We start from the raw sequence: 57,671 nt of genomic DNA, 5'->3' as shown, positions 1-57,671 counted from the left end.
CCCGTGAAGAAACGATGACCAAAGACACCTGAACCGAAGGGCAAGTTGGACGCCGTGACGACACACGTGGCTGGGGCGGCGCAAGCCGCTGCGACCGCAGCCGGCATGGCGAACGGACCGGAGGACGAGATCACCGACTGGCCGTCGATCGACTGGCGGACCGTCGAGGACGACGTACGGCGTCTGCGGCAACGCATCTTCACGGCATCGCAGGCAGGAGACCTGGCCAAGGTCAGGAATCTGCAGAAGTTGATGCTCCGCTCCCGCGCCAACACACTCGCGAGTGTGCGGCGGGTCACGGAAGTCAACGCTGGCCGCAAGACGGCGGGCATCGACGGGAAAGTCGTCCTGCTGCCCCAGGGAAAGGCCGAGTTGGCCGACTGGGTCCAGCATGGCGCGGCCCCGTGGAAGCCCAAGCCCGTCAAGCGGGTGTATATAGCCAAGGCGAATGGGAAGCAGCGCCCACTTGGAATTCCTGTGATCGCCGACAGATGCCTTCAAGCTCTGACGCTGAATGCACTGGAGCCCGAGTGGGAGGCACGGCTGGAACCGAAGGTCTACGGTTTCCGTCCAGGCCGTGGCTGTCATGACGCGATCGTTGCCATCCACACGACGGCGAGCGGCAAGAACGCCAAACGCTTGTGGGTGCTCGACGCGGACTTGAAAGCGGCATTCGACCGAATCGACCACGATCACCTGCTCGCGTCATTGGGCTCCTTTCCCGGGAGGGGAATGATCGCCGGATGGCTGAAGGCGGGTGTGGTCGAGAAAGGTTGGTTCACCCCCACGGTGGAGGGAACTCCCCAGGGCGGGGTGATCAGTCCCGCGTTGTTGAACATCGCCTTGCACGGCATGGGAAAGGCTGCTGGAGTCCGCTACCAGAATCTCGGCAGTGATGCCACGATTCTGGCGCGCGATTCTCCGGTTCTGGTCGTCTACGCCGACGACCTTCTCGCCCTGTGTCATTCTCGGGAACAGGCCGAGCAGGTCAAGGCGCGGCTGACTGTGTGGCTCGCGCCCCGGGGCCTGGCCTTCAACGAGGACAAGACGCGCATTGTCCACCTCGATGAGGGCTGCGACTTCCTGGGGTTCAACATCCGACGCTACCGCAGCAAGCTGCTGACCAAACCGAGCAACGCGGCCTTGCGGCGGATCCGGGAACGGCTTGCCGCCGAGGTGCTGGCCCTGCGAGGGGCCAACGCCGACGCGGTGATCGCCAAGCTCAACCCGATCATCAAGGGCTGGGCTGCCTACTACCGGATCGGGGTGTCCAAGCGGGCGTTCAACTCGCTGGACGCCTACGTGTGGAGACTGGTCTACAAGTGGGCCAAGTTCTCCCACCCGAACAAGCCGATGCGCTGGGTGACTGCCCGGTACTTCGCCATGTTCAACCCGTTCAGGCAGGACACATGGGTATTCGGGGACCGCACCAGCGGTTTCTACCTCTACAAGTTCGCCTGGACGCCGATCGTCCGGCACCGGATGGTGCCAGGGAGGGCGTCAACCGACGATCCCGCCCTGGCCGACTTCTGGGCCAAGCGGTGCCGCCGCGGCAAACTCCCGCTGGGCAAGGGCACCTTGCATCTGTTGCAGATGCAAGACGGCCGATGTCCGCTCTGCGGAGGGCTGCTGCTGCACGCCGACCACGAGCCGCAAACTCCCGACCAGTGGGAGCAGTGGCTCAAGGTCACCCGCATCGCGATCCGCAAACACGCGGTCACCGCCGAAGCGGGCAACGGCAAGCCGGACAAACCCGCCGCCTCACGCCTGATACACACCCACTGCCGGCGTCGGCTGGCCACTGGCCCCGGCCGGTGACCAGCACTTCTGTTCGCCCGCGAGCCCAAGGGGCTTGCTTGAGCCGGTTGCCTGGAAAGCGGGCACGGCCGGTTCTGAGGGGGGACCGCTGCAGCAATGCAGCGGTCCTACCCGACGAGATCTGGTTCGGGATCATCACCCGGCAGTCCATCCGCCGTGGCACGTTCTCCAGCGTCAACGTCCTGGTCAAACAGATCCGCGACTACATCAACTCCTGGAACGAAAACGCGAAGCCCTTCACCTGGACCGCCACCGCCGACGAGATCCTCGCCAAGGTCCGACTCGTCCAGACCAGCGTGAAGAAACTCGTCAATAACAACTCGAAGTAACACAATCAGGATCACGAGACACTAGCGGCGCGGGTGCATTCGTGCACCCCGTCGACGGCGACCAGCATCGGGTGCGCATCATTGCCTGGGCGGGCGGCCACCGGCACAAGCCGCACCCTGGCCTGGAGAACGCGGACGGCGCCGACGAGTGGCGTGCGCTCATGCAGCAGTGCATCGACGCCCTGCACGCGGCCGAATGAGAGCAGACGCCCCGTGTCATCCACGACGATGCCCAGTTCTGCCTGCCCGATGACACGGTCGTGCCCGTACGGCCGACGCCGGCCGCGTGTACGAGAGGCGGAACTGCAGCGGTCGGTGGGTGTGCGTCGCCCGCAGCGGCGGCTCCATCCACGACCTGCGCGGCTACAACCTCAACGGCCAGACCCGCTCCCTGAAGAGCGAAAACACGGGGGCGGACCGGCGCCCGTCGGCCAGCCTCCGCCCTGGCCTGGCCGAGTATGGCCGAAGGAGTGCTTGTGAACCTCCTTGCCTGCGAATTTGATGATCGCGTGTCAGGACGGACGCGAGCGAGGAGAACAGCGATGACGAGACGACCGAGAAAATTCCTGCTGTCGGCTGGGACTGCTGTGGGTATCGGGGCACTGGCCCTGCTCACGGCGTCACCGGCCTGGGCGGACGCCAGCGTGAGCACTGTCGGGGCTCGGGCGGAGTTCCTCGACTACGGCGAACACCTCCGCGTGTGCGATACAGCGACCGACAGCCGCCGGGCGCTGGCCCGAGTCAAGTGGCCCGCGCGGACCTCCGATCCGAACATTCAAATCGCCTATGCCGAAGACGTGGACGGCAACAACGGGAACTGCTTTGAGGTCCCTTACGACATCGACATCCCTGAGGGCATGGAGGTCGAGGTCAGCGTCTGGATCCAGAACGGCCCCGACGGGGACCCTGAGAACTGGCGAACGATCTACACCGTCGCGTGAGGCGGTGAGGACGCGCGGAGAGACTCCCCGCACACGATTTCAGTCACCAAGCCGCACACGGCGGACGGAACGCCCGCCGTGTGCGGCTTGGTCCCGCTGCGCGACCCGCCACGGCAGCGCGGGGTCGTGTTCGGGGGCGCGCCCTCGACCGCATGGCGTCCCGCCCGGACCTGGTCTGCGAGCCCGCCATCTCTTGGGTGCGCAGCGTCACCAGCTGGCGTCGGTGCCGGGCCAGTCCACACCATGAGCCTGCGGGCAGCCGCGGCTGGTCGCGCGCTGAGGGGATGCTACGGGGCGGTGGTGTAGGGGGCGACGGTGTCCGCCCCCTACCGGCCCGATGAGCTCCCGATGGTCCACGCGATGCTCGCCGCCTACCAGCAGACCCTGGCCCGCGACGGCCTGACGTTCACCGACGGCGAGGACCCCACGGTGCTGTGGGTACGCCGAAAGGAGGAAGCAGCGGGGTGTTTGATGACCGAGTCCAGCCCGCCCACCACAGACCCGGTGTACGAGCCGCTCTTGGAGCCACTGTTTTCTGTGGCTGAGGAAGCTCCGTACGTGATCAGCCGGGTCATCAAGGGCCGTTGACGCCGACGGACCAGCGCGTATCCGGCCTGTGCGGGCCCGTTCGCGCAATCCGGTGCAATTTCGTGGCGCCCGCATCGTGCGGCCCATCAGGCTGGTTCTCGCATCGGATCACCTGGATGGGGAGCGCAGGCATGGCGGTTGCGGACAACGTGGTGGCGAGCGAGGAAGACGTGGAGTCGGTGCGCCGGTGGGTGCGGCTGTCGTGTACCGAGCCGGGCACCCGTCTGCCCGCTCTGGCCAAGATCGCTCGGGATCTCCAGCTGTCTGCACCCGTGGTCCGGTCCGCCCTGGAACAGCTCGCCACCGAGGGGCTGGTGACCCTCCACGACGGCTACCGGCTCTACAGCGTCGGCACGATGACCCCGACCGAGCGCGCCTACCGGCTCATCCGGACGGTGATCCACCGCAGCTACCTGCCCGGCGAGCGGTTCATGAACCGCGACGAGATCGCCCGGACGTTCGGCATCGGCACCAAGGAAGCCGCGGCCGCGGTGCGCCAGCTCGTCGCTGAGGGGCTGCTGGTGGGGCCGCGCGGGCAGTACGTCAACGAGTACAGCCCGGAGCAGCAGCGCCGGCGCATCCGGCAGCTGCGCGAGCGCGCCAGCGACCTGCGCCGCGAGGCCCTCGAACTGATGAGGACGGCCCGGGAAATCGAGCAGCAGATGGACGACGACGACCTCAAGGCCACATAGCCCCGCCCACCTCGCAGCGGTCCATGGGGCGAAGGAAGGGTTGGGCGGCACACGGCGACGACGGCGGCGGCCGCGGCTGCCCGGGGCGCGCTGTCTCTCGGTCAGCTTCTCTGCCGGTCGCACTCCCACCTGACCGGAGGGCCGTCGCAGTGAGCACAGGGCCCCTGTGCGCGGCAGTCGGTCCACCCGGCGTGCGGCAGGGCAACGCCAGGGCAGTCCTGCCCGAGCGAGCAGGACATACTGCCGTCTTCGTGGTCGAGCTGGAGGCCCGAGCAGCCGCCGTCCATGGCGCTGAGGGCCTCGGCGAGGCCGCTGAGGTCCGGCGGGCCCATCTCCTTGGCCATCGCGACCAGGTCCTCGAAGACGAAGTCGGCGGCCTGCTCGGGACGGTCGGCTTGGAGCGCGGCGCACGTCGCCTCGGTGATCCGGTGCCCGTTGATGAGTGGCCAGCCGTCATAGCCAGCCTGCAGGGAGAGCTTGTCCACGCCGATGACGTCCGGGCGCCAGTCTCCGGTCTTGGGCTGCGGCAGCATCACGGAGAGGGCGTCACGGAGGTCTTCAGGGGTGCGCACCTCGTGGACGGTGGCCGACGGGACCCCGCGCGCCGCGTCACGCAGGCGCCTGTCCCGCCGCGCCTGCTTCGCGCGCTTGGCGTCTCGTCCCATCCCGGCCTCCATGATTCGGTGCTGCGTCCTTGCCCTGCGAACGACGGACGGGCGGAGCTGGTAGCCGGTCGTCCCCCGGACGTATGCGCTCCCCGGACGACGGCTCTCTGACGGATGGCTGATCATCGTCTCGTGCTGTCCGCGCGCCGGCCGCCACAGTGGCGCGATGGACGCAGGACTCACCGCGGTTCTCGGCGCCACCGTCGGAGCTCTCGGCACAGCGGTGACGGATGCCACCGCAGCGCTCCTCAGCCGCAGCACGGCCCGCCACCAGGTCCGGACCGAAACTCTCCGGGCCCTGCGGGAGTCGAGGCGGGCCACGTACGCCAGCTACGCGAGGACGATCGACCACTACCTGGACAAGCTGTCCACCACGCTGATCCCCTGGCACGGGCGGAGCGCTTCCCGGAGCAGCGTGAGGTGTGGACCGAGAATGCCCACAAGCGGTGGAAGGAGGCGCTGAAGTACCGGCAGGCCGAGGTCGACGCCCAGGGGGTCCTCCTGCAGCTGGACGCCACCGCCCGGTGTCCGAGGCCGCTCTGCAGGTGGCCAAGTGGTGCGCCCTCCTCAGCCGGTCGACCGGCCGCGCGATCGCGGACCTGAAAGGGCAGGACCTGAGAGCTGTCCCGTAACTGCTGGTCACAGTGAGCCGGTAACGCCGGCCGACGTCAGCCGAAGAGGAGGTCGACATCCTTCTCGATGCAGAGCTGCAGGACGACCACCAACTGACGTGCGTCGTCGATGTGCCGTTGGAGGAGCGGGTCGATGCTTCCCTCTTGAGGCTGGTCGGCGATCTCCTGCAGGCGGGGCAGGATCGCGGCGCACTGGATCGGCGTGAGGTCGGGGCCGTCGTCGGGATGATTGAGGAGTGGCGCCAGGGTGGTGGAGACATCGTTCCAGGGGCGCTGTCCACCGAAGTCGTGCATCTCGTCGAGTGCGAACTCCTCGGCCTGCGCCAGCCACCGCCGGAACACTCCGAAGCCGGTGTAGGACCAGGACAAGTCCGGGCTACTGGTGTCGTCGTCTCCTGGGAACAGAACGAGCCCCACGATGTCCTCCTCGTTGACCGAGCGCACAGGATCGGCCCCAGGAAAGGGCGACGGCAACTGAAATGATCTCGCCGTGGCTGGTGTGATCACGGCGTCGGAGCCGTCCTGGATAGGTCCGTTCATCGGGTTGAGCCCGCGTCAGTTCGGCAAGCTGATCACCGCGTTGCGGGGCGAAGGCGCGGACCCGGTCCGCAAGGGCCGACCCTGGAGCCTGCCGCTGGAGGACCGGGTCCTACTGGTCGCTGCGTACTGGCGCACCAACCTCACACTGCGCCAACTCGCCCCGTTGTTCGGGGTGTCGAAGTCCGCGGCCGACCGCATCATCGACCACCTCGGCCCGGCGCTGGCGCTGCAGCAGCGCAAGCGGTTCCGCCGGGACACCGTGCTGATCGTGGACGGCACCCTGGTGCCCACCCGCGACCACACCGTTGCCGAGCAGTCGAAGAATTACCGGTACTCCACCAACCACCAGGTCGTCATCGACGCCGACACCCGGCTCGTCGTCGCCGTCGGCCGACCACTGCCCGGTAACCGCAACGATTGCAAGGCATGGGAGCTGTCCGGCGCAAAGGAGGCCGTCGGTAAAACCACCGTCATCGCGGACGGCGGCTACCGGGGCACCGGCCTGGTCATCCCGCACCGCCGCGAAAAAGGCCAGGCCGAGCTTGCCGGCCGTGGTGCGGATGCGGTTGCCGGTCAGCTCGCTCAAGAGGATTCCTTCGTCGCTCGGTTGGTGGTGAAGGGCCGGGTCCCTGTCAGCTCGTCATAGACCGACAGCGGTCGGCGGCCGACCTCGATCTGGGTGGCGGCGGCCCGTTTCAGCAGGGCCTGCAGCGGCCCGGCCGCCTCGCCCGAGGGCGGTTCGTGCCGGGGCCGGGGCGGGACGTCACCGGTGGTGGTCCGGCGGCCCTTGCCGGTGGGCAGGCCGTCCCAGTGGCTCTCTTCGACGACTCGGGTCCCGCGGCCGACCGCCCGCGGGTGCACCGCCAGGAGCGTCTCGCCACTGAGGTCGGGGGCGGTTGAGTGCAGCATGACCTGCGACTTCGTGGCCCGGATCTCCACCAGCTGGCGCGGGCGGACGCGGCGGGCGGGCACCGAGTAGAGGTTGCCGCCGAAGGCGACCAGGCAGTCCTTGCCGACCGGCCGCAGATGCCGCTCGGCCACCAGATACGGGGTCGGTGGCAGCGGCTTGAGGGCCGCGTGGTCACGGGCCGCCCGCTCGCCGATGACCTCCCGGTGAGTCTTGTGGATCTGGGCTCGCCGCTGCGGCACCCAGGCCAGGAAGGCGGCGTCCAGCTCCTCGACCGAGGAGAAGGCCCGCCCGGACAGGACGTGGTCGCGGACGATCAGCACCTGCCGTTCGACACGGCCCTTGCCGGTGGGCCGGTAGGCGGCCAGCACATCGATGTCGAAGTCGTAGTGGCCGGCGAAGCCGACCGCTTCCGGGTGCAGCGGGACGGCCTCCCCGGGGGCGACGTGGCGGCGGACGACGGTCTTGGTGCGGTCGTAGACGATCGTCATTGGCACCCCGCTGAAGTGGGCAAACGCCCGGCGGTGGCAGTCGAAGAAGGTCTGCAGGTCCTGACTGGTGGTGAAGCAGCAGAACGGGTCGCGCGAGTACGACAGCGTCATGTGGAACGAGTAGACCTTCGCGATGCCCACGTGGGCGAGGACCTTGCCCTCGTCGCCCCAGTCCACCTGAGCCTGGGCTCCGGGGATCACCTCGAAGCGGCGGTGCATGCCCGCCAACTCCTTTGGTGTGATGCCGAGTTCCTCGGCGATCCTGGGGCGGGCTTCCTGGACGTAGAGCTTGGTCCGCTGGTAGTTGCCGGTGAATCCGTACTCCGTGGCCAGACGCTCGTGGATGACGGCGGCCTTCATCAGGATCTCCGCCCGCAGCATCGAGTCGACCAGCGGCGCGAACTCGTCGATCACCCTCGCCCGGGACCGTCCGCTCGGTGACCGGCGTGGCGGTGACACGGGCCCGTCGGCAGACAGGTACTTGCTGACCGTCCGCCAGTTGAGTCCCGTCTCCTTGGCGACCTCCGACAGGCTCATGGCACCGGACTCGACCAGACCGCGAAAGCGCCGCAAGGAACGGGCGGCGGCCACCTTCAAGGGCAGTTTCGGCTTCCACCCGCTGGCCGCCTGGTGCGTGAACACCTCTGAGTGCCTGGCCATGTAACTGCGGCCCGGCAACGCCGGGGCCAACACCGTCGCCGACCACCTGCAGGTCCTGGCCGCCGCACTGGCCCAGGTACCGCACTCCAGCCAGGCAAAACTCCTCATCCGGGTCGACGAGGGGGGTCACCCACGGGCTGCTGGAGCATCTCGTGGCGCTCAACACCGCGTGGCGCACGGTGCGCTTCTCGGTCGGCTGGAAGATCACCGATGAGGACGAGGCCGCGATCACGAAGCTGCCCGAGACAGCTTGGGAGACCTCCCAGAAATAGGACGGCTCCCTCCAGGAGGGCTACTTCGTGGCCAAGCTGACCGGCCTGAACACCCGGGAGGGCTGGCCCGAGAGCATCCGGCTGATCGTCCGGCGGGTCAAGCCGTCGGGCCGGCAGACCAAGAAGCTGACCGACTTCGAGCGCAAGACCAGCTGGCGCTACAGCATCACCGAGACGAACATCGGCCGGATGTGGGGCATCGCCGGCTCCCACCAGCCTCAAATCCTCGACGTCCTCCACCGTGATCACGCTGAAGTGGAGGACCGGGTGCCCCACGAACAAGGCGATGGGCCTGCACAACCTCCCGTCCAAGTCCTGGGATGTGAACTGCGGCTGGATGCTCACCGCGAACCTGGCCGCCGACCTCGACGCCTGGGTGAGGCTCCCGGCGCTACGCGACCCGCCGATCTGGTCGATGCGAGCCCGGCACCATGCGCTTTCGCCTCTACCACCTGCCAGCCCGCCTCACGAAACACGCCCGCCGCCGCTGGCTCCGCATCGAGGCCACCTGGCCCTGAGCCAACGCGTTCACCACCTGCTGGCAGCGACTCTCTGAACTTCCCGCCGTCACCTGACGGTCCGGCCCGTCCCGACGAAGACCAGAACGGAGGAGACCCGCACCACCCCGGGCCCGCGGAACCCGGCGCAGCCGCAGCGTCACGCGACCGCCCACCCCCGACGTCAGGGGATATTACGGGCGAACCACCGAGCCACTCAGCGACCGAACCCGCTCACGGATCGAGGTCAAAGGTGGGTCACGTCGTGCCGCGGACATTCAAGCTGGGTGTCAGGACGATAGGGGGTGGCAGTTCGCCTGCGAGGAGTTGGTCGACTTGGTGGATGGCCAGTTCGCCCAGCCGTCGCTTGTCGAGGTGGAGGGTGGTCAGTGGCGGGTCGACCAGATCGACGACGCTCAGCCCGTCGTAGCCGACCAGTGCGCAGTCGTCCGGTACTTGGACGCCGAGGCGGCGGGCGGCCCGGAGCGCGCCGATCGCAACCAGGTCGTTGAAGGCGACCACGGCGGTGAGGTCTGGGCGCGCGGCGTACAGCGCCTCGAACGCGGCGGCGCCCCCGGCCGGGGACTGCTCACCCATGACAACCCAGCCCTCGTCGACGGGCAGCGCATGTTCGCCGACGACTTCGAGGAAGGTGCGGCGCCGGACCATTGGGGCGCTCACGCACTCGCAGTCGATCATGCCGATCCGGCGGTGACCCCGGTCGATGAGGTGCTGCATCCCGGCCCGGATTCCGGCCGCGGTGTCGATGTCGACCAACGCGTGGTTCGACGAGTCCAGCCCGCGATCGACCAGAACCAGCGGCACGGTGCCCACGTACGGCTCGAGCTGCGCATCGGGATGGCTGATGTAGCCGACAAGAGCGTCAACCTGTTGGCCGAGTGAGCGGACCAAGGCCAGCTCCCGGGACCGATCGTTCTCGGTGCTGGCCACGAGCACCTGCCAGTCGCGTTCGTCCGCGGCCGCAATCACTCCTGCCACGAACTCTGGGAAGAAGGGGTTGACCACGTCGGGGACGATGAGCCCGACGGATACGACGTCCGGGCGGACCAGCCCCCGGCCGAACCGGCTGGGCCGGTACCGCAACTGCCTTGCGACATCGAGCACGCGTTGCTGAGTCCCCGGGTCGATCTCCCCCTTGCCGTTGATCGCCCGGGAGACGGTCTGATGAGACACGCCTGCCGCCTGAGCAACGTCGCGGAGCGTGACGCGCTTGACGGTTCTCACACCCCCCGCCCGCTGGTCTTCCGTTTCCTGCTGTCCGGCCACGCTGCCCACTCACTTCTGTTCCTGTGCCGCCCTGTGTCCAAGTCAATCAGGTTCACCGGCCTGCCGCGCCATCACCAGCCCGGCACTGCCACGAGAGCAAGGCAGCGCCAGAACGCCACCGGCGGATCGTGAGCCGTCTGGCGGCGGGCGTTGACGGAATCTGCTCCCCTGAGCGAGAATCCCGTTAGCGGTCACGTTAACGATCACGTTAGCGGTCACGGAACAGCGAAGGAGAGCACAGTGGCTTCTTTGAGGGGCCCCTTACCGCACGAGCCCCCCCGATGTTCCGTGGCGTCTTCCGCAGCTGGCACGCAAAGGCCGGCGCCTTTTCGGCGCTGCCGGACGCACCTGTGGAGCCGGATGATCCGCAGCCTTGGTGGCGCCAACTGAGAGTTCGGCGGCAGAAGCCGAGCAGCGGTGGATCTTCGCTCAGTCGGTCCACGGCGCGTCCCCGGGACTGTCCTGCTCCCAGTGGGGATGGTTCGGAGCTGACAAGAAGTGTTCCGTGGTTCGAGGTTGAGATCCTCCGGCGAGGGGCGGATCGAGGGTGAGTCCGCGGCAGCGAGGCGGCGAATGTGCCGATCGCCAGACGCACGCTCCCGCCCCCTGGATCAGCACGATGTTCGACGAGCACGCCTCTCGCGAGGTGTCCCGCTGGCCGGGCTCGCCCTGCCCTACAGCGACCAGAGCATCGACGAGTGCCGCGTTCTGGCCCCTGTCCTCGAGCTGAGCACGCAGTTCCGCGACACCATCCTTCGGGAAGCCGAGCGTGTCGCTGTCAAGGTCGTGGCTCCGGAAGCCAAAGCGCTGCGCTGAGACCGCGCCACCGGCGACCGCGCCGGAACGTCGCGGGCCGGGGGGAAGGGCACGAGACCGTCATCCCCGGCCCGCCCGCGCAGGCTGACAGTCGTGAACTCCAACGCACTCGGGAAGATGAGACGGCATGACCGTGACGCATACGGTGGACGGCGCGGGAGAGGGGGTGCACAGCGGTTTCAGGTTGGCGCTCGACCGCAGGTTCATAGTGTTGGTGTGCACCACGGCGGTTCCTGTGACGCTGCAGTCCCTCATGTCCTCGTCCAGGACAATTGTCGACGCACTTTTCGTATCGCACCTGGGTACCGATGAGATAGCCGCCATCGGCTATTCTAGCCGCGTCATTTTCATCGTCATCATGGCCATGCTGGGAACGGCCAATGGCGGCGCGGTCATCGTCGCACAGTTCTGGGGCAGCGGCAGTGTGCAGAAAGCCCGCCAGGCCACGGCGTTGACCGTTGTGATCGCCGGCGCGATCGCCGTGGTCATCTGCACCGTCTGCTTCGTCTGGGCGAGGGAGATCATGGCGGTGGGCACGGAGAATCCCCGCCTGATATCGCTGGGTACCGAATACATCAGAACTGTGATTCCGATGATCATTCCCTTCGCTGTGATATCGGTGCTGGCCGCGAGTCTGCGGAGCCTGGGTCAGGCGAAGACGGCCATGAATCTTGCCTTGATCGGCCTGTTCCTCCATGTGGCTCTGGCGTACGGTCTTGTCTTCGGCAACTGGGGAATGCCTGAACTGCGACTGGCCGGGGCGGCCTGGGCAACCGTCATCAGCACCTACGCGGAATGCCTTCTGTTCATCGTGTACCTGTACGGAAGGCGCCACCCCATGGCCTTCCGCATCCGGGACCTCCGCGACGATATCGGCAACGGAATCCTGCAGAAGATCTGGCGTGTCGGCCTTCCGGTATCCCTCGGTTCGATGTCGTGGGCGATCGGAATCTTCTTCTACAGCATCATCGTCGGTCGGGCCGGCACACAGGAGCTGGCGGTTCTGTCGATGATCAACCCGATCGAAGACACCGCCGTGGCCTTCGCGAACGGTGTGGCCACGGCGGCGGCGGTGCTCATCGGGAACAGCATCGGGGGAGGCGCCGACGAAGAGCGCACATGGTCCATGAGCAAGGCTCTGTTGATCTGGAGCACGGCTGTCGCGGCCGTATGCAGTCTGCTCCTGCTGTTGACCAGCTTCTGGGTGGGGAAGATCTACGGGGACATCGACGGCGAGACGATCGGCGTCGCGCGGGACACCGCCGTCGTCTTGGCATTCGTGTTCATTTTCCGGATGACATGCATGACTCTCCAGAACGGTCTCCTGAGGGCCGGGGGAGACACGGTCTACATATTGAGGGCGGATCTGGCCTGCCAGTGGCTGATCGCCATTCCGCTGACATTTATGGCGGCGCTCGTATGGGATCTCCCGTTCCCAATCGTCTTTGTCGCCATCAACAGCGAGGAAATCGTGAAGGCCGTCATCAGCGGCTATCGCGTTTATCGCCGCAAGTGGGTTCAGAGGCTCGTCGAAACCGTGACGAGATGAACAAGGGGACTCGTCAAAGTCAGGATTCATGGAGGATACTGCCAGCTGACGGCACGGCGACACTCTGTCGACGTCGTTCTCGGGCGAACCGGATCTGTCCCGTCTCAGATGATCTGGTCCGAAGCCGCGGCTGTGATCTGGGGCGACCAGAACGGTTGAGACACCTGGGTGGCCAAAAATCTCAGTTGATCTGGACCCTGGCGTATGAATACTGGCTGTCGTCTCAGTTGATTTGGTGTGGTTCCGGCGTTTCGAGCTGGACCAGTGGAAGGGCCTGCAAGAGTGACCATGCACGATGATCAAGTGGACATGACCACCGAAATCGTTGCGACCTTGATCCAAGAACAGTTCCCTCAGTGGAGCGGCAAGGCGATCCAACCCCTGTCGTCGACCGGGACGGTCAACGCCATCTTCCGCATCGGGAACGACCTCTCTGCGCGTTTCCCACTGCGTCTGGCCGATGCTGCCGAGGCGCTGGCGGTTCTGGAACAGGAAACCAAGGCGAGCGCGGAGCTGGCACAGGTGTCTCGGTTCCCCGTCCCGGAACCCGTCGCCTTGGGAAAGCCTGGAGCGGGTTACCCCATGCCGTGGTCGGTCCAGACATGGCTGCCGGGAACGGTCGCCTCTGATGCCGACCCGAGTGGGTCGGACGCTTTTGCCGAGGACCTTGCGGCCTTCATCGCAGCCCTGCGGGACGCCGAGACGCGGGGGCGGCTTTTCAGCGGCGAAGGTCGTGGCGGCGTTCTCGCTCACCACGACGACTGGATGGCGAAGTGCTTCGAGGAGAGCAAGGGGCTGCTCGACGTGCCCCGGCTGCGCCAGGTGTGGAGCCACTTTCGGGAGTTGCCACGCACGGGTGCCGACGTGATGAGCCACGGTGACTTGATTCCCGGCAATGTACTGGTCGCGGGAGACCGGCTCAGCGGCGTACTCGACACCGGCGGCTTCGGCCCGGCCGACCCCGCGCTGGATCTGGTCAGCGCCTGGCACCTGTTGCAGCCAGGCCCGCGGGAAGTGCTCCGGCGGACACTGGTTTGTGACGATCTGGAGTGGGAGCGCGGCAAGGCATGGGCGTTCCAACAGGCGATGGGTGTCGTCTGGTACTACGTCGAGAGCAATCCGACGATGAGCACAATGGGGCGCCGGACACTCGACCGCATCCTGGAGCCGATGGAGTGATGTCGCCCCGATCGTAGGCCGTGATAGAGACGATCGCTTGCCGCCCCCACCGTCAACTGTCCCGTCTCATTAGCCCTGGCTATGCAGCGGAATTGGGTGATCTGACGCCCCAGTAGCAGAAAAGGTGCCTTGACCTGTGAGAATGCGAGTGTCTACGTCGTATCGGCACAAGAGTCAGGGCACCTTTCTGGCAGGGTCCTTTGCATGATCAGCTTCTGTCCGGGTTCATCCGGTGAGGCCGAGGGCGGTCAGGGGCCGGTGGTAGTCGCGGGCGGTGTGGCGAAGTGCGGCGGCGATGTTGGTGTGGCCGTCCTGGCGATGGGTGCCTATGGCGAGGTTGCGCAGGCTGGCCATGACGCGGGGCAGGACCCCGGTGCGGATCTTTGAGTCGTCCTCGCGAAACGTGCGGTCACGGACGTGGTGGAGGAGATTTTCGATGTGCCAGTGGCCTCTGATCCATGCTGCGAGCTGGGCACCGCTGACGGCACCGGGCAGCAGGCTGGTGATCAGATAGACCCGCTCGATGGTCAGTTTTCCCCGGGTCTTGTCCTGTCTCCAGCGCACGACTTGGAGGGCCTGGGCGGCATCGGGGTAGTCGAGGTGCGCGAACGCGGCGGTCTTCAGGCGCCGGATCTCCTCGCGGTGGTGGGCGCGGGTGCGGTCGTAGTGGTCCAGCGTAATGTCGCGCCATGGCAGGCGGCGGATGCGGTCGAACAAGCCGGGGTGGTTAGCCTTGACGACGGCGATGTAGTGGGCGCCGCGGGCGCGGAGATAGGCACCGTGGGCGTGCTGGGTGTGCAGGGCGTCGCGGTGATCACAGTGCCGGTGAGGTCGAGGGTGTCCAACAGCGGGGCGAAGGCGGGTATTTCGTTGCTCTTGTCGGCTACCTGACGCTGGGCCAGGACACTGCCGGTGTGCTCCATCGCGGCCGGCAGGGCGACGGCTGGGGTGGTGGCGGTGCGCGAGCCACGCACCGTCTTCCCGTCCACCGCGACCGCCCGCAGTGAGGGGCCGGCCGGGCGGGTGCGGGCTGCGAGGAACGCGCCGATCGCCCGGTCCAGGCTGTCGCCGTCGAGTTGGACGAGAAGGCGGCGCAGGGTGTGGGGGTGCGGTGTGGACACCTCGCCGGTCAGCGGGTCGATGGGGAACCCCAGCGCCCGGCAGGCCCACGCCGGGGCGTCGGTGATCCACTCGGTGATCGCGGTCAGCGACCGGGCACCGGCCAGCACACTCGCCGCCGCGGCGGCCACCAGCGCGGACAGCAGATAGCGGCGCCCACGAACGCCCCGTGGATCGGGCAAGTGGGCCAGGAAATCGCACAGACGGACCGCGTCCGACAGCGGGGCCGGGGCAGGGGCCAGGGCCAGTTGGCCCAGGCCCGAGGGCATAGGGGAAGATGCAGGAGCAGGCACGGACTCGCCAAGTGGTCATGGGACTTCGACACTCACATGATCACCGGGTCCGTGCCTGCATTGCGTTCACCCCCTGCCCGAAGCAGGACACCCAACCCAACTCTGGGTCATCCCGAACAACCGGACAGATCTCGATCATGCAAGGGACCCTGACCTTTCTGGTGAGCGAGCGTACAGGGTGGGACCGTGGTCTGCGCGTGCGGACCGACGGCGGGGGCTGGTCGGACATGCGGGAGCGGTGCTGTTGCGCAAGTGCGCGGACCGGGTCGGGCTGACGGGTGGTCTCGCCGCCGTGCTACCGGTCGGCACGGGGCGCGGCTGGCGTGACCGTGCGACGGTGGTGGTCCGGCTCGCGGTAGCGATCGCGCTTGGCGCGGCGAACCTGAGCGAGGCCGAGCAACTCGGCCTGCATCACCGGCCCTTGTTCGGCCCGGCCACCTCGGACTCCACCATCCGCCGCACGCTGGCGGCCCTGGATGACACCACCCTGGTGTTGATCGCGAAGGCCCGGCGGCGGGTGCGGCGCCATGTGTGGTCCCTGCTGCACCTGCGGCCCGGCGGTTTCCCCTGGCTGACGGTCGCGGGACGGCACCTGAAGGGCTGGATCGTGGTCGACATGGACGCCACGATCATCACGACCGTGTCAAAGAAGGAGCGAGCCGCGGCCACCTTCAAGGGTACTTTCGGCTTCCATCCGCTTGCTGCCTGGTGCGCGAACACCGGCGAGGTCCTCGCGATGGAACTGCGGCCCGGGAACGCCGGTGCGAACACGGTCGTCGACCACCTGCGGGTCCTGGCCGCCGCACTGGCGCAGATACCGCACTCCAGCGCCGCCAAGCTCCTCATCCGCGTCGACGGAGCGGGCGCCACCCACGGCCTACTGGAGCATCTGGTCGCGCTGAACACCGCTCGGCGCGCGGTGCGTTTCTCGGTCGGCTGGAAGATCACCGATGACGACGAGAAGGCGATCGCCAAGCTGCCCGCGAGCGCGTGGGAGACCTCGCTGAAGCAGGACGGCTCGCTCCAGGAGGGCTATTTCGTAGCAGAGTTGACCGGGCTGAACACCCGGACGGGCTGGCCGAAGGGCACCCGGCTGATCGTCTGCCGCGTCCGGCCCTCGGGCCGGCAGGCCAGGAAGCTGACCGACTTCGAGAAGAGGACCGGCTGGCGCTACAGCATCACCGCGACGAACATCGGCCGGATGTGGGGCATTGCCGGCACCCACCAGCCGCAGTTCCTCGACGTGCTCCACCGCGATCACGCCGAAGTGGAGGACCGGGTGCGGACGAACAAGGCGTTGGGCCTGCACAACCTGCCCTCGCAGTCCTTCGACGTCAATCGCGGCTGGATGCTCGCTGCGAACCTGGCCGCAGACCTCGACGCCTGGGTCCGTCTGCTGAGCCTGCACGACATCGAGGGCCTGGCCGACGCCGAGCCCTCCACCATGCGCTTTCGTCTCTACCACCTGCCCGCACGCCTCGCGAAACACGCCCGAAGGCGCTGGCTCCGTATCGACGCCACCTGGCCCTGGGCCGAGGCATTCACCACTTGCTGGCGCAGGCTCACCGAACTCCCGTCCGTCACCTGACGAGTGGACACCGCCCCGACGAAGACCAGAACGGAGGAGACGAGTACCACCCCCGGGCCCGTGGAACCCGGCGCATCCGCAGCGTCATGCGACGGCCCCACCCGCCATCACGCGGGACAGACAGGGCGAACCGCCACGCCGATCAACGATGCAACCCCGCTGACGAATCGAGGCTGACGCTTCCAATTCGGTGGAAGGGGGCGGAGCAATGACTGACATTCAGCCCCGGAAACACCAGGGGAATCTCGACCTCGTCGTCCGCCGTCGCGGGCCGCACCACTGGGCCCGACAGCTGGACCCAGTGGGACGCAAGTGTGCTCACCGTCCTCCCCGGCAGGAACGCCTGAGAAACGGCGTCGTGTTCAGCCTCGTCCGCGCGTTGTGAGGCCGGGCGGGGCAGGTGGGCTGGCGGGAGGCGCGGGCGGAACAGCGCGGGCCCAGTCGTCGGCGTATATGGTCTCGGTCTCCCAGTCCTCGAACAGCTTGGGGAGCGCCTTCGGGTCGCGGTCGGAGTCGCGGTACCAGCGGATGAAGGCCCGGGCGGCAGGGACGGCGCATCCCGCAGTGTGCGTGTGCCCTCGGCCGCCCGGATGAGATGTCCTGGGCAAACTCACCGGGAATCTCCGCGGTCATCAGTGGAGCCGTGGTCTTCATCGGCGCCCGCGGCTCGGCAAACGACGATATCCAGCGCGATGACCGGAGTCCGGCACTCGGTGCTGCTTGTTACCGTACGTCGAGGTAGTCGCCTGGTGCGTTGCCTGCTGCGGTGGTGGTGTTGCCAGCGTAGCTGTAGCGCCAGTATCCGTCCCGGGTGGCGGTGACGGTGGTCTTCAGGTAGCCGGTGGAGCTGGCGGTCACCGTCTTGACGGTGCTGTAGGTTCCGCTCGGTGTGCGAAACTGCAGGCGCACCGGCTGAGTAGCGTAGCGGTAGTACTGGGAATCGTTCCAGCTGACCCGGCTCAGTGCGCCCGTAACGGTGATCGGTTTGCCCTTAGTTACAGGCTCAGGTGCTGCGTTAGTCGTCAACTTCGAGGCTCGCTGGACGTTGACGGAAGCCGCTGCCGTGCGGTGATAGTCGCCGTCCAGCGCGGTTGCGTTGACGTGGAGGTGCCAGGTGCCGTCGGCGTTCTGGAGCCAGCCTTCGCCCATGACGAACCCGAAGGTGCATCGTGTGGTGGTTGCGTCGACCGCTGTGCACGTGGGGTCGGTTGTGGCTGCCAAGGCTCCTGTTGGAGCGGTGCTGGGTCCCCGGTACAGCCAGGCGTCGATGTAGTCGATGGTCCGCGCCGCCGACCTGCCCCACCTGCACTCCTTCGCGAACGACCTCGAACTCGACCGCGCCGCCGTCGACGCCGGACTCACCCTCCCGTACCACAACGGCCGCACCGAGGGCGTCAACACGCGAACCAAGAAGATCATGAGGCAGATGCACGGCCGAGCCGGGTTCCCCCTACTCCGCCACCGCATCCTCCTCCAGTGATCACTACACAGCGCAACCACCGATTACGGGCCAGAGCCGAAGACCGTACAGACCCGCCCTGGACGCGGGTGGAAGCCTCACGATCGCAGCGGCCGTGGCAGCCCCGCCCGGGTGGGAGGGTGCTGCCACGGCGGGGGGTCATGACTGGGGGGACAGTCCGAAGCTCTGGGCGGTGGAGTTGTCGCAGGGGCGCTGCACCAGTTGCACCCCGTTCACGGAACTGCCGGTCGTGCTGAGACATTTGCCGCTGTGCCGGGCCACGAAGCGGTAACTGCCCGAGGCTTCTCGCACGGGTTGCCACTGCTGGTTGGCGCCGCCGCCGTAGGACCACAGCTGAAGTGGCGCGTTGTCGGCGGTGGAGACGTCCGTGACATCGATGACCTGCTGGGGGTTGCCGCGGTTTGCGATCCGGGTGTATCCGCCGTCGGTGGACCGGAATTGGAACTGCTGGGCAAGGGTGCCGTTGCAGGTGTACTGCTGGATCGGCGTGCCGTTGGCGGTGCCGGCCGCGCGTGCGTCGACGCAGGACCCGTTCGCCTTGTTGGCGAGCGTGTACCAGGCCGTTCCGGAGATCGGGTCGGTGGGTGCGGGGTTGTTGCTCGCTCCGCCGAGCCACTTGAGTCCGTCGATGAGGAAGCGGTTTTGTGGAGGGCTGGCGAACGTGGAGGACAGTCGGGTGTTGGTGTCATAGTTCATGGCGTTGTGTCCGAAGTTCGCATAGAGCATCTTGTACTGGGTGTTGGTCCACAGGATCGGGTAGTAGCCGCTGTACCAAGACTGGTTCGGGTCCGTGCCCAGTGGAAAGCTGCTGGGGTCGACGGACGCCAGGACTTTGATGTTCGGATTGGTCCGCAGGTCGTTGGACCAGCTGTACCACTCGCTGACTGCCGAGGTGAACGTCGCGGGCAGCCCGGAGGTGGAGGGGTGGGTGCGGTCCTCGGTGCGCAGAATCGCAGTCGTGGGTCCCCAGGTGTTCGACTGGAAGTTCCCGCTGCCGAGGAAGGTGTTGTAGTACCAGGGCCAGGCCCCGGCGTTCGTGGTGAAGGCCGAGACGTGGAAGCCCATCCAGCCTCCGCCGGCCCGTATGTACTGCTCGAAGCCCGATCGCTGGGCGGCCGTCTGCGGTGCGTCGTCGAGGAACAGGACGACCTGGTAGTCGTTCACCCCTCCGTTCGCCAGCAGGTTCCAGTCGGTGGTCGCCACGTAGGTGAAGTTGTTCTGGGCGGCGGCCTGGGGGAACCACTGGTTGGCTTCCTTGACGAAGTCGATGTGCGCGGCGTCCCAGGTGCCGTTGTAGAAGGCGATGACTTTGAACGGAGCCGCCTGGGGTGCGGCGGACCCGGCGTTGGCCGGGGTGGTGAGCCCCAGCACCAGAGCCAGCAGCGTCAGCAGTCGTGCTGTCAGCCGCCTCACGGGTAGCTCACCAGGTTGGCGACGTTGGTGGACGAGTTGGAGGGGCCACCGCGGTCGTTGATGACGTGCCGGATGGTGCCGGTGCCGCCGAGCGAGACGGTGACCATGTTCTGGAAGCGGACGTTCGGGTTGTTGGGGGCCTCGAAGGCGCGCTCGGCAGCTACGGACGGGTTGACGTTGAAGTAGCAGTAGCTGCCGAGGCCGTAGGCCTGGTGGCTGGTGACGTGGTCGGCGACCTTGTAGGCGGCGTAGCCCTGGGTGGAGCCATTCATCCAAGCGGCCTGGTTGGGCGGGTCGTAGGGCATCTCGTTCTGGTAGAAGTACGTGCGGCCGCCGTTGCCGTTCCAGATGGTCTGGTGCTTCTGGTAGTGCTCGACGAACAGGCCGTACATGGTGACGTCGTCGCCGTTGACGATCAGGCCGGTGTCGCCGGTGTTGGTGTTCCAGCCGATGCCACTGCCGTGGTCGCCGCGCCAGATCCACATGTGGTCGCCGATGACGTGGTCGCTGTTGATGACGAGGCTGGTCGTCGCCTTGCCGACGGCCGCGCCGCCGACGCGGAAGTACACGTCGTGCAGGGAGGTCGGGTTGGCGGCGTGGCTCGCGGACGAGCCGGCCGGGCCGATCTCCACCAGTGTCTGCGAGTTGGTGGTGCCGGCGTCGAACAGGACGCCGGCTATCTTCACACCGTCGACGTCGGCGACCGTCATGGCGGTGATGCCGTTGTCCGGGATGAAGGTGGCCAGTCCCAGTCCGAGGACCACGGTGTCGGGCCGGGTCACCCGCAGGGTCTGGTTCAGGTGGTAGACGCCCGGGGTGACGAGCAGGTTCTTGCCCTCGGCGAGGGCGGCGTTGATCTGTGCGGCCGTCGCGCCGGGCTTGACCACGTAGAACTGGTCGATGCCGAGCGAGGTGCCGGGCGCGTTCCCGTTCGCCCACGTGGTGCCGGCGGAGCCGGTCCGCAGAGCAGGCACGAACACGCGGTAGGCGCCCGAGCCGTCGACGTACAGGAAGGGCTTTTCACGGACGGTTGGCGTCTGGTTGACCGTCGTGTACGGCGGGTTGGGGAACGTGTTGCCCGGCACGCCCTGGCTGCCGACGAAGACCATGTTCCAGTTAGAGCCGGTCCAGCTGCCGAGCTGGGAGTTGCGGGTCAGCCACTGCTGCTGGGTGCCGGAGCGCACCTGGCCGTCGATCTTGCTGTCGGCCATGAAGCCGCCGCTGGACCAGCCGCCGTCACTGAGTTCCAGGTTGCCGCGGACGTGCATGCGCCGGTACCCGGACGCCTGGGACACCGCCCACCGGTCGGTGCCGCCGGTCGGGTTGACCGAGAGGTTCTCGGCGCCGCGCCAAAAGTTGTGGGTGGCGTTCTGCGGCGGGAACCAGTCCGCCTCCACGTGCACGGCACCGTTGATCGTGACGGAGTCGGGCGACTGGCCGAGGCCCAGGACCTGGGTGTAGAAGCCGACGTTGACGTCGTTGCTGTAGGTGCCCGGCTTGAACAGGACCGCGTAGCGCTGGGAGCCGAACTGGTTGGTCTCCTGCTGGCGGAAGATGCTGTCCAGCTGGCTTTGGATGGTGGACGACGGCATCGACGGGTCGAAGACGGCCACGTTGGGGCCGAGGTCGACGTCGCCGGGGGCGGTGGTCACGGGCGTGACCTGGAAGCGCTGCGCGGCCGTGCCGTTGCAGGTGTACTGCACCAGCTGGACGCCGTCGGCGGTGGAGGCGGACGGTACGTCCAGGCACTTGCCGCTGTGCCGGTTGACGAAGCGGTAGGCGCCGCCGCCCTCGTCGACGGCCTGCCACTGCTGGTTGTTCCCGCCGCCGTACGTCCACAGGTGCACGGCCGCGTTGTCGGCGGTGGACACGTTGCTCACGTCCACGACCTGCTGGGCGTCGTTGCGGTTGCCGATGCGCACGTAGCCGTCGCTGGTTGGGGTGAAACTCCACTGCTGTGCGGTGGTGTTGTTGCAGGCGTACTGCTGGACGGCCGTGCCGTTGACCGTCCCGGCCGCCCGGGCGTCCAGGCACTTCCCGCTGCCGCTGTTCACCACGGTCGACCAGCCCGTCGGCAGGGCGGCCACGGCGGCCGAACCCGACGGCGCCGCGGCCTGCGCGGGCTGGACGGCGGTGAGGACCGAGGCCGCGGTGGCGGCGGCCGCGAGGACAGCGGTCCAGGGACGACGGACCCGGCTCATGGGGGGTCCGTGGAGGCGGCCACCGGCAGGCGGTCGCGAGAAGCGAAGCATCGTGTCAACTCCTGTACCGCCGGGGCGGCTCGAGTGAAGGACGGAGGGGGAAGAGGACGAACCGGGGGTCAGCCGTTGTACTGGGCGAAGACGCGGGTGAAGTCCCACGGCTGCTGCGCGACCCCGGAGCAGGTGTCGGCGCCGCCACCGGTGCAGGGCCGGTCGCGGTTGACGGACCAGAAGGTCAGCCGCGCCAGATGCCGCTGCTGCGCGTACGCCAGGATGGTGCGGAAGTCGTCGACGGTCACCGTCTCGCTGTTGTCGGTGATGCCGTTCATCGAGGAGATGCCAGTGTGGCGGTAGGCTTGGTCGTCGGTGTACCCGTAGGCGTTCTTCACCGCCGTCTTCAGTCCCTCTGCCGCCCGGACGGTGAGCTGGCCCATGTTCTGTCCCGCGCCGCCGAAGTTGAAGGGCATGATCGTCCAACTGTCGACGGTCAGCCCGGACGCGGCGGCCTTGCTGATGAGGCTGCTGTCGGGCCCGTTCTGCCCGGTGCCGAAGGTGACGTAGACCTTGAGGCCCGGATTGTTGGCCTTGACCGTCTTGAGCGCGTCGACCGTGCGCTGCTGCACGACCGGGCTGTCGTACGCGGCGGCCTCGATGTCGATGTCGATCGCCTTCAGGCCGTAGGCGTTGATGACCTTCTGATAGGCGGCGGCGAGCTCGCCCGCGCTGCCGCAGGAGCTCTCCAGCTTGTTGCCGCTCCAGCCGCCGAACGACGGGATGACATCACCGCCGGCGCCGCGCACGGTGTTGACGGTCTGCTGGTCGACACCGCCGGTGAGGGGGCGGCTGCCGTCCCACTGCGGATTGCAGTACCCGTTGCTGAGGATGAAGGCGAGAGTGAACCACTTCACGCCGGTCGCGTTCATCACGGTGGTGGGGTTCGGCGGGCTGCCCCAGCCGTTGTAGAGGTACGGCGCGACGGCCATGGCCCCGGGGCCGGGCGCCGGGGGAGTGCCGCCGCCCGGCGCGGTCCACTTCTGGTTGGCCGCGCCGGTGCAGGTCCAGATCTGCAGCCGGGTGCCGTTGGCGGAGCTGTTGCCGGTCGCGTCGAGGCACTTGTCGGCCTGCGAGTTGGCGATGTCGCGCGCCGCGGTGACGGTCCACTGCTGGGCGGCGCTGCCGTTGCAGTCCCACAGCTGGACCCGCGTGCCGTCGGCCGTGCCGGCCGAGGCGACGTCCAGACACTTGCCGAGCGCGCGGACGGTGCCGTCGTCGCCGACCGTCCACTGCTGTGCTGCGGTGCCGTTGCAGTCGTAGAGCTGGACGGCCGTACCGTTGGCCGTCGCAGCGCCCGCGACGTCCACACACTTGCCGCCGAGTCCGGTGATCTGGCCCGTGGCCGCCGCGGCTGCGGTTGCAGGGATGGAGTTCAGACCCGCGAGGAGGAGGACGGCAACCGCCGTGCCGAGTGCACCACGTATGGCGGGCTTGGACTGAAGCGTCGTGGTCATGCGTGCCGTCCTGTTCTGTCGTCAGCAACCGGCGCGCTCCGCGGCTCACCCACGACCACTCCAGGAAACCGCGCAATGGCATGTCTATGACAGACAGGAAGTGGGGGCTGGACAGGAACGGCGGCAACAGGGTGGGGGGGAAACAGCATTACTTCACACCATGATTTAAGAAGTGACAGGAAACCCCTGTCAAGATGTTGGTCCAGTCCAATTCGCCAGCCGGGACGACCTGCCCCCGTTACCTTTTTCGTGGCCCCGCAATGGGGCGCCTGGCCCCCGGGTCCGGTATGGCTGTGTGCCCCCTGTCGTACGGATGACCTGGGGGGTGTTGCCGCCGGGCTTCGGGGCACCGCTTGACCGCTGATGAGGGGCCTGACGACCGCCTGGTCCGGCGCAATGCCGGGCCGCTTCACGGGCGGCATGTCTGCGTAACGTGGTTGCCGGCGTGTGGTGCCGCAGGGACGGCCGGGAGCTGAGGAGACGAGTGGCGAGGGGCACGCGCACATGGTCGACACGACCGCGATAGATCTCTTCCTCGGCCTGGACCTGGGCAAGGAGTTCCACCACGCCCACGGCCGGACCGCGGACGGCAGAACCGTGCACGACAAGCGGCTGCCCAACACCGAGCCGAGACTGCTGGAGCTGTTCACCAAGCTGGTGGCGAAGTTCGGCACCGTTCTGGTGATCGTGGACCAGGTCGCCAACATCGGCGCGCTGCCGTTGACGGTGGCCCGCGCGGCCGGCTGCCGGGTGGCCTACCTGCCCGGGCTGTCGATGCGGCGGGCCGCCGATCTGCACCCGGGCGAGGCCAAGACCGACGCCCGCGACGCGTTCGTGATCGCCGAGACCGCCCGCACCATGCCGCACACACTGCGCGCGGTGGACCGCGACGACGAGGTGCTGGCCGAGCTGACCATGCTCACCGGCTACGACAACGACCTGGCCGGCGAGGTCAACCGCGCCACCAACCGGCTGCGCGGCCTGCTCTCCCAGATCCACCCCTCTCTCGAGCGTGTGCTCGGCCCGCGCCTGGCCTACCCCTATGTCCAGGCCCTCCTTCAGCGCCACGGCTCCCCGGCGAGACTGAGGAAACTGGGCCGGGCCCGCTGCGAGGCCCTGCTCAAGGTGCACGGTTCGCGCAAGGCCCACCACCTGACCGCAGAGATCTTCGACGCGCTCGCCGAGCAGACCCTGGTCGTTCCGGGCACCGAGGCCAGCGCGCTGATCGTGCCAGGACTTGCCGCCCAGCTCGCCGCCGCCCACACCCAGCGCCGCCAGGCCGAGCAGGAGATCGCCGCCCTGCTGGAGGCCCTCCCTCTTTTCCACCTCTTGACGTCCCTGCCCGGCCTGGGCGTCAGGACCACGGCGGCCGTGATCGTCGCGATCGGTGACGGCACCGGCTTCCCCACCGCCGGGCACCTCGCCTCCTATGCCGGACTCGCGCCCGCCACGAAGTCCTCGGGCACCTCCATCCGCGGCGAGCACGCACCCCACCGCGGCAACCGGCTCCTCAAACGCGCCCTGTTCCAGGCCGCGTTCGCCGCGATCGGCTGCAAAGCCGACCTGTCCTCCCGGATCTACTACGACCGGCAACGCGCACGCGGCAAGACCCACACCCAGGCGATCCTCCGCCTGGCCCGCCAGCGCGTGAACGTCATCCACGCGATGATCCGCACCGGGGCCCTCTACGAAGCACGCACCCCGGGCGACGTCGACCTCGCCGCCTGACGACTCCACCGCCCTACCCTCCAGGCCCCATCACGCCCGCGTACCGGCACGGCCAATCCGGCCCTGCCGGCCACCGGGCTGCCCATCAGCCACCCGATCCGCCGGGAACACCCCGATCCGCGGGACGTTCCCGAAAACCACGATCAACCCCTACAAGCCGACCCCACCGGGGTTGACGAAACAGATAGGGGCACCCCCCCCCGCATGCAGGCATGCGAAAGAGAACCGCGTCACCCAAGCGAAGCCGGCGCCCTGCACACCGAGCCCGGTAGCGTCGTCGCGTTCCGTACCGACGCCCTCTACCTCACCCAGCCCCAGAACTGGCCCTACCACCACCAGCCCGGCGACTACCTCCTGCGCGGCCACCTCACAGGCCCGGTCACCGCCCCCACCACCGAAGAAGAACTCCTTACGCTGCGGGATGCCGGCCGTGCAGCCCTCACCGCTGAACGGGAGGCCTGATGCCGCCCCGCACCCGCCGCAACCGGCCAGAACACCAGCGCGAGTTGAACGAAGCAGCCCGCCTCGCCGACCGCCTTCAACAGGCCGGCTACACCAAACGCGACATCGCCCACATCATCGACCGCGACCCCTCCCTGGTCTCGCAGTTCTACACCAAGAACAAAGGCGCCGCCTTCGTCCCCGCCCTCCGGCAGGTCCTGGCCGCCGTCGAAACCGGGGGCATCACCGACCTACCCGAACTCGCCCATATCGCCGCCCGCCACACCCAACGGCGCACCACCGCCTCCGGCGCCCGCGCCCGAGTACGCACCAAGGCCGTCCTGACCACCCCCACCGGCACCGGAACCGGCCGCGTTGGCGCCTGGCTGTGTCACTTCCAAGGGGAGTCATTTCGAGGCGACTCGAGGAGTCGGTCCGCGGCCTCAGGCAAGATCAATGTCAGTAGCTTTTGATGTCACTCCTGGCTGCATGAGAGCCGAGGGGGCACCGGAGCCCTGAGTGAGAACTAACCCGTCCTCGGCGGGCCTTCGGTGGAGCTCGGCTGTCAGTGCCGGGTGGAAGACTGCCCGGCATGATCGAACCGAACCCGAAAGCGGACCTTCTCCGATACCTGCAAGAAGGGCGTGACGCCCTGGTGTGGAAGCTCGATGGGCTCTCGGAGTACGACATCCGCCGCCCGCTAACCCCTACGGGCACGAACCTGTTGGGGCTGGTCAAACATGTCGCCGGTGTGGAGTTGGGGTACTTCGGCGACACGTTCGGGCGGCCATTCTTCGACGAGGCGCCGCCACCTTGGTGGTATACGGAGGAGCCAGAACTCAACTCGGACATGTGGGCCAGTGCAGACGAGTCGCGCGAATACATCGTTGGGCTGTATCACCAGGCGTGGGAGCACTCCAACAGCACGATCGCGACGCTGACGCTTGACGCGATCGGTCATGTTCCGTGGTGGCCGGAGGAACGACGAGAGGTGACACTGCACCACATCCTGGTGCGCGTGATTTCCGATACTCAGCCTGGATCCACCGCGTCATAGTCGGTCTGTGGGCGACGGAATAAGAAGAGGTGCCCGCTGACCTGGGATGATGGGAGTTCCTACGCCCTCATCAGTCCCACGAAGCAAGGCACCTCGTAAGTGAAAGTTTCCCACAGCCCGGCGACGCTGTTCGCCACGTTCGACGCCCCGGACCTGATCGCGCATGCCGGGCTGATCCCGACGATCCGGCTGGCCGAACGGTGCGGTCTGCCCCGGTTGGTGGCCGAGAAGGTGAAGCTCACCGGCGCGAAGAACGGTGCCGGTACGGCAGCCGACGCGAAGGCCCTGTCGATCGTGGGCGGCATGATCGCCGGGGCGGACAGCATCGACGATCTGGACGTGCTGCGGCACGGTGGCCTGTCCCGCTTGTTCGGCGGCGTGCGCGCCCCGTCCACGCTGGGGTCGTTCCTGCGCGCCTTCACCTGGGGTCACGTACGCCAACTCGAGTCCGCGGTACGGGCGTTCACCTGCAATCTTGCGGCACACACCGGCCTGGTCCCCAAACGGGACGAGGTGGTGTTCGTCGACATCGACTCCAAGGTCAAGCAGGTCTACGGGCCGGCCAAGCAAGGCGCCGCCTTCGGCTACACCAAGCAGCGCGGCCTGCACTTCCAGATCGTCACCGTCAAGACCGCAACCTGCGCTCCGGTCATCGTCGCCACCCGGCTACGCAAGGGCTCGGCAGGCTCCGGCAAGGGCGCGGCGAGCTTGCTGCGCGAGGCCCTCGCCACGGTCCGGGCGATGGGCATCACCGCGAAGATCATCGTGCGTGCGGACTCGGCGTACTTCTCCCACAAGGTGGTGGACGTGTGCCGGAAGGCGGGCGCGCACTTCTCGCTGGCCGTGGCGGTGAAGAAGACGATCCGCGAGGCGATCGCGGGCATGGACGAGTCCGCCTGGACACCGGTCAAGTACACCAGTGCGGTGTGGGACGCCGCCGAGGAACGCTGGATCTCCGACGCCGAGATCGCCGAGGTCCCGTTCACCGCGTTCACCAGCAAGAAGAAGGCGTTCCACACCACCGCCCGGCTGATCGTGCGCCGCGTGAAACGGCTGAACCCCAAGAGCGTGCCCGAGGGGCAGGCCGAGCTGTTCGGCGTCTGGCGCCACCACGTCATCTTCACCGACAGCCCGTTCGTCCTGGCCCAGGCCGAACCCATGCACCGCGAACACGCCGTCGTGGAACAGGTCTTCGCCGACCTGGAAGACTCCGCGCTCGCCCACCTGCCCTCGGGCAAGTTCACCGCGAACGCCGCCTGGCTCACCCTCGCAGCCACCGCCTACAACCTCACCCGCGCCGCCGGCCACCTCGCCTCCGCCTTCCACGCCAGGGCACGCACCGGCACCATCCGCCGCCACCTGATCAACATCCCCGCCCGGATCGCCACCGGCGCCCGCCGCATCACCCTCCACCTGCCCCAACTCTGGTGCTGGGCAGCCGACTTCACAGACCTGTGGACAGCGACCGGACAACGCATGGTCACCTGACCCACACGACCACCCTGCCCGCCCACGACCCGAAAGACCCTCGGAGACCCCGCACCGGACGGCCACCCGGCAATCGCCGCTGCCCGCACCCCGAAGAAACACCCGGAACCGCCCGACACCCGTGATCAGAATTCACGCGGTGGATCCAGGCTCAGCGGCATGCCGGCCACGCCGACATCGTGCGAGAGCTCATCGACGGATCTGTCGGGTATTTGCAGGGCAAGGACAACATGCCACCAGGTGATCAGGCATGGTGGGAGGGCCACCAAAGCCGACTGGAGCGCGTGGCGCGGGAAGTCGGTAACCGCTGACCTCACCCGCTGCCGCCGGCCCCGCTGGCCCCCTCTCAGCCAGCGGCGGGCTGCTCAGCCAGGGCTTTGGTGTGGGCGAGGCGGTAGGACTCGGTGCCGGTCTGGATGATCGCGCCGTTGAAGGTGAGGCGGTCGACGATGGCCGCGCAGAGCCGGGGGTCGGTGAAGGTCTTCGTCCAGCGTGCGCCGTGAGGCGCTTCGTTGTATCCCCGACGCAGTCGGGATGAACTTGGAGGGAGGTTCTTGGGTCGCCGGGCTTACTTGAGCGCGAAAGCGTGAGGGGACAACAGCATGCCCGGAAAGTGGTGTCCGTCCGGAGGCGTCCAGGGCGGGGTGCCGCAAGACCCGCGCGATATGGCTAAGGCTTGATTGCTTGAAGCCCAATTCCCAGCGGTGCGAAAGACACCCGTCGAAATGACGCCTGATAATCGACGTCACGCCATGCCTCGTCCTCGGTTGGCGGCCGGGGCAACCTCCATGGCGTAGAGCGCCTCCCAGCGAGGGCGGCCAAGGGAATGAATGGGCGGCCTACGTCGCGCTCGATACGTACAACGAAGACGTACCACGGGATCGCCTACGGGGCGCGAGCCCTATGGCGACGGAGTGCTCGTAGTAGTCGCAGGCGTGACGACCTGCCAGGGAGGCCGGGAAAGCCGGTCACAGGGCGAAGGGGCACAGGTGATTGAGGCGTCCGGCGATGGGAGGTATGCGTAATGCAGAACGCCGCAACGGTGCTGGACGTCCTCCGGGAACGCGGCAGGCGAGGTCTGCCGCTGGAAAGGCTGTATCGGCAGTTGTTCAACCCGCAGTTGTTCCTGATGGCTTACGGGCGCATCTACGCCAACAAGGGTGCGATGACGCCTGGGGTCACCGGCGAGACCGTGGATGGTATGTCCCTGGAGAAAATCGACGCGATCATCGGCCGGTTACGCGCCGAGACGTACCGGTGGACTCCAGTGCGGCGGACCTATATCCCGAAGAAGAACGGGAAGAAACGTCCGCTCGGACTGCCCACCTGGTCGGACAAGCTGGTCGCCGAGGTGGTCCGTCTCCTGCTGGAGGCGTACTACGACGTCCAGTTCTCCCGCCACTCCCATGGATTTCGCCCTGGCCGGGGCTGTCACACCGCGCTCAATGAGGTGGTGGAAGTCTGGAAGGGAACACACTGGTTCGGCGAAGGAGACATCTCCGACTGCTTCGGCAGTCTGGATCATGAGGTGATGCTCGTGATCCTGGGAGAGAAGATCCACGACGGGCGATTTTTGCGGCTGATCCGCCAGATGCTCAAGGCCGGGTATTTGGAGGACTGGCGATGGCAGGCCACGCTCAGCGGTGCGCCGCAGGGCGGCGTGGCTTCCCCGATCCTGTCTAACATCTACTTGGACCGGCTGGATCAGTTCGTTGAACAGCACCTTTTACCGGACTACAACCGGGGCAGGCTGCGCCGGCGGAGCCGGGAGTACTGGCGCGTCGAGGCGAGGATCAAGCGGGCAAGTCAGCGCGGGGACAAGGCGGCGGTGCATGCGCTTCGGCAGCAGCTGCGACGCCTACCCAGTGCCGATCCCGATGATCCGGACTACCGGCGGCTGCGGTACATCCGCTATGCCGACGATTGTGCGCCACGAACACAACAGGAGGTTCCGATGTAGACGGAAGCCCTTGACGTGGTGCTGCACTGGTGATGGAGGCAGGCCCTCCGGGATCGCCCACGCAGGGGGAGGTCTCAAACCACCGCAGGTTGCTCCGGTGAATGAGCCGGGGTGATGAGCACTGCGGAAAAGGCGCACGAGATGCGTCAGGTACGTGCCGAGAAGGCGAACGCGAGTGAACCACTGCTGAAGTGTCGTAAGAAGCCGTATCTCAACCGATCATGGAACGTGCGGGTCGAACAGGTTTCCCGCCGGGGTGATCTTCCCGTTGTACGCGCATGAAGACAGGGCCTCTCGGTAGCTCGGGGATGCGAATCTAACCGAGCAATGCCGGGAGGCCCTGGTGTCGTTGTTGTACGCGTCCGAGCCCGTCCAGTTCAACTCGGCTGCACCATCGTGTGATTGCCTCGCGCACGTGTACGGCAACGCGGCCGATCATCCCGATCGGGTGCGCCGGTATCCGTCGGACATGACGGACGCGGAGTGGGCGGAGGTCCGGCCTTTGCTGCCGGTGCCGGCCTGGCTGCAGGGCAGAGGCGGGCAGCCCGAGGGCTATTGCCACCGCCAGATGCTGGACGCGATCCGCTATTTGGTCGCGGGCGGGATCTCGTGGCGGGCGATGCCCGCGGACTTCCCCGCATGGGGCCGGGTTTACGCCTTCTTCCGCCGCTGGCGCGAGCACGGGCTGATCGCCGAGTTCCATGACCGGCTGCGTGGGACGGTCCGTGAGCGCGAGGGCCGTGAGGCCGAGCCCACGGCGGGGATCATCGACGCGCAGTCGGTGCGGGCCGCCGCGACGGTGCCGGCCTCCTCACGCGGCTACGACGGCGGGAAGAAGGTGCCCGGGCGAAAGCGGCACATCGTGACCGACTGCCTCGGCCTGCTCCTGGTCGTCGCGGTCACCGCCGCGAACATCGGCGACCGGGACGCCGCGGCGGGCCTGCTGCAGCGGCTGCGCCGTCTGCACCGCGACATCACCCTCGTCTGGGCCGACGGCGGCTACACCGGCGGCCTCGTTGGCTGGTGCCGGGACAAACTCGCCCTGACCTTGGAGATCGTCAAGCGCACCGACGACATGACAGGGTTCGTGGTGCTCCCCAGACGCTGGGTGGCAGAGCGCACGTTCGCGTGGTTGATGAACTCCCGCCGTCTGGCCCGTGATTACGAGACTCTGCCCGCTTCCAGCGAGGCGATGATCCGGTGGTCGATGGTTACGCGGATGGGCCGGCGTCTGGCACGTCCACGGGCCGCCGGCCGGCGCTGAACATCCCCGACGTCTCCTGCAGGAGCCACCCCCGCTCTGCCAAGCGCCTGGCCTTCGAGCGCACCCCCTCGACCTTCGCCGGCGTCGTCCCCAGGCCCAGCCCCACCGCGATCTCCTTGGCCTTCGCCGGCCCCCTGCCCGCTGACCGCCGCTCCTCCAGCACGCCCAGAATCCGCTGGTAGTCCGGTGCCAGCACCGACACCGTCAGCCCGTCCCGCCAGGGCGGCACCGTCGAGCCCGGCACCGGCACCGGTGAGCACGCCGTTTCCTGCTCCGCCTCGGTCACGGCAGTCGCCTCGGCCGCGGACGCGGCCAGGGCCTCGACCAACTCCTCCCGCGCGATCACTCGCCGGTCCAGCTCGATCTCCGCGGCCTCCAACACCTCAGCCAACCGCGCGGCTTCCTCCCGCAGACCCTCCACCCGCACGCGGGCAGCCGCCTCCCGCTCCTCCAGCATTCCCAGCACCGACGCCACCGCGCACCCCTCGGTCATGAAGCGGACACAAGACGCCGCATGCCTCCCTCACCCCGAGCGAAACCATGCCTGACCAGCAGAAATCAAGGGATCGCGTTCGGTTGAGATACGGCTTCTAAGCGTATGAGTGGTTGCCGAAACCGGGGTCCAGTTGTTGCCCCGGGATGAGTCTGACGGGTTCCTGTATTCCTGGTCAGGCGGCGGCCCGGCATGAAGGTGGCGCGAGCTCGGCGACAGGCACCAGTGCGGAACGTGGGAACCCCTCGCCACGATGCCGCCAACCGGTCCATGTTGAGGGCGGGTTGGTGTAAAGGGAGAACTCCAAGCAGCTGAAACTGCAAGGGGCTGAGTACCGATGCGTGGCAGGGGGACGGACCGCCTCGTAGTAGTGATGAAGCTCCTGTAATGGGGGTGGAGCGAAGGGGGCGGGTTGTCCTGATCTTGTTTGGTGGTCAACCGGGATTCTCCGGGAGGAGCCAGATGAACGGATCGAGGCCGCAGGCCGAGTCCAAGTCGTTTTGCATTCCCAAGTCGATGGTGTGGGAGGCGTATCTGAGGGTCAAAGCCAATCAAGGAGCACCCGGGGCGGACGGCGTGACGATCGAGCAGTTCGAGCAGAACCTGAAAGGGAATCTGTACAAGCTGTGGAACCGCATGTCGTCCGGCTCGTACTTCCCTCCGGCGGTGAAGGCCGTCGAGATTCCCAAGGCGGGCGGAAAAGGTGTCCGAGTCCTTGGGGTGCCGTCTGTGTCCGACCGGATCGCTCAGACGGTGGCCGCGATGTATCTGGAGCGGCGGGTGGAGGCAATTTTCCATCCGGACTCCTACGGTTATCGGCCGAGGCGGTCGGCGTTGGACGCGGTGGAGCAGTGCCGGCGGCGCTGCTGGAGAAACGACTGGGTGGTCGATCTCGACATCCGGGCGTTCTTCGACAGCGTGGACCATGAGCTGATGCTCAGGGCCGTCGAGCGGCATGTCGACGCGGACGGGAAGTGGGTCCTGCTCTATGTCAAGCGGTGGCTGGTTGCGCCGCTGGCGAAGGCGGACGGATCGGTGCAGCAGCGGGATCGCGGGACTCCCCAGGGGTCGGCGATTTCGCCCGTGCTGGCGAATCTGTATCTGCACTACGCGTTCGACATGTGGCTGGTGCGAGAGTTCCCGCAGGTCACCTTTGAGCGGTACTGCGATGATGCGGTGATTCACTGCCGCAGTGAGCGTCAGGCCCGCCGCGTGCGGGATGCGCTTGCTGCGAGGTTGGCGCAGGTCGGTCTGGAACTCCATCCGGACAAGACGCGCGTGGTGTACTGCAAGGACGCTGATCGGCGCGGCTCGTACGAGCACACGTCGTTCACATTCCTCGGGTACACGTTCCGACCGAGGCTGGCCAAGAACCGGTACGGGAAGCACTTCTTGAACTTCCTGCCCGCGGTCAGCAAGGCGGCGATCAAGGCGATGGGTAAGGAGATCAGGTCCTGGCGCATCGCCTGCCGCAGTGACAAGTCCCTCACGGACCTTGCGCGGATGTTCAACAGCGTCGTGCAGGGTTGGATCAACTATTACGGGCGCTTCTACAAGTCCATGTTGTATCCCCTTCTCCGGCGCCTCAACGAGTATCTGGTGCGCTGGGCTTGCCGGAAGTACAAACGACTCCACCGCCGGGAGAAGAAGGCGCGGGAGCTGTTGGCGGGCACCGCCCGCCGCTACCCGAACCTCTTCGCCCACTGGCGGTTCGGCCTCAAGCCTGACGGCTGGGCGATGGGAGCCGTGTGAGCCGAGAGGTTCCCGCACGGTTCTGCGAGCGGCGGCGGGTGAGATTCCCGCCGCCGACTCACCTTCTGATCGCCGTGACTGGGACTCGTGAGCAGGCCGAAGACATACGCACCCAGGTGGCGGAAGTGCTCGCTCCGATGGAACTGCGCCTGTCGGTGGAGAAGACGGCGATCACTCACATCGACGAGGGGCTGGACTTCCTGGGGTGGCGCCTCCAGCGTCACCGCAAACGCGGGACCCAGAAGCACTACGTCTACCTCTACCCCTCCAAGAAGGCTCTCCAGGCCGTCAAGGAGAAGGTCAAGACGCTGTGCCGACAGGACACGAACCTGCCGCTGGCAGTCGTGCTGCACCATCTCAACCCGGTGCTGCGGGGCTGGACGGCGTACTTCCGGCACGGGGTGTCGTCCGCGACCTTCCAATACCTGTCGGCCTTCACCTGGCGCCAGGTCTTCGGGTGGCTGCGGCGCAAGCACCGCCGGTCCAGCTGGAAGAGTCTGCGCCGCCGCTATAGCGCGGGCCGATGGTGGCCCGCCGACGACGAGGTGACCTTGTTCAAGTGCGCGAAGGTGCGGACCCACCGCTACCTCTACCGCGGTAACAAGATCCCATCGCCTTGGCCCAATGGGACCACGACGGCAGTGGCCGTCTGAGAGGGCTTGTGGAGAGCCGGATGCCTGGAGATCGGGCACGTCCGGTTCGGGAGGCGGGCCGGGGAAACCCACCGACGGCAACGTCGGCAGGGCGCCCCGGCCCGACCTCACACGATCGCGGAGTGGGTCGGCCAGGCCGGCCCGTATGGCATGCAGCATCTGCTGTCCCGGGCGGTCTGGGATGCCGATGCCGTCCGCGACGACGTGCGCGAATACGTCGTCGAGCACCTCCACGACGATGCCGCGGTGCTGGTCGTCGACGAGACCGGCGACGTGAAGAAGGGCACCCACACGGTCGGGGTCCAGCGCCAGTACACCGGAACGGCCGGGCGGATCGAGAACTCCCAGGTCGCGGTCTACCTCGTCTACGCAGGCGAGCGGGGACATGCGGCGGTGGACCGGGAGCTGTACATCCCGCGCTCCTGGACGTGCGACCCGGACCGCTGCCAGGCAGCAGGGCTCGGCGAGGACACCGTCTTCACGGTGTACGTACTCGACTCTGAGGACGCTGTTGAACGCCTCGCTCACGGCGTTGTCGAAGCACGATCCGACTCTGCCCATGGACTGGACCATGCCGAGCTTTCGGCGGGCCCGCCTGAACCGCCGCGAGCAGTACTCGCTGCCCCTGTCCGTGTACATGATCACGTCGCGCACGTCGCCGCCGCGGGTGGCCACGGCCGTGTTCAGGGACGCGACGACCAGGTCGGCGTCGTGCCGCTCGGCCATCGCACAGCCGAGCAGGCGGCGGGAGAACAGGTCGATGACCGTCGCCAAGTACAGCTTGCCCTCGCCGGGTTCGATCTCGGTGAGATCGCCCGCCCAGACGAGATCGGGCTCCTCGGCGGTGAAGTCCCGGCGCACGAAGTCCGGGGCGGCCGGCCGCTTGCCCGGCCTCGTCAGCGACCGGCGGCGGCGCACCTTCCGTCCGGCCAGCCCGAGTTCGGCCATGACCTTCGCGACCGTGTTCACCGATACTCGCCAGCCTCTGCGCGCCAGCTCGATGAACACCTTCGGCGAGCCGTAGGTGCCGCCCGAGCCGTGGAAGATCTCCTCGATCTCCTCGGCCGGCTGCTGTCGGCGCGCCTCACGCGCTGTCGGCGGACGATCCCGCCACTTGTAGAACCACGACTCGGACACCCCCAGCGCCCGGCAGGCGGTGCGGTACGGAATCTTCTGCTCGGCCGTGCAGCTGCTGATCACCCCGACCGCGACGGCCGGGTCCGCCTCAGCTACTTCACCCACAAGGCCACGAATCGCTTGCACACATCACGCTCCCTCTCCAGCTCGCGGATGCGCTTGTCCTTCTCCCTGGCCTCGGTCCGCAGCCGCTCCAGCTCGGCGCGCTCCCTCTCCCGCACACGACCGCCGGGCGACGGCTCGGCCACCGGCCGGTCCGACGAGGGCGACCCGGTGCGCCGCGCCCGCGACACCCAGCTGTGCAACGTCCCCGGGTGGATGCCCAGGTCCTCAGCCACCTCCGGAATCGGCTTCCCGGTCTCCGTCACGATCCGTACCGCTCCCTCGCGGAACTCAGTGTCGTAGATGCGCTTCCTGGATGCCATGACCCCAACTATCCCTCCGGTCACGGTCTCCACAGTAGGAGGGGAACCTCCGATCGCGCAGATCGAGGCCCGGCTGGCCCGCCCGCTGGGCGCCAAGGCCAGCAAGCGCGAGGGACTGCCGAAAGGCTATGCCTCGCGGCGCGAGTGGCATGCCAAGTCCCGGCGCCTCCACGGCCTCAAGGACCGGCTGGCGCGGGTGGAAGCGGACTGGAACGCGGGCCGGGTGCGCGTGGTGCGCGGCGGCAGACGTCTCGCCCACACCCGCCATCGCCTGGACGACGCCGGTCTGAGAAGCCGTATCTCAACCGATCATGGAACGTGCGGGTCGAACAGGTTTCCCGCCGGGGTGATCTTCCCGTTGTACGCGCATGAAGACAGGGCCTCTCGGTAGCTCGGGGATGCGAATCTAACCGAGCAATGCCGGGAGGCCCTGGTGTCGTTGTTGTACGCGTCCGAGCCCGTCCAGTTCAACTCGGCTGCACCATCGTGTGATTGCCTCGCGCACGTGTACGGCAACGCGGCCGATCATCCCGATCGGGTGCGCCGGTATCCGTCGGACATGACGGACGCGGAGTGGGCGGAGGTCCGGCCTTTGCTGCCGGTGCCGGCCTGGCTGCAGGGCAGAGGCGGGCAGCCCGAGGGCTATTGCCACCGCCAGATGCTGGACGCGATCCGCTATTTGGTCGCGGGCGGGATCTCGTGGCGGGCGATGCCCGCGGACTTCCCCGCATGGGGCCGGGTTTACGCCTTCTTCCGCCGCTGGCGCGAGCACGGGCTGATCGCCGAGTTCCATGACCGGCTGCGTGGGACGGTCCGTGAGCGCGAGGGCCGTGAGGCCGAGCCCACGGCGGGGATCATCGACGCGCAGTCGGTGCGGGCCGCCGCGACGGTGCCGGCCTCCTCACGCGGCTACGACGGCGGGAAGAAGGTGCCCGGGCGAAAGCGGCACATCGTGACCGACTGCCTCGGCCTGCTCCTGGTCGTCGCGGTCACCGCCGCGAACATCGGCGACCGGGACGCCGCGGCGGGCCTGCTGCAGCGGCTGCGCCGTCTGCACCGCGACATCACCCTCGTCTGGGCCGACGGCGGCTACACCGGCGGCCTCGTTGGCTGGTGCCGGGACAAACTCGCCCTGACCTTGGAGATCGTCAAGCGCACCGACGACATGACAGGGTTCGTGGTGCTCCCCAGACGCTGGGTGGCAGAGCGCACGTTCGCGTGGTTGATGAACTCCCGCCGTCTGGCCCGTGATTACGAGACTCTGCCCGCTTCCAGCGAGGCGATGATCCGGTGGTCGATGGTTACGCGGATGGGCCGGCGTCTGGCACGTCCACGGGCCGCCGGCCGGCGCTGAACATCCCCGACGTCTCCTGCAGGAGCCACCCCCGCTCTGCCAAGCGCCTGGCCTTCGAGCGCACCCCCTCGACCTTCGCCGGCGTCGTCCCCAGGCCCAGCCCCACCGCGATCTCCTTGGCCTTCGCCGGCCCCCTGCCCGCTGACCGCCGCTCCTCCAGCACGCCCAGAATCCGCTGGTAGTCCGGTGCCAGCACCGACACCGTCAGCCCGTCCCGCCAGGGCGGCACCGTCGAGCCCGGCACCGGCACCGGTGAGCACGCCGTTTCCTGCTCCGCCTCGGTCACGGCAGTCGCCTCGGCCGCGGACGCGGCCAGGGCCTCGACCAACTCCTCCCGCGCGATCACTCGCCGGTCCAGCTCGATCTCCGCGGCCTCCAACACCTCAGCCAACCGCGCGGCTTCCTCCCGCAGACCCTCCACCCGCACGCGGGCAGCCGCCTCCCGCTCCTCCAGCATTCCCAGCACCGACGCCACCGCGCACCCCTCGGTCATGAAGCGGACACAAGACGCCGCATGCCTCCCTCACCCCGAGCGAAACCATGCCTGACCAGCAGAAATCAAGGGATCGCGTTCGGTTGAGATACGGCTTCTGACTGAACAGGCGTGGCGGTCGCGGTGGGAGGCGGCCCGGATGTTCCTGGCTGCCGACGGGGAGTCCGGCAAACGGTTCGGCAACGAGACCATCCGGATCACCGACACCGGACAGATCTCCCTCAAGCTCCCAGCTGCGCTGGCCCACTTGGTCAACGCGGCTCACGGCCGGTACCTGCTGGAAGCGACCGTGGCCTTCAAGCATCGTGGCGAGGAGTGGCGAGACCGGATCGCGGCCAACCGGACGGTGGCCTACCGCATCCACCACGACGCGCTGCGGGGCCGCTGGTACGTGACCGCCAGCTGGCAGCGCGCCGCCGTCCCCGTCCTGCCGCTTGCATCGGCCCTCGCCCGGGGCACGGTCGGGGTCGACATGAACGACGACCACCTGGCGGCCTGGCGCCTCGATCAGCACGGCAACCCGGTGGGAGAGCCGCAGCGCTTCTTCTACGACCTGTCGGGCAATGCCGCGCACCGGGACGCGCAGATCCGGCACGCCCTGACCCGCCTGCTGCACTACACGCGCCGCTGCGGCGCTGCCGCGATCGCCGTGGAAGACCTCGACTTCGCCACCGACAAGGGCCGGGAGAAGCACGGCCGGAACAAGCGGTTCCGCCGGTTGATCTCCCGCTTCCCGACCGCGAAACTCAAGGCCCGGCTGGTGTCCATGGCCGCCGAGCTGGGCTTGATCCGCTTTGGCGGACATCCGAGATCAGGGGTTGAGTCCCCGGAAGGATGTCCACCATGGAGAGCATGGGGAAGAAGAAGCCGCGTCCTCGCCGCTCGTTCACGCCGGAGTTCAAGGCCGAGATCGTTGAGCTGTGCCGACGTGGGGACCGCTCGGTCGGCCAGGTCGCCAAGGACTTCGATCTGACCGAGACCGCGGTGCGCGACTGGGTCAAGCAGGCCGAGGTCGATGCCGGCGAGCGCGACGGCCTGACCAGCAGCGAACGCGAGGAACTGGCCCCATTGCGGCAGGAGAACCGCCGCCTGCGGGAGGACGTGGAGATCCTCAAGCGGGCCACGGCTTTCTTCGCGAAGGAGACCCGGTGACGGTGCATCCGTTCATCGAGGCGGAGAAGCAGGCGGGCCACAGCGTCAAACGCGCATGTGAGCTGCTGAAGGTCTCCCGTGCCGCCTTCTATGCCCGCCGCACCGGCGCCCCCGGCCCCCGGGCCGTGCGCGATGCGGAGCTGACCGAGCAGATCACCGCCGTCCACGAGCAGTCCCGCGGCACCTGCGGCGCCCCGCGCATCCACGCCGTCCTCGAGCGGGAAGGCACGGCCTGCGGCCGCAGACGCATCGCCCGCCTGATGCGGGCCGCCGGGCTCGCCGGCCGGCACCGCAGACGACGACACCGCACCACCATCCCCGACCCGCACGCCGCCGCCCGCCCCGACCTGGTCCTGCGCGACTTCCGGCCCGATCCCACCGCGACCGACGCCCGCTGGTGCGGCGACATCACCTACCTCCCCGCCGAGGAGGGCTGGCTCTACCTGGCCACCGTCATCGACATCGCCACCCGCCGGGTGGCCGGCTGGGCCACCGCCGACCATCTGCGCACCGAACTGGTCACCGACGCGCCGCGGTCCGCCTGCCGCCAGCGCCGCCCCGCAGGTTCGGTGATCTTCCATTCCGACCGTGGCTGCCAGGGGCGGTTCACATGCTCGAAGCAACACTTCCGAGCGCCTGACGAGCGGGTCCCCGGCGTCCTGCTGATTGACGCCAAGTGGCCACGACGTCGGCCGGACAGCCGTGCCCCGATTTTCCCGCCCTCGGGACGACGCCGATAGGCATCCGGCTTGCTGATTGGGATGTCCGAGTAGCGGGGACGGCAGCGTTCCGCTCCTCACGTCGGCCACGGTCACGAGAAGGCCGGGACCAGGCCGAGGCGGTACAGACCAAGAAGGCCTCGTGGACCTGGTCCACGTGTGACCAATGCGGGGTTGCGTGCCGAGCTCCCCGTCGGCGTTCACCCCTGATGCCAGACGACCCAAATGCTCGTATTGTGGCTAATGTGGCCATAAAGGGCTTTCGATACCAGTTGATTCCGTTGGGGTGCCACTCATGCGAATTCCCCGCTGCAACACCCGTCGGGACGCATGGTCGCAGTCCCGTTCGGCAGCACAAGGCCTGACCGCGGGAGGCGCAGGCGCCGAGCCGGGGCGCCAACCGTCATCGTCAGACGCGGTCGCTCCTGTGGTCAGGGCATGACATGTGGTCCAGCTCCGCCCGTGGATTGCGGTGTTGGCGATCGATCGGAAGGTCCAGGGAAAAGACACGTCGGATCTGAGCCCGCACCGCCAGCATGACCTGCGCCAGCAGCGTGCCCCACACGGCTTCGAGACCGGGACGTCAGCACACCCGAGCGAGCTGACGACGACGCGCCCCCACCTGACGCCCACAGAAGGGAACAGTCATGGCAGTCACCCACAACGAGGCACCCCCGAGCGAGGTAGAGGAAGCAGCCCCCTTCTACTGCGCACAACCCCCGGTAACCGAACCAGTTCTGCGCCCGGGGCTCAGTCCCGCCCGGCTCAGTGCCATACTCCTGAGCCGGACCAAGTGGGTGAACGGCACGGTACTGCGCTACTGCTTCCTCAACGAGGCCGACGGCGCCTCTGCCGAGCAGCTCGACGAGGTCCGCCAGGCTTTCCAGGACTGGAAGGACATCGGCATCGGGCTGGAGTTCCGCGAGGTGGACCAGCCCTCGGAATCCGAAATCCGCATCGGCTTCCGTCAGGGCGACGGCTCCTGGTCCTATGTGGGCCGGGATGCGCTGGGCATCAGCACGCGCGAGCGCACGATGAACTTCGGCTGGGACCTGACCAGCCCGCACGGCAAGGCCACCGCCAGACACGAGATCGGGCATGCGCTCGGCTTCGCCCACGAACACCAGAACCCGTTCGCAGGTATCGAGTGGGACGAGGAGAAGGTCTACGCCACACTCGCCAGCCCTCCGAACAACTGGCCACGGGAACAGACCTTCCACAACATCCTGCGCAAGCTCTCCACCAGCGAGGTCGAAGGATCCGACTGGGACCCGGAGTCCATCATGGAGTACCCCTTCCCCCCTGGCCTGATCCTCCGACCGGAGAAGTACCACCGGGACGGCATACCGGATCCCGTCGCCATCTCGAAGCGGGACAAGAAATACGTCAAACGCTGGTATCCGCGCCTGGATGACAAGCCGACCGAAATCCACCCGTTCCAGTCGGTCGAGCTGACCCTCGCCGCCGGTGAACAGGCGGACTTCGCCATCGTCCCGGCAGAAACGCGGATGTACGAGATCGGCACGCTCGGGGACAGCGACGTCGTCATGGTGCTGTTCGAGGAGGTCGACGGCGAACTGCGCTACTTCACCGCCGAGGACGACAGCGGCGCGGACAGCAACGCCCGCCTGAAGGTCAGGCTCTTCGAAGGACGTCGCTATGTGCTCCGCACCCGGCTCTACTCGGCCTGGGGCCCCGGGAAGGCCGCGCTCATGCTCTGGTGACCACCGGCGCTCGGCCTTCTCACCGGGCGTGGCCCGGCCGTCCGCAGGGGGCCACGCCGGTTCCTGTGCGGTGTCTCGCGCGATCGCAGTGACGAGTGTGCTGCCGTTCAACCCGGCATTTGGGCGGTTTCCAGCAGTGGTTGCGAATCACCTGGTCAATGGGCCTGTCAGGGATTCTCGCATGGCCTCGGCGGGGGTCTTGTCTCCGAGCACGATGCGGGGTCGACGGTTGAACTGCCGGGCGATCTCACGGAGGTCCCGGGCGGTGTGTCCGGACAGGTCGGTGCCCTTGGGGAAGTACTGCCGCAGCAGGCCGTTCGTGTTCTCGTTCGTGCCGCGCTGCCAGGGCGAGTGCGGGTCGCAGAAGTAGATCCGAAAGCCCGTCAGCGCCTCGATCTCCTCGTGCAGCGTCAGCTCGCGCCCCTGGTCCCAGGTGAGCGTCTTCCTGAGCTGGGGCGGGATGTGGGCGGTCTGCGTGATCAGCGCGTTGCGGACCTGCGGGGCCTTCCAGCCGTGCGGCAGGTGGATCAGGTGGACGTAGCGGGTGGTGCGCTCGACCAGGGTGCCGATCGCCGAGTTCTGTCCGCGGCCGATGACGAGGTCGCCCTCCCAATGCCCGGGAGTTTTACGGTCGTTGACCTCCCGAGGGCGCTGATGGATCAGCGTCATGTTCTTGATCTTGTTCAGGGTGGGGACGCCTCGGCGCTGCTTCCTGCGACGGGTGCGGCCGGTGCGGAGCTTGGCTTCGCGGCGGCCGAGGAGGCCGGCGAACAGGGCCCGGTAGATGGTCTCCGGGCAGGCCCGCATCGCCGCGTCGTTCGTGTACACGCGGGCCAGGTAGCGCGCGATCTGCTGCGGTGACCACTTCTCGGTGAGCTTCTCGCGTACCAGCGTCCGCAGCGGCTCGCTGCCGCGGATCTTCTCCTCCTTCGGGCGGTGGCGCCGCAGCAGGGCCTGGTTGTGCGCCCACCACGGGTGGTAGCTGCCGTCCGGCTTGGCGTTGCGCTTGATCTCCCGGTAGACGGTCTGAAAGCTCTTGCCGATGGCTGCGGCGATCTCCTTGACGGTCTGCTTGGCGTGCAGGCCGTCGGCGATGGCGATGCGGTCGTTCTGGGTGAGGAAGCGCGGCGATACCGGCCGGGGTCGGGGACGATCATGCTTCCAGCTTCGATGAACCAGTTCGAACCACAGCTGGCGGATACCCCAACCACTCGGGCGGCAGCCGCACCCTTGTAGCCCTCCCGCAGCAGCTCGAAGTACCGCTTCTTCACCGCGGTCGGCATCTTGTTGGGGGCGTACTCCGGCATCCGAACGCTCTCCTTCCGAGGCGTTCGCAACCACCGATAGAACTCAAGCCGGGTCCAGGGGCCGGTTCTGCCACTCGGACATCCCGTCCATGACCTTGTCGGTGATGGTCGAGATGGTCTGCCTGGACACGCTCGCGCCACAGACCTCGGCCAGGTGGGCGGAGATGTCTCCGTGCGTCAGACCCCGCGCGGACAGCGACAGGACCATTTCGTCGACGCCGGTCAGCCGGCGCCGGCGCTTCTTGACGATCTGCGGCTCGAAGCTGCCGTCCCGGTCCCGCGGCACCGTGATCTCGACGGGACCGACGTCGGTCAGCACGGTCTTGGAGCGGACACCGTTGCGGGAGTTCCCGCTGCCAGCGCCGGCCGGGTCAGGCTTCTCGTAGCCGAGGTGGTCGGTGATCTCGCCTTCCAGAGCCGACTCCAGCACGCGTTTGGTCAACTGCTGAAGCAGTCCGCCCTCGCCGGTCAACTGCGGTCCGCTCGCGCGGGCCCGGTCGACCAACTGCCCGATCAACTGGTCGTCCAGTAGATCCGCCGACAGCTCGACCGGCCGGACCTCTTCAACCGCCTCGACAGAGGCAGTCACGTCGCTCATCAGGTGCTCTTCCTTGATCAGGAGTTACACCGAAGACCGCAGACCCCCGCTACGGCCGCGTCGACCTTCTCTGCATCGACGAACTCGGCTACATGGAACTGGACCGGCGGGGCGCTGAACTGCTGTTCCAGGTGCTGACCGAACGCGAGGAGAAGAACAGCGTCGCCATCGCCTCCAACGAGTCCTTCAGCGGTGAAGTAGGCCGCCGACGAGGTTCCCCTGGCTGGGGTCCTTTTCCGACGGCCCCTTCCCGAACGGTACGGGCGCCTTTCAGAAGCCGTATCTCTATCGATCGTGAGGGCGGTTCTGATCGAACACGGTGCTTGGTCGGGTGATCTCGGCCGGGTGGATGCATGAGTACAGGGCCCCTTGGTAGCTCGGGTTTGCGACCACTCGAGTGCCAGGAGGCCCTGTTGTTCCAGTCTTGCGTGACGGTCCCCGTCTCGTCCAACTCCCGGGCTTCGGCGTGTGATTGTCTCGCGCACAGGTTCGGAAACGCGGCCGACCGCCCGGAGAGGGTGCCGGTGTATCCGTCGGACATGACGGACGCGGAGTGGGCAGTGGTGCGGGACGCGATGCCGGTGCCGGCCTGGCTGGAGGGCCGCGGCGGGCAGCCGGAGGGCTACTGCCACCGCGTGATGCTGGATGCGATCCGGTACGTCACCGACAACGGCATCAAGTGGCGCTCTATGCCAGCCGACTTCCCTGCCTGGGACCGGGTGTATGCCTTCTTCCGCAGGTGGCGGGAGCACGGCCTGGTCAAGGAGTTCCACGACCGGCTGCGCGGCCGGGCCCGCGAGGCCGAGGGCCGCGAGGCGGAGCCGACCGCGGCGGTCATCGACTCGCAGTCGGTCAAGGGCGCCGCTTCGGTGCCCGCCGCCACGCGCGGCTATGACGGCGGCAAGAAGGTCAACGGAAGGCGCCGGCACGTCATCACGGACTGCCTGGGCCTGCTGCTGATGGTGCTGGTGTGTGCCGCCGACGTCACCGACCGTCAGGCCGCCCGCGTCATGCTGCCCCGCCTGCGGGCACGGTTCCACAAGATCACGCTGGTGTGGGCCGACGGCGGCTACACCGGCCACCTGGTCGCCTGGGCGAAGGAGAAACTCCAGCTCACGCTGCAGATCGTCAAACGCAGCGATGACATGAAGGGGTTCGTGGTACTCCCGAGACGCTGGGTAGTAGAACGCACGCTGGGGTGGCTGATGCGCTCGCGCCGCCTGGTGCGGGACTTCGAGACACTGCCCGCCAGCAGCGAGGCGTTCATCTACTTCTCGCAGGCCATGCTCATGAGCCGGCGCCTCGCCCGCCCGGCTTCCCGGCGGCGGCCCGAACAGTCGCGGTGGGCCGCCGCGGCGTGAACCGTCCGGACGGCGACACGGCCAGCCAGCCCCGCTCGGCCAGGCGCCTCGCCTTGGACCGCACCCCCTCGATCTTCGCCGGCACCAACTCCAGCTCCAGCCCGGACGCGATCTCCTTCGCCGACACCCCCTCACCGCCTTCCGGACCGGACTCCACCAGCTCCACGATCCGCCGGTAATCCGGCGCGAGCGCCTCCACCGTCATCCCGTCCGCGAAGTGCGACACGATCGACCCCGCGACCGGGACCCTCACCACTTTGGCCACCGGCACCGGCTCCGGCGCCTCCTCCACGGCCGCATCCACCGCATCACCGGGGGCGGCCAGGGCCTCGGCCAGCTCCACACGAGCGATCGCCCGACGTTCCAACACCGCCTCGGCCACGGCGAGTTCAGACAGGATCCGGTCCGCCTCCGCCTGAAGCTCCTCCACCCGCACCCGGGCAGCGGCCTCCCGCTCCTCCAGCAAACCCATCACCGACGCCACCGGCCACCTCCGCATCGTCGAGGACGAACTGATCGCCCGAACGCTCCCACAACGACGCCGGAACCATGCCGGAGCAGCGGAAACTCAGTGATCACATCCGGTAAGACAACGGCTTCTTACGGATGTGGTGGACTTGCATACCATTCCGCGACCCGCAGATCTCGCATTGCCCCGCCAAGAGCCGGTGGATCAGCTCGTTGCTGCCGGTGTATCTCGTTGACGGTTTTCTGTCGACCAGGTCAGCAAAGCGTTGCCGTTTCAGCGGAATTCCGCCGAAGCGAGCGACCAGTGGTTTCCTTCCGTCACTGCGCCTGACTATGACTTGCATGCACGTCCGTGGTCCGTCGGGCGTTTGGACGGTCGCCCTGTGTCGGCGAGCCATCCTGGAGACGGTGGACTGATGCTTCCTGGCCAAAGTCTTGAGCATGGACGATTCCATGACCCAGTGCAGCAGGCCCAGACGTCCCACGTCTTGGGCCAGAAGGTAGTACTGGACGAGTCCCCGGTACTCCGCTTGGTACTTCGCCACGATCGAGAAATCCTGATCGTGAATCAGTGCCCCGCGGAACGCCGGTTTCCCGCGCTTCATATACAACGCGCACCGTTTCCGGATCACATCCCGTGGCACGTACAGGCCGATGCAGCCATTGACCGCTCGACGCCCGCGAGTGATCTTCGTGTCGGCAAGCTGGGTTCGCAGCTCGTAGCCGAGGAAGCGCGCCGCCTGGCTGGCGGCGTGCGTGATCAGGGTTTTGGATTCGGAGAGTTCCAGCTTGAGTTCGTCATGCAGGAACTCCTTCATCCGTTCCTTGATCTCCAGGGATTCCCGCTTTGGCCCAGCGAAACCGAGCAGCCGGTGAGTCGGCGGCGGGAATCTCACCCGCCGCCGCTCGCAGAACCGTGCGGGAACCTCTCGGCTCACACGGCTCCCATCGCCCAGCCGTCAGGCTTGAGGCCGAACCGCCAGTGGGCGAAGAGGTTCGGGTAGCGGCGGGCGGTGCCCGCCAACAGCTCCCGCGCCTTCTTCTCCCGGCGGTGGAGTCGTTTGTACTTCCGGCAAGCCCAGCGCACCAGATACTCGTTGAGGCGCCGGAGAAGGGGATACAACATGGACTTGTAGAAGCGCCCGTAATAGTTGATCCAACCCTGCACGACGCTGTTGAACATCCGCGCAAGGTCCGTGAGGGACTTGTCACTGCGGCAGGCGATGCGCCAGGACCTGATCTCCTTACCCATCGCCTTGATCGCCGCCTTGCTGACCGCGGGCAGGAAGTTCAAGAAGTGCTTCCCGTACCGGTTCTTGGCCAGCCTCGGTCGGAACGTGTACCCGAGGAATGTGAACGACGTGTGCTCGTACGAGCCGCGCCGATCAGCGTCCTTGCAGTACACCACGCGCGTCTTGTCCGGATGGAGTTCCAGACCGACCTGCGCCAACCTCGCAGCAAGCGCATCCCGCACGCGGCGGGCCTGACGCTCACTGCGGCAGTGAATCACCGCATCATCGCAGTACCGCTCGAACGTGACCTGCGGGAACTCTCGCACCAGCCACATGTCGAACGCGTAGTGCAGATACAGATTCGCCAATACGGGCGAAATCGCTGATCCTTGGGGAGTTCCGCGATCCCGCTGTTGCACCGTCCCGTCTCCCTTTGCCAGCGGCGCAACCAGCCACCGCTTGACGTAGAGCAGGACCCACTTCCCGTCTTCATCGATATGCCGCTCGACGGCCTTGAGTATCAGCTCATGGTCCACGCTGTCGAAGAACGCCCGGATGTCGAGGTCGACGACCCAGTCGTTTCTCCAGCAGCGCCGCCGGCACTGCTCCACCGCGTCCAGCGCAGATCGCCGGGGCCGGTAGCCGTAGGAGTCTGGGTGGCACACACGCTCCACCCGTCTCTCCAGGTACATCGCGGCCACCGTCTGAGCGATCCGGTCGGACACAGACGGCACCCCAAGAACTCGGACACCTTTTCCGCCCGCCTTGGGAATCTCGACGGCCTTCACCGCCGGAGGGAAGTACGAGCCGGACGACATGCGGTTCCACAGCTTGTACAGATTCCCTTTCAGGTTCTGCTCGAACTGCTCGATCGTCACGCCGTCCGCCCCGGGTGCTCCTTGATTGGCTTTGACCCTCAGATACGCCTCCCACACCATCGACTTGGGAATGCAAAACGACTTGGACTCGGCCTGCGGCCTCGATCCGTTCATCTGGCTCCTCCCGGAGAATCCCGGTTGACCACCAAACAAGATCAGGACAACCCGCCCCCTTCGCTCCACCCCCATTACAGGAGCTTCATCACTACTACGAGGCGGTCCGTCCCCCTGCCACGCATCGGTACTCAGCCCCTTGCAGTTTCAGCTGCTTGGAGTTCTCCCTTTACACCAACCCGCCCTCAACATGGACCGGTTGGCGGCATCGTGGCGAGGGGTTCCCACGTTCCGCACTGGTGCCTGTCGCCGAGCTCGCGCCACCTTCATGCCGGGCCGCCGCCTGACCAGGAATACAGGAACCCGTCAGACTCATCCCGGGGCAACAACTGGACCCCGGTTTCGGCAACCACTCATACGCTTACGACACTTCAGCAGTGGTTCACTCGCGTTCGCCTTCTCGGCACGTACCTGACGCATCTCGTGCGCCTTTTCCGCAGTGCTCATCACCCCGGCTCATTCACCGGAGCAACCTGCGGTGGTTTGAGACCTCCCCCTGCGTGGGCGATCCCGGAGGGCCTGCCTCCATCACCAGTGCAGCACCACGTCAAGGGCTTCCGTCTACATCGGAACCTCCTGTTGTGTTCGTGGCGCACAGTCGTCCGCATACCGGATGAGCCGGTAGTTGGGCAGATTCTGCCGACGTCGCCGGGCCCGCTGGCCCTGTGTGGAGTTCGGCCCGCCCGGACCTGCCGCGATGAACTCATCGAGGACGGACAGGGCGATGTTGGCCAGCAGCGGCGAGAGAATCCCACCCTGCGGAGTGCCGGTGTCGGTGTCCTTGGACTGGCCGCCCTCACTCAGGATGCCCGCCTTCAAGAACGCCTTCACCAGGTCAAGAACGCGTCGGTCCCCGACTCGGCGGCGCACCCGGCCCATCAGAGCCGTATGGTCGATCGAGTCGAAACACGCCTCGATATCCCCCTCCACCATCCACTCGTAGGAGCTCTTGGCGAAGTGGTGTGCCTCGGCGAGCGCGTCATGAGCCCGGCGTTTGGGGCGGAACCCGTAGGAAAACGGGAGGAAATCCGCCTCAAAGACCGGCTCCAGCACCAGCTTCAGGGACGCCTGGACCACCCGGTCCCGCACGGTGGGGATCCCCAGCCGACGGCGCTTGGCCGTCCCCGGCTTGGGGATCATCCGTTCCCGCACGGGAAGCGGGCGGAAACTACGGTCCTTCAAGTCGGACCGCACCTCGTTGAGGAAGACCTCAACCCCTTGCCCGTCCTCTACGGAGCGAGCGGTCTGCCCGTCCACTCCGGCCGAGCGGGCGCCCTTGTTCCTTCGCACCCGAGCCCACGCGACCAGCAAGAACGCAGGATCGGCGACGAGATTGAACAGGTCATCAAACCGGCGATCACGATCGTCGGTCGCCCAACAGTGCAGCTTGGTCTGCATCTCCAGTACCCGGCGCTCGGCCTTGAGCAGCGCGAACTCCAGCGCGCCGGTATTCACCAACAGCCTCCCGGCATTGCAGCATCCTCCCTGCAGACTTGCTGGCCCCCTTCGCCATGCACGGAGCTTTCCTCCGCTCGGACTACTACGGGGCCTCCGCCCCACCTGCGGACCTCAGCCGGCAACGGGCCTGCCCTCGATCTCCGGACCGGATGCCCGGAAAGCCGGGGGCGACCGCAGGCGGTTCCCACGTTCACCATGTGCCGATCGGCCAGGTCGGCGTCCCGCTACTGCCCCGGCAGCATCACCACGCCTACGCCGCAGACCTTCAGCGTGGCCTCCCCACCGGCAGTTGGAGACCGGCTTCGGAGTTGACCACCCCTGTTGAAGCGAGTGGCCACGCACTGCACCCCGGGCCCATATCCGCCAGATTTGAGCCCGGTGCAAGACTTACGGAGCTTTACACGGATTCCTCTTCGTACGCCTTCTGGCCTTGCTTGCCGAACCCGACGCGTCTGGCAGTACCGCGTCGTCCCGGCGTTGTCAGGGCTGCTTCCCGTCTGTCGGCGGCGGCTGAACTCTGACCCACTTTGGCCGGTTGAAATCTGACCCTTTGGGCCTTCTGTTCTGGGTTGTTCAGTCGTTGTCGTTGGTGGCAGGGACGCGACCGAGTTCGCGTCCTTTCATGCGGTAGGAGTCGCCCTTGAGGGAGTGGACCTCGGCGTGGTGGACGCGCCGGTCGATCATCGCGGCGGCCACCGTCTCGTCGCCGAAGACCTCTCCCCAGCGTCCGAAGGGCTTGTTGCTGGTCACGATCACCGAGGCCCGTTCGTATCTGTTCGAGACCAGCTGGAAGAACAGGTTCGCGGCCTCGGCCTCGAAGGGGATGTAGCCCACCTCGTCGATCACGATCAGCGGATAGCGTCCGAGCTTGGTGAGCTCGCCCTGGAGCCGGCCGGTGTGGTGGGCGGCGGCCAGGCGGTCGACCCACTCGGCGGCGGTGGCGAACGCCACGCGGTGTCCGGCCTGGCAGGCCCGGATCGCCAGCCCGATGGCCAGGTGGGTCTTGCCGGTGCCCGGCGGGCCCAGAAAGACCACGTTCTCCCGGCCGGCGATGAAGTCCAGTGTGCCCAGATGCGCGAGCTGCTGTCGCGTCAGACCGCGCAGATGGGTGACGTCGAGTTCCTCGATCGTCTTGATCGCGGGGAACTTCGCGGCCCGCACCCTGGCCTCGCCGCCGTGGGACTCGCGGGCGGCGACCTCCCGCTGGAGGCAGGCGACGAGGTATTCGGTGTGGGTCCAGGACTCGGTGCGGGCCCGCTCGGCGAGTCGTTCGGCGGCGTCCAGCAGGGCCGGGGCCTTCATCGCCCGCGACAGAAACGCCAGGTCGGCGGCGGTCTGCGTGCTGGTCCGGCGCGATGCGGAGCCGGGCGGAGCGTCCCTGCTGGCCTCCGGCCCGGCGGCGTTGAGGGCGGCGGTGCGGACGGCCATCAGCCTTCCACCTCCCCACTGTCCCCGCCGTCGATGACGGTGAACAGCCGGTCATAGGAGCCCAGCTCGCGTTGCTCGACCTCGACCAGCGAGGGCGGCCCAGCGAGGTCGGTGCCGGTCGCCGCCAGCGTCCGCTCTCCCCGCCGGCGAAGGACCTCACCGCGCAGGACGGCCGCCGCGGCGGCGTGATCCGGGTCGGTCAGGGTCTGGTGCCGGGCCCAGCAGCGGGCATGCCGGGCGACCTGGTCGCCGCCGGTCGTGGTCACGGTGATCTCCTCGGTGTCGGCGCGGACGGTGACCGTCCTTCCGATCGCCCTGGGATGCACGGAGTAGTCGCAGGTGTCGACGCGGACGTAGTGGTCGCGGCCGATCCGGGCGGAAAACCGCCACCAGGCCGGCGGATCGACCGGCGGCAGCGCGAGCATCCCGGCCTTGTCGGCCTCCCACCGGTCGGCGGGCCTGGCCTGCAGCACGCGGTGGACACGCCGGTTCGCGACGGCCAGCCAGGCCGCGAGCTGGGTGTTGAAGTCGCCGGGGCCGGTGAAGTGCCGTCCCGGCAGGAAGCTGGTGGACAGGTAGCCGTTGGCCCGCTCCACCAGCCCCTTCGTCTCCGGATCCCGGGGACGACACAGATGGATCTTCGTGGCCAGCAGCCCGGCGAAGGCGGCGAACTCGGAGGTCAGCTTGCCCCGGCCGACGCCGGCCTCGTTGTCCCACACCAGCATCCTGGGCACCGCACCCCAGGCGGACAGCAGCCGCCAGTGCCCGTCGATCAGATCGCCGGTGCTCTTCGACGGCAGCATCCTGGCCGTGATCACGCGGGAGTAACCGGACACGAGCACCAGCACCGGCGGCCGCCCGGCCTGCCCATAGCCCAGCGGAACATCCGCATCCGGGAACCACAGGTCGCACTGGGCCAGCTCACCGGGCTGATAGACCGTCCGCGAGACCGGATCGGCCGGCAGGTACGCGGGCCGCAGCTCACGCACCCGCTCCTTCAGGATGGTCATCCCGCGTTCCCAGCCGATCCGCTCCGCGATCACCGTCGCCGGCATCGTCGGCGTCTCCCGAAGAAGCTCACGGATCTGCACCTCGACCGCGTCCACCACCGAGCCCTTCGCAGGACGCTCGTACTTCGGCGGCCGGTCGGTGGCCAGCGCCCGTTTCACCGTGTTCTTCGAGATCCCCAAGTGCCTCGCGATCGCCCGGATCGGCATCTGCTCGGCCCGGTGCAGCCTACGGATCTCCGCCCAGTCCTCCACACAGATCACCTCTTCCCTCCTGACCTTGATCACCAAGGCCAGAATCAGACGAAGATCACCAAGTGGGTCAGTTTTGATCCGCCGTCAGAGGGTCACGGTTCGGCCGTCGTCGAGACCGTCCTCACCGGCGTCCCCCGGCTCGGACTGCCCTCAGCTTCTACCCGGCCGCTGCGACGGCCCGGCGGTAGAGGTCTCACACCTCCACTCGGTCACATGGCGCCTCGTGGCGCACCCAGCCGTTCTTGCGCGGCAGGTCCGACAGTAGGCCCAGCACCAACCGGCTGGCTCGCAGGCGGGGTTCGTACCGGGCGAACCGGCTCGCGACCCGGCCCATGGCCGCCTCGAATGCCTCCCGCCATCGGGCGGGATCTATGCTGTGACCTGCGGCCACCGTCTCATCGTTAGTCCACACAACTCATGATGATCAACGGTGGCCGCACCCGTCTCCGTACCGGCCCACTGTCCTGCGTCAGCCAACCTTAAGCGCGCGCCCACCGAAGGTTGGCTGCCCCGAAGGACGGCCTTCTCGGAGCGCGCGAAGATCAGGCGTTCCACCACTCATCGGTGGCACAGCCGACTTCGTAGTGCCACCACCCATCCTCTTGTCCTTGGGTCAGGAGCGCCTTGATCCCGTGAAAGTCGCCACCGGCCGGTGCGTTGAAGGCCACCATCGGGAAGTCTTCACTGAAGACTTCGCCACCGAGCCCGAACCTCGAAAGATGCTGATGAACTGCCTGGGGGCTGCGTCCCAGCGGGCCGGAAGGAACAGGCACAACGCGAATCGTGCAGTTGCCGGAGGCGCTGACCCGCCCTACGGCCCAGTGAAGCCCTTCCGAGTCGGTCTGGAACCGCACAACGTCACCCTCAGCCACCCCATCCTGAAGAAAGGGGACGTTCTGCACGCGAGCCGTGTCAGCGCTGAGCCTCGTAGCCCATAGACCCTCGGTGTCCTGCGGGAACCACCCCTCGCGAGGAACGAACCGGAACCAGACCTTGATCTTCTCGACCGTGCTCTCCATGCCGGGCATCATGCGCCACCCGCCAAAGGCACGTCGCATCGGGCCTGAGCTGGGCGATCAATCTTCGCTGCCACGAGAGGGCCAGTAGACGAGCCTTCGATGGCACGTGCTCAAGGTTCGCTGTCTCCGAACGCCCATCGGCAAGATCACGATCTACAGCTGGAGTACTAGTACTCCAGCAGTACTTCGCGTCTTGACCTGCGCGGTTGTCGAGCGGTGGGAGTGTAGCGGGCACCGCCCGGTCAGGGGCGGCTTCTGACCGGGCGCCCCTCGAAGGAGTGTCCCCGACGGCGGTAGTGGCAGTGGCGGGCCACGGCTTGGCGTCGTCGACGCCAGTGCGACCAGTTCAGCGCGTGGGTGTGGGCATGGGAGCGTCGGGGAGCGTGAGCTGCCAGGAGTCGCCGCACTTCCGCCACAGTGAGCTCGATGACCTCGGCTTCCTCACCGATGCAGCCCCCTTTTCGCGGGCCTGCGCCGTCATGGCTGCGAGGAAGGCGTGGGCGAGCATCGCGAGGGTGATGTGCCGGTACCAGCCGACGTAGCGGCGGACCTCGTACTGGTCCAGGCCGCACTCGTTCTTCGCCGCCTGGAAGCACTCCTCGATCGCCCACCTGGTGCCGGCGACCCGCACCAGGTCGTCCACACCCGCGTCCAGAGGTGCGTAGGCGAGGTAGTAGGCGATCTCGTCCGACTTGCTCACGCTGCGCCGTGCCAGCGCCCACCGCCGACGTATTAACTCCTGTCCCTGGTAGTCGAATTCAGCGACTGCGGGCAGCTGTATCGCGGCCCAGTCGTACATCCGCAGGCCCTTGGCTCCCTGTCCGCACGAGCGGCGCTCCCAGGCGTCTGGCGGAGCCTGGGCGAAGAGGTGGTCGATGCGCGGGCATCCCACGGTGAACTGGGACTTCGGCACGGCCACGACGTAGCCGACACCGGCGTTCTCCAGCGTGCGGCGGAAGCGGCATTCCTGGCCGTAGGCGGAGTCCGCGGTGACCCAGGCGATGGGCAACGGTGAGGCCAGTGCGCGCAGCACGATCGCCTTGGCGAGGGCGCCCTTGGTCGCGAACTCGCGCTCGTCGGGGATCTTCGCGGCGCGGCAGCGGTCACGATCGCCTGTCCAGGACTTGGGCAGGTACAGCTCCCGGTCCACCAACGCGCGGCCGGCGGAGCTGGCATAGGCGGCGAAGACGCCTATCTGGCAGTTCTCGGTGCGGCCGGCGGTGCCGGAGTACTGGCGCTGGACACCGGCCGAGGTGGTGCCCTTCTTGATGAACCCGGTGTCGTCCACGATCAGTACCCCGTCGGGGTGGCCGATGCTCTTGGCGACGAAAGCCTGCAGGTCGTCGCGGATGTCGTCGGGGTTCCAGCGGGCGCGGGAGAGCAGGTGCTGCATGCCGTCCGGTGTGGCGTGGCCTGCGTGCTCGGCCAGTTGCCAGCTGTTTTTTCGAGCTACCGGGGCCAGCAGTCCGCGGACGTAGGCTCGCATGCGGCGGCGGGGTTCGACTCGGCCGAAGCGGTGTCCGATGTCGGTGAAGAGGTCGTCCAGGTCGTGGTCCCAGGTCTCGGCTGCCTGTTCGGTTGCGATCACGACGGGAGGCTTCCCGGCCCCGGGACACCGCTTGCCGTCGGGGACACTCCTTCGAGGGGTGCCCGGTCAGAAGCCGCCCCTGACCGGGCGGTGCCCGCTACACTCCCACCGCTCGACAACCGCGCAGGTCAAGACGCGAAGTACTGCTGGAGTACTAGTACTCCAGCCGGACTTCTAGATTTTCCCTGGTCAACGGCCTGGCAGCGGGGAGTGTAGCGGGTGTGTGGCGGTCGTGGGACGGTCTTGCCGGGGCCGTCCCGCGAACGTGTGCCCGCGCCGCATGTAATGACAGCGCCCCGAGCAGTCCATAGTGGTGATCAACGACATGCCGACGAGCGCGTGGGAGCAAGAACTCGAAGAACTCTTCCTACGGACCGGGGGCCGCTTCGCCCGGGTGGAAGCACGGCGCCGGATGCGGGACTACGTACGCGGGCTGCTCGGCCCCGTAGGCCGCAAAAACGGCTGGCAGCTCGCTGAGTACGCCGGCCACGCCACCCCCGACGGCCTGCAACACCTGCTGTCCCGCAGCCGCTGGGACGCCGACAATCTCCGCGACGACCTGCAGGCGTATGCCGCCGAACAACTCGGCGAGGAAAACGGGGTGTTGATCGTGGACGACACCGGCTTCGTGAAGAAGGGCACCACCTCCGCAGGGGTGCAGCGCCAGTACTCCGGCACCGCCGGACGGACCGAGAACTGCCAGATCGGCGTCTTCGCCGCCTACGCCACCACCCGGGGCCATGCCCTGGTCGACCGCGAGCTCTACCTGCCCCAGTCCTGGACATCCGACCGGCAGCGCTGCCAAGCCGCCCGGGTCCCCGACGAGCGCAGTTTCGCCACCAAGGGCCAGCTGGCCCGCGACATGATCGAGCGCGCCCTGGCCTCCCCACTCCCCATCTACTGGGTCACCGCCGATTCCCTACGGCCAGGACTCCCACTTCCGCCGCTTCCTGGAAGACCGCGGCCTCTTCTACGTCGTCGCCGTGCCCAAGTCCCAGCCAGTGCACGGCCCGCGCATCGACTTCCTCATCGACCAGGCCCCGCGCGAGGCATGGCAGCGGCTGTCCGCGGGGCAGGGCGCGAAGGGCGAGCGCTACTACGACTGGGCCGCTGCCCGCCTGCCCGCCGTGGCCGAGTTCGACGGCGACGAGCCCACCCGGCAGCGGTGGATGCTCGCCCGCCGCAGCATCACCAAGCCCGACGAGATCGCCTACTACCTCGCCTGCGCCCCGCTGGATGCCACCGTCGCCGACTTGGTCCGCGTCGCGGGCTGCCGCTGGAAGATCGAGGAGTGCTTCCAGAGCGCGAAGAACGAGTGCGGCCTGGACCAGTACGAGGTCCGCCGCTACGTGGGCTGGTACCGGCACATCACGCTCGCCATGCTCGCCCACGCCTTCCTCGCAGCGGTGGCCGCCCAGGAACGCGAAAAAGGGGTGACGCGGTGGACACGCCCGACCTCGTGGACCTCACACCCGCTGAAATCCGTCGTCTGCTGGCAGTTGAGCCCCGCCGCCGTCCTGCATCCGGTGACCACGCAGTGAGCTGGTCCCGATGGAGGCGCCGCCACCAAGCACGAGCCCGGCGCTGTCATTACATGCGGCGCGGGCACACGTTCGCGGGACGGCCCCGGCAAGACCGTCCCACGACCGCCACACACCCGCTACACTCCCCGCTGCCAGGCCGTTGACCAGGGAAAATCTAGAAGTCCGGCTGGAGTACTAGTTAGTGCTGAGTTCCTCAAAGGGTGTACACATATCGGCGCCGTAGTAGGCGGGTTGGCGGTGCGGGCCTGCCCCAGACCCAGGGGTTGGCACGGGAGTTGAGCTGGTTGGTCGCCAGGGTGGTGGCCTGGTCGATGTCGTCGCGGCTGGCGAATGACCGGCCGGCGAGGGCTGTTTTGCGGAAGATGCGCCACCATCCTTCCTGCAGGTTGAGCCGGCACGCGCCGACGGGGATGAAGGCGTGGTGGATGCGGGGATGGTCCTCGAGCCAGGTCCGGGTGGACAGGCTGTTGTGGGAGGACAGGTTGTCGGTGACGATCCAGATGTCCCCGGTGGGGTTGGCGTCCTCGACCTGTTGCAGGAACTGCTGGTAGAAGACGCTGTTGCGGGAGGACGCGGTCATCGTGATCTGCCGGCCGTCCCGGACACGCAAGGCTACGTAGACCCAGGTCTTCTCCGGTCCGCAGCTGTAGTCGAGTTCCGCTTTGATCCGGTGCCCGTCCGGTGACCAGGCAGGTGCGGGCGGGAAAGTCCGCGGGATCACCGGCCCCAGCTCGTCGGCGCAGATCACCGTCGCGCCGTCGGGCGGGCGGGTGTAGAGGCCGATGATCCGTGTCCTTTTGGGACGAAGTCCGGGTCCTTCGACCGCGTCCAGGACCGGGTGCGGCGCCAGCGCACGCCCTCGGCGAGCAGGATGCGCCTCACCGCCGCCCAGCGGGCCACCCGCCGCCGCACCTCGACGTAGTCCCAGGTGGAGGAGGAGATGAACTGCTGCAGCTACTGGTGGTGGTCCACGCCCAGGCGCTCAGCCATCGGCTGCATCGACTTGCGTTTGCCATCCAGCATCAGGCCGCGCACATACAGCTCGCCCTTGGCTCGCTGGTCCCGCCGCGCGAGCGAGCCGAGCATCTCTGCCGCAGAACGCTTCCAAGCGAGGACGGACCTCGCACATCTCCTCAGGTGTCACACCTGATGCAAGATCACACGCCACACGATAGGCGGCAGTTGGGGTACCTAACGAAGCCCTACTCATAATTTAGTAATTATTATTGACGCGCGCCGGTAACCGCTGCAAGATCCCGGAAACAAACCGCAGGCGCGCGGGCATTGACTGGTCCGAAGACCGACCGCCACACCCTCCACGAGGGAGCGGTACCTCGGACTCACGACCAGGACGGGTCGGCACGCCTGATCGATCGGACAAAGGATCCGACGTGAAACTACATCTCACCGTCCTACTCGCCCTCCTGACCGGCTTGCTGGTCGTGCCAGCACCCGCCCACGCCAGCCCAGCGGCCGGCGCTGTCGCCGTCACGGCGCCAGCACCTCAGCAGGTGCTGAGCCCGACGCCGTACATGGGCTGGAACACCTACTACGCGCTGGGTGGCGATCCGACCGAGGCCGAGGTCAAGTCAATAGCCGACTTCCTGGTCAGCAGCGGCCTGCGCGACGCCGGCTACGAGTACGTCTGGATCGACGGCAACTGGGCGGCGCCGACCCCACGCAGCTCGGCCGGCGACCTGGTGGCCAACCCCGACCAATTTCCGAACGGGCTGAAGCCGCTGGTCGACTACATCCACGCCAAGGGCCTGAAGGCTGGCATCTACACCGACGCCGGCCCGTACATCCCGGGCAAGTGCGGACTCGGCAGCCACGGCTACTACCAACGCGACGCGGACCAGTTCGCCGCCTGGGAGTTCGACGCGGTCAAGGTGGACTACCTCTGCGGGATCGCCGCGGACCTCGACCCGAAGACCGTCTTCACCGAGTTCGCGCTGGCGTTGCGGAACAACGCCAGCGGGCGCCCCATGATCTTCAACCTCTGCAACCCGGTGACCTCCCCGGACTGGGGCAACTACCCGGAGGAGCAGCAGTCGACGTACTCCTGGACCTATGCGCCGACGATCGCGCAGTCCTGGCGGACGTACACGG

At 67.4% G+C, this 57,671-nt stretch carries 43 protein-coding genes and 15 pseudogenes (1 of these 58 only partly in view); 31 read left to right on the top strand and 27 right to left on the bottom strand.

The features are described 5' to 3' along the window. The first annotated feature begins 105 nt into the window (after nt 1-105). The 6 genes from ltrA (ACKTSN_RS47355) (at nt 106) to ACKTSN_RS47330 (ending at nt 4,368) form a co-directional block, all read left to right on the top strand. Entirely contained in the window at nt 106-1,818 is a 1,713-nt protein-coding gene (ltrA, locus tag ACKTSN_RS47355; protein WP_409467920.1) for a group II intron reverse transcriptase/maturase, read from the top strand. A gap of 38 nt (nt 1,819-1,856) precedes the next feature. Further along, entirely contained in the window at nt 1,857-2,147 is a 291-nt protein-coding gene (locus ACKTSN_RS47350) for a hypothetical protein (protein WP_409467919.1), read from the top strand. Between the two features lie 41 nt (nt 2,148-2,188). Beyond that, nucleotides 2,189-2,347 carry a hypothetical protein gene (locus tag ACKTSN_RS47345; RefSeq protein ID WP_409474677.1) on the top strand — a complete coding sequence of 53 codons (159 nt, stop codon included), beginning with the start codon at nt 2,189-2,191 and terminating at the stop codon, nt 2,345-2,347. Between the two features lie 342 nt (nt 2,348-2,689). Beyond that, nucleotides 2,690-3,088, top strand: a complete 399-nt coding sequence (locus tag ACKTSN_RS47340) for a hypothetical protein (RefSeq protein ID WP_409474676.1) — start codon at nt 2,690-2,692, stop codon at nt 3,086-3,088. A gap of 315 nt (nt 3,089-3,403) precedes the next feature. After that, nucleotides 3,404-3,676: a hypothetical protein gene (locus tag ACKTSN_RS47335; RefSeq protein WP_409474675.1), complete on the top strand. Its 273-nt coding sequence runs from the start codon at nt 3,404-3,406 to the stop codon at nt 3,674-3,676. 131 nt (nt 3,677-3,807) lie between these two features. Next, entirely contained in the window at nt 3,808-4,368 is a 561-nt protein-coding gene (locus tag ACKTSN_RS47330; protein ID WP_409474674.1) for a GntR family transcriptional regulator, read from the top strand. A 101-nt stretch (nt 4,369-4,469) separates the two neighbouring features. Here the strand turns inward: ACKTSN_RS47330 and ACKTSN_RS47325 are convergent, their stop codons facing one another. Both ACKTSN_RS47325 and ACKTSN_RS47320 read right to left on the bottom strand, forming a co-directional pair. After that, on the bottom strand, nt 4,470-5,033 hold the full coding sequence (locus ACKTSN_RS47325) for a hypothetical protein (RefSeq protein ID WP_409474673.1): 564 nt from the start codon (nt 5,031-5,033) through the stop codon (nt 4,470-4,472). A gap of 668 nt (nt 5,034-5,701) precedes the next feature. Then, on the bottom strand, nt 5,702-6,082 hold the full coding sequence (locus ACKTSN_RS47320) for a hypothetical protein (protein WP_409474672.1): 381 nt from the start codon (nt 6,080-6,082) through the stop codon (nt 5,702-5,704). A 73-nt stretch (nt 6,083-6,155) separates the two neighbouring features. Between ACKTSN_RS47320 and ACKTSN_RS47315 the strand changes: the two are divergent. Continuing rightward, nucleotides 6,156-6,749: pseudogene (locus ACKTSN_RS47315) on the top strand (transposase family protein); the annotation flags it as partial. A gap of 38 nt (nt 6,750-6,787) precedes the next feature. Here ACKTSN_RS47315 and istA (ACKTSN_RS47310) read toward each other — a convergent pair. Next, nucleotides 6,788-8,263, bottom strand: coding sequence for an IS21 family transposase (gene istA / locus ACKTSN_RS47310; RefSeq protein WP_409474671.1), 1,476 nt, complete (start codon nt 8,261-8,263; stop codon nt 6,788-6,790). Between the two features lie 1,027 nt (nt 8,264-9,290). After that, nucleotides 9,291-10,328 (bottom strand): LacI family DNA-binding transcriptional regulator, encoded by a 1,038-nt coding sequence (locus ACKTSN_RS47305; RefSeq protein ID WP_409474670.1) that lies wholly within the window; start codon nt 10,326-10,328, stop codon nt 9,291-9,293. 934 nt (nt 10,329-11,262) lie between these two features. Between ACKTSN_RS47305 and ACKTSN_RS47300 the strand changes: the two genes are divergently transcribed. Together ACKTSN_RS47300 and ACKTSN_RS47295 are read left to right on the top strand one after the other, a co-directional pair. Then, a complete protein-coding gene (locus ACKTSN_RS47300; RefSeq protein ID WP_409474669.1) occupies nt 11,263-12,684 on the top strand; it encodes an MATE family efflux transporter in 1,422 nt (473 codons plus the stop codon). A 288-nt stretch (nt 12,685-12,972) separates the two neighbouring features. Further along, on the top strand, nt 12,973-13,863 hold the full coding sequence (locus ACKTSN_RS47295; protein ID WP_409475111.1) for an aminoglycoside phosphotransferase family protein: 891 nt from the start codon (nt 12,973-12,975) through the stop codon (nt 13,861-13,863). Between the two features lie 225 nt (nt 13,864-14,088). Here ACKTSN_RS47295 and ACKTSN_RS47290 read toward each other — a convergent pair whose 3' ends face one another. Together ACKTSN_RS47290 and ACKTSN_RS47285 are read right to left on the bottom strand one after the other, a co-directional pair. Further along, nucleotides 14,089-15,033, bottom strand: a complete 945-nt coding sequence (locus ACKTSN_RS47290) for an ISAs1 family transposase (protein ID WP_409475110.1) — start codon at nt 15,031-15,033, stop codon at nt 14,089-14,091. Beyond that, nucleotides 14,961-15,251: pseudogene (locus tag ACKTSN_RS47285) on the bottom strand (transposase family protein); the annotation flags it as partial. The pseudogene ACKTSN_RS47285 and the gene ACKTSN_RS47290, both read right to left, overlap by 73 nt. Before the next feature lie 202 nt (nt 15,252-15,453). Between ACKTSN_RS47285 and ACKTSN_RS47280 the strand changes: the two are divergent. Next, nucleotides 15,454-16,863: an IS1380 family transposase gene (locus ACKTSN_RS47280; RefSeq protein WP_409474668.1), complete on the top strand. Its 1,410-nt coding sequence runs from the start codon at nt 15,454-15,456 to the stop codon at nt 16,861-16,863. A 723-nt stretch (nt 16,864-17,586) separates the two neighbouring features. Here the strand turns inward: ACKTSN_RS47280 and ACKTSN_RS47275 are convergent. Next, nucleotides 17,587-18,084, bottom strand: a complete 498-nt coding sequence (locus ACKTSN_RS47275) for a hypothetical protein (protein WP_409474667.1) — start codon at nt 18,082-18,084, stop codon at nt 17,587-17,589. A gap of 58 nt (nt 18,085-18,142) precedes the next feature. Between ACKTSN_RS47275 and ACKTSN_RS47270 the strand changes: the two are divergent. Beyond that, a pseudogene (locus ACKTSN_RS47270) lies at nt 18,143-18,343 on the top strand (ISL3 family transposase); the annotation flags it as partial. Between the two features lie 138 nt (nt 18,344-18,481). On the opposite strand, the gene ACKTSN_RS47265 reads toward ACKTSN_RS47270, so the two are convergent. The 3 genes from ACKTSN_RS47265 to ACKTSN_RS47255 all read right to left on the bottom strand — a co-directional run bounded on the left by ACKTSN_RS47265 (nt 18,482) and on the right by ACKTSN_RS47255 (nt 23,465). Continuing rightward, on the bottom strand, nt 18,482-19,756 hold the full coding sequence (locus ACKTSN_RS47265; RefSeq protein WP_409474666.1) for a ThuA domain-containing protein: 1,275 nt from the start codon (nt 19,754-19,756) through the stop codon (nt 18,482-18,484). Next, nucleotides 19,753-21,957 carry an RICIN domain-containing protein gene (locus ACKTSN_RS47260; protein ID WP_409474665.1) on the bottom strand — a complete coding sequence of 735 codons (2,205 nt, stop codon included), beginning with the start codon at nt 21,955-21,957 and terminating at the stop codon, nt 19,753-19,755. Before ACKTSN_RS47260 ends, ACKTSN_RS47265 begins: the two co-directional genes overlap by 4 nt. Nucleotides 21,958-22,076: 119 nt before the next feature. After that, nucleotides 22,077-23,465, bottom strand: coding sequence for a ricin-type beta-trefoil lectin domain protein (locus tag ACKTSN_RS47255; RefSeq protein WP_409474664.1), 1,389 nt, complete (start codon nt 23,463-23,465; stop codon nt 22,077-22,079). A 504-nt stretch (nt 23,466-23,969) separates the two neighbouring features. On the opposite strand from ACKTSN_RS47255, the gene ACKTSN_RS47250 reads away from it, so the two are divergent. The 5 genes and pseudogenes from ACKTSN_RS47250 to ACKTSN_RS47230 all read left to right on the top strand — a co-directional run bounded on the left by ACKTSN_RS47250 (nt 23,970) and on the right by ACKTSN_RS47230 (nt 28,179). After that, complete coding sequence (locus ACKTSN_RS47250) at nt 23,970-25,193, top strand: IS110 family transposase (protein ID WP_409467819.1); 1,224 nt, start codon at nt 23,970-23,972, stop codon at nt 25,191-25,193. Between the two features lie 204 nt (nt 25,194-25,397). After that, nucleotides 25,398-25,655 (top strand): hypothetical protein, encoded by a 258-nt coding sequence (locus ACKTSN_RS47245; RefSeq protein WP_409474663.1) that lies wholly within the window; start codon nt 25,398-25,400, stop codon nt 25,653-25,655. Next, nucleotides 25,655-26,107 carry a hypothetical protein gene (locus tag ACKTSN_RS47240; protein ID WP_409474662.1) on the top strand — a complete coding sequence of 151 codons (453 nt, stop codon included), beginning with the start codon at nt 25,655-25,657 and terminating at the stop codon, nt 26,105-26,107. The genes ACKTSN_RS47245 and ACKTSN_RS47240 overlap by 1 nt, the downstream gene beginning before the upstream one ends. 119 nt (nt 26,108-26,226) lie before the next feature. Next, a pseudogene (locus tag ACKTSN_RS47235) lies at nt 26,227-26,670 on the top strand (DinB family protein); the annotation flags it as partial. Between the two features lie 120 nt (nt 26,671-26,790). Beyond that, complete coding sequence (locus ACKTSN_RS47230) at nt 26,791-28,179, top strand: IS1380 family transposase (protein ID WP_409474661.1); 1,389 nt, start codon at nt 26,791-26,793, stop codon at nt 28,177-28,179. Between the two features lie 346 nt (nt 28,180-28,525). On the opposite strand, the pseudogene ACKTSN_RS47225 reads toward ACKTSN_RS47230, so the two are convergent. After that, nucleotides 28,526-28,669 (bottom strand): annotated as a pseudogene (locus ACKTSN_RS47225) (ATP-binding protein); the annotation flags it as partial. 534 nt (nt 28,670-29,203) lie between these two features. On the opposite strand from ACKTSN_RS47225, the pseudogene ACKTSN_RS47220 reads away from it, so the two are divergent. Then, nucleotides 29,204-30,103, top strand: a pseudogene (locus ACKTSN_RS47220) (reverse transcriptase/maturase family protein); the annotation flags it as partial. A gap of 451 nt (nt 30,104-30,554) precedes the next feature. Then, nucleotides 30,555-31,403 (top strand): IS5 family transposase, encoded by an 849-nt coding sequence (locus tag ACKTSN_RS47215; protein WP_409467250.1) that lies wholly within the window; start codon nt 30,555-30,557, stop codon nt 31,401-31,403. Here the strand turns inward: ACKTSN_RS47215 and ACKTSN_RS47210 are convergent. Further along, nucleotides 31,351-31,896 carry a hypothetical protein gene (locus ACKTSN_RS47210; RefSeq protein ID WP_409467249.1) on the bottom strand — a complete coding sequence of 182 codons (546 nt, stop codon included), beginning with the start codon at nt 31,894-31,896 and terminating at the stop codon, nt 31,351-31,353. The genes ACKTSN_RS47215 and ACKTSN_RS47210 overlap by 53 nt on opposite strands. 462 nt (nt 31,897-32,358) lie before the next feature. Here ACKTSN_RS47210 and ltrA (ACKTSN_RS47205) point away from each other — a divergent pair, with 462 nt between their 5' ends. The 3 genes and pseudogenes from ltrA (ACKTSN_RS47205) to ACKTSN_RS47195 all read left to right on the top strand — a co-directional run. Next, the gene (ltrA, locus tag ACKTSN_RS47205) at nt 32,359-33,648 is read left to right on the top strand and encodes a group II intron reverse transcriptase/maturase (RefSeq protein WP_409474660.1); all 1,290 of its coding nucleotides are present in this window, start codon (nt 32,359-32,361) and stop codon (nt 33,646-33,648) included. Between the two features lie 74 nt (nt 33,649-33,722). Continuing rightward, nucleotides 33,723-34,301 (top strand): group II intron maturase-specific domain-containing protein, encoded by a 579-nt coding sequence (locus ACKTSN_RS47200; RefSeq protein ID WP_409473950.1) that lies wholly within the window; start codon nt 33,723-33,725, stop codon nt 34,299-34,301. Nucleotides 34,302-34,307: 6 nt separating this feature from the next. Beyond that, nucleotides 34,308-34,760 (top strand): annotated as a pseudogene (locus ACKTSN_RS47195) (IS701 family transposase); the annotation flags it as partial. Nucleotides 34,761-34,838: 78 nt separating this feature from the next. On the opposite strand, the pseudogene ACKTSN_RS47190 reads toward ACKTSN_RS47195, so the two are convergent. Then, a pseudogene (locus ACKTSN_RS47190) lies at nt 34,839-35,438 on the bottom strand (IS3 family transposase); the annotation flags it as partial. A 92-nt stretch (nt 35,439-35,530) separates the two neighbouring features. Further along, nucleotides 35,531-35,863, bottom strand: coding sequence for a transposase (locus ACKTSN_RS47185; protein ID WP_409474659.1), 333 nt, complete (start codon nt 35,861-35,863; stop codon nt 35,531-35,533). 52 nt (nt 35,864-35,915) lie between these two features. Here ACKTSN_RS47185 and ACKTSN_RS47180 point away from each other — a divergent pair. After that, nucleotides 35,916-36,152 (top strand): annotated as a pseudogene (locus ACKTSN_RS47180) (IS200/IS605 family accessory protein TnpB-related protein); the annotation flags it as partial. A 216-nt stretch (nt 36,153-36,368) separates the two neighbouring features. After that, nucleotides 36,369-37,217 (top strand): IS5 family transposase, encoded by an 849-nt coding sequence (locus ACKTSN_RS47175; protein WP_409467250.1) that lies wholly within the window; start codon nt 36,369-36,371, stop codon nt 37,215-37,217. Here the strand turns inward: ACKTSN_RS47175 and ACKTSN_RS47170 are convergent. Further along, the gene (locus tag ACKTSN_RS47170; protein WP_409467249.1) at nt 37,165-37,710 is read right to left on the bottom strand and encodes a hypothetical protein; all 546 of its coding nucleotides are present in this window, start codon (nt 37,708-37,710) and stop codon (nt 37,165-37,167) included. The two genes, ACKTSN_RS47175 and ACKTSN_RS47170, sit on opposite strands and share 53 nt — an antisense overlap. Before the next feature lie 97 nt (nt 37,711-37,807). Here ACKTSN_RS47170 and ACKTSN_RS47165 point away from each other — a divergent pair. From ACKTSN_RS47165 to ACKTSN_RS47150, 4 genes and pseudogenes are all read left to right on the top strand, one after another. Next, nucleotides 37,808-38,489, top strand: a pseudogene (locus tag ACKTSN_RS47165) (IS200/IS605 family accessory protein TnpB-related protein); the annotation flags it as partial. A gap of 55 nt (nt 38,490-38,544) precedes the next feature. Next, nucleotides 38,545-38,862: a transposase gene (locus tag ACKTSN_RS47160; RefSeq protein WP_409474658.1), complete on the top strand. Its 318-nt coding sequence runs from the start codon at nt 38,545-38,547 to the stop codon at nt 38,860-38,862. Then, complete coding sequence (locus tag ACKTSN_RS47155; RefSeq protein WP_409474657.1) at nt 38,859-39,602, top strand: IS3 family transposase; 744 nt, start codon at nt 38,859-38,861, stop codon at nt 39,600-39,602. Before ACKTSN_RS47160 ends, ACKTSN_RS47155 begins: the two co-directional genes overlap by 4 nt. 626 nt (nt 39,603-40,228) lie before the next feature. Continuing rightward, on the top strand, nt 40,229-41,305 hold the full coding sequence (locus ACKTSN_RS47150) for a M12 family metallopeptidase (protein ID WP_409474656.1): 1,077 nt from the start codon (nt 40,229-40,231) through the stop codon (nt 41,303-41,305). Between the two features lie 147 nt (nt 41,306-41,452). Here ACKTSN_RS47150 and ACKTSN_RS47145 read toward each other — a convergent pair. Further along, nucleotides 41,453-42,612 (bottom strand): annotated as a pseudogene (locus ACKTSN_RS47145) (IS30 family transposase). A gap of 52 nt (nt 42,613-42,664) precedes the next feature. Beyond that, nucleotides 42,665-43,210: pseudogene (locus ACKTSN_RS47140) on the bottom strand (transposase); the annotation flags it as partial. Nucleotides 43,211-43,257: 47 nt separating this feature from the next. On the opposite strand from ACKTSN_RS47140, the pseudogene ACKTSN_RS47135 reads away from it, so the two are divergent. Then, a pseudogene (locus tag ACKTSN_RS47135) lies at nt 43,258-43,404 on the top strand (ATP-binding protein); the annotation flags it as partial. A gap of 345 nt (nt 43,405-43,749) precedes the next feature. After that, a complete protein-coding gene (locus tag ACKTSN_RS47130; RefSeq protein WP_409467177.1) occupies nt 43,750-44,571 on the top strand; it encodes an IS5 family transposase in 822 nt (273 codons plus the stop codon). On the opposite strand, the gene ACKTSN_RS47125 is transcribed toward ACKTSN_RS47130, so the two are convergent. The 8 genes from ACKTSN_RS47125 to ACKTSN_RS47085 form a co-directional block, all read right to left on the bottom strand. After that, nucleotides 44,498-45,055, bottom strand: coding sequence for a hypothetical protein (locus ACKTSN_RS47125; protein WP_409467176.1), 558 nt, complete (start codon nt 45,053-45,055; stop codon nt 44,498-44,500). The two genes, ACKTSN_RS47130 and ACKTSN_RS47125, sit on opposite strands and share 74 nt — an antisense overlap. 91 nt (nt 45,056-45,146) lie before the next feature. After that, a complete protein-coding gene (locus ACKTSN_RS47120; RefSeq protein WP_409474654.1) occupies nt 45,147-45,857 on the bottom strand; it encodes a group II intron reverse transcriptase/maturase in 711 nt (236 codons plus the stop codon). A gap of 116 nt (nt 45,858-45,973) precedes the next feature. Next, nucleotides 45,974-47,338 (bottom strand): group II intron reverse transcriptase/maturase, encoded by a 1,365-nt coding sequence (gene ltrA / locus ACKTSN_RS47115; RefSeq protein ID WP_409474653.1) that lies wholly within the window; start codon nt 47,336-47,338, stop codon nt 45,974-45,976. A gap of 486 nt (nt 47,339-47,824) precedes the next feature. Beyond that, on the bottom strand, nt 47,825-48,718 hold the full coding sequence (locus ACKTSN_RS47110; protein WP_409474652.1) for a reverse transcriptase domain-containing protein: 894 nt from the start codon (nt 48,716-48,718) through the stop codon (nt 47,825-47,827). A 576-nt stretch (nt 48,719-49,294) separates the two neighbouring features. Continuing rightward, nucleotides 49,295-50,149 carry an IS21-like element helper ATPase IstB gene (gene istB / locus ACKTSN_RS47105; protein WP_409474651.1) on the bottom strand — a complete coding sequence of 285 codons (855 nt, stop codon included), beginning with the start codon at nt 50,147-50,149 and terminating at the stop codon, nt 49,295-49,297. Then, nucleotides 50,149-51,420, bottom strand: a complete 1,272-nt coding sequence (istA, locus tag ACKTSN_RS47100) for an IS21 family transposase (protein ID WP_409474650.1) — start codon at nt 51,418-51,420, stop codon at nt 50,149-50,151. Before istA (ACKTSN_RS47100) ends, istB begins: the two co-directional genes overlap by 1 nt. A gap of 533 nt (nt 51,421-51,953) precedes the next feature. Beyond that, nucleotides 51,954-52,430 (bottom strand): DUF4265 domain-containing protein, encoded by a 477-nt coding sequence (locus ACKTSN_RS47090; protein WP_409474649.1) that lies wholly within the window; start codon nt 52,428-52,430, stop codon nt 51,954-51,956. Between the two features lie 346 nt (nt 52,431-52,776). Further along, nucleotides 52,777-54,015, bottom strand: coding sequence for an IS701 family transposase (locus ACKTSN_RS47085; protein ID WP_409475037.1), 1,239 nt, complete (start codon nt 54,013-54,015; stop codon nt 52,777-52,779). A gap of 328 nt (nt 54,016-54,343) precedes the next feature. Between ACKTSN_RS47085 and ACKTSN_RS47080 the strand changes: the two are divergent. Continuing rightward, nucleotides 54,344-55,559 (top strand): annotated as a pseudogene (locus tag ACKTSN_RS47080) (IS701 family transposase). Nucleotides 55,560-55,755: 196 nt separating this feature from the next. Here the strand turns inward: ACKTSN_RS47080 and ACKTSN_RS47075 are convergent. Continuing rightward, on the bottom strand, nt 55,756-56,310 hold the full coding sequence (locus ACKTSN_RS47075; protein ID WP_409474648.1) for a transposase: 555 nt from the start codon (nt 56,308-56,310) through the stop codon (nt 55,756-55,758). Nucleotides 56,311-56,456: 146 nt separating this feature from the next. Further along, nucleotides 56,457-56,648 (bottom strand): annotated as a pseudogene (locus ACKTSN_RS47070) (transposase); the annotation flags it as partial. 305 nt (nt 56,649-56,953) lie between these two features. Here ACKTSN_RS47070 and ACKTSN_RS47065 point away from each other — a divergent pair. Continuing rightward, nucleotides 56,954-57,671, top strand: partial view of an NPCBM/NEW2 domain-containing protein gene (locus ACKTSN_RS47065; protein ID WP_409474647.1) — the beginning only. It continues 1,364 nt past the right edge of the window; the window shows 718 of its 2,082 coding nt (coding positions 1-718); its start codon is at nt 56,954-56,956; its stop codon lies off the right edge, out of view.

This window comes from Streptomyces flavusporus (assembly GCF_046267975.1).
Lineage (GTDB): Bacteria > Actinomycetota > Actinomycetes > Streptomycetales > Streptomycetaceae > Streptomyces > Streptomyces flavusporus.
Note: the sequence above shows the minus strand (reverse complement) of the source record. Positions and strands in the feature narration are given on the sequence as shown.

Coding starts and splice junctions, on each gene's coding strand:
- ACKTSN_RS47330 (WP_409474674.1), top strand. CDS start 3,808: ATGGCGGTTGCGGACAACGTGGTGGCGAGCGAGGAAGACGTGGAGTCG.
- ACKTSN_RS47295 (WP_409475111.1), top strand. CDS start 12,973: ATGCACGATGATCAAGTGGACATGACCACCGAAATCGTTGCGACCTTG.
- ltrA (WP_409474653.1), bottom strand. CDS start 47,338: ATGGGGGTGGAGCGAAGGGGGCGGGTTGTCCTGATCTTGTTTGGTGGT.
- ACKTSN_RS47260 (WP_409474665.1), bottom strand. CDS start 21,957: ATGAGCCGGGTCCGTCGTCCCTGGACCGCTGTCCTCGCGGCCGCCGCC.
- ACKTSN_RS47340 (WP_409474676.1), top strand. CDS start 2,690: ATGACGAGACGACCGAGAAAATTCCTGCTGTCGGCTGGGACTGCTGTG.
- ACKTSN_RS47120 (WP_409474654.1), bottom strand. CDS start 45,857: ATGAAGGAGTTCCTGCATGACGAACTCAAGCTGGAACTCTCCGAATCC.
- ACKTSN_RS47210 (WP_409467249.1), bottom strand. CDS start 31,896: ATGACCGAGGGGTGCGCGGTGGCGTCGGTGCTGGGAATGCTGGAGGAG.
- ACKTSN_RS47160 (WP_409474658.1), top strand. CDS start 38,545: ATGTCCACCATGGAGAGCATGGGGAAGAAGAAGCCGCGTCCTCGCCGC.
- ACKTSN_RS47130 (WP_409467177.1), top strand. CDS start 43,750: ATGACGGACGCGGAGTGGGCAGTGGTGCGGGACGCGATGCCGGTGCCG.
- ACKTSN_RS47300 (WP_409474669.1), top strand. CDS start 11,263: ATGACCGTGACGCATACGGTGGACGGCGCGGGAGAGGGGGTGCACAGC.
- istB (WP_409474651.1), bottom strand. CDS start 50,149: ATGGCCGTCCGCACCGCCGCCCTCAACGCCGCCGGGCCGGAGGCCAGC.
- ltrA (WP_409474660.1), top strand. CDS start 32,359: ATGAACGGATCGAGGCCGCAGGCCGAGTCCAAGTCGTTTTGCATTCCC.
- ACKTSN_RS47240 (WP_409474662.1), top strand. CDS start 25,655: ATGCCGCCCCGCACCCGCCGCAACCGGCCAGAACACCAGCGCGAGTTG.
- ACKTSN_RS47245 (WP_409474663.1), top strand. CDS start 25,398: ATGCAGGCATGCGAAAGAGAACCGCGTCACCCAAGCGAAGCCGGCGCC.
- ACKTSN_RS47150 (WP_409474656.1), top strand. CDS start 40,229: ATGGCAGTCACCCACAACGAGGCACCCCCGAGCGAGGTAGAGGAAGCA.
- ACKTSN_RS47325 (WP_409474673.1), bottom strand. CDS start 5,033: ATGGGACGAGACGCCAAGCGCGCGAAGCAGGCGCGGCGGGACAGGCGC.
- ACKTSN_RS47185 (WP_409474659.1), bottom strand. CDS start 35,863: ATGGCATCCAGGAAGCGCATCTACGACACTGAGTTCCGCGAGGGAGCG.
- ACKTSN_RS47170 (WP_409467249.1), bottom strand. CDS start 37,710: ATGACCGAGGGGTGCGCGGTGGCGTCGGTGCTGGGAATGCTGGAGGAG.
- ACKTSN_RS47250 (WP_409467819.1), top strand. CDS start 23,970: ATGGTCGACACGACCGCGATAGATCTCTTCCTCGGCCTGGACCTGGGC.
- istA (WP_409474671.1), bottom strand. CDS start 8,263: ATGGCCAGGCACTCAGAGGTGTTCACGCACCAGGCGGCCAGCGGGTGG.
- ltrA (WP_409467920.1), top strand. CDS start 106: ATGGCGAACGGACCGGAGGACGAGATCACCGACTGGCCGTCGATCGAC.
- ACKTSN_RS47090 (WP_409474649.1), bottom strand. CDS start 52,430: ATGGAGAGCACGGTCGAGAAGATCAAGGTCTGGTTCCGGTTCGTTCCT.
- ACKTSN_RS47255 (WP_409474664.1), bottom strand. CDS start 23,465: ATGACCACGACGCTTCAGTCCAAGCCCGCCATACGTGGTGCACTCGGC.